The organism is Allomuricauda sp. CAU 1633, from assembly GCF_017313225.1.
GTDB lineage: Bacteria > Bacteroidota > Bacteroidia > Flavobacteriales > Flavobacteriaceae > Flagellimonas.
Genome location: NZ_JAFLNE010000003.1, coordinates 287,411 through 340,591, shown reverse-complemented (window position 1 = coordinate 340,591; position 53,181 = coordinate 287,411). Strand labels below are relative to the sequence as shown.

The window sequence follows — 53,181 nt, the reverse complement described above, 5'->3', positions numbered from 1 at the left end:
CTTCACGGTTGGCGGCGATGCGACCTCCGGGAGCGATTACACGGGCATCGGCACGAGCGTTGCCATCCCCGATGGGTCTGACCAGGCTACGATAACGATCACCCCGATAGACGATGGAGATGTCGAGGCGGACGAGACGGTCACGGTTACCCTTGCAGCCGGCACGGGCTACACTGTGGGCGCACCGGCCAGTGACACGGTCACCATAGAAAGCGAGGATACTGCTGTAGCCACCATAACAGCCAATGATTCCGCAGCAGCTGAGAGTCCGGTTAACACAGGTCAGTTTACTGTAAACCTTGGCGCAACAAATGGTACAGGGTCTCCAATTACTGTTGGATATACGGTTACAGGAGATGCGACTCCTGGCGATGATTACAATGCACTTTCAGGAAGTGTCAACATACCCAATGGACAACAGGCCGCCACAATTTTGGTAACGCCCATTGATGATGGGCTTACAGAATTGGACGAAACGGTCATAGTCACCCTTGATGCAGGTGCTGGTTACATAGTGGGAACTCCAGACAATGCAACTGTGACTATAGCTAGCGATGATGATGTACAACCTTCTGGATATACAGTCATTATAAACCAAGACCCTATTAATGCGGCCAACCAGAGCGCGGTAAGTTTTTCTTTTTCTGGTGCGCCTACTTTTTTAACCTCCTTTGATTACACATTTTCTAGCGATGGCGACGGTGGTGCAACAACTGTAACTGGAACAGGATTTGTACTTACCGCAAATAGGACCGTTACCAATATAGATGTAAGCAGCTTGCCCGATGGTATTATTACTCTTGCAGTAACTGTATCCAATGTTTTGGGTACCGAAGGGCCGGAAACCACTGATACGGCTACCAAGCTTACCACCCTTCCTTCAGGCTATTCTGTGAGCATAGATCAGAATCCAATAAATGAAACCAACGAAAATACAGTAAGTTTCACCTTTGCAGGGGCGGAAGTTGATGCAGACTACGACTATACCTTTACAAGTACTGGTGGTGGCACTCCTGTTCTCGGCAGTGGTACGATAACAACGGCTACAGACCAAATAACAGGAATTGATTTAAGCGGACTTTCCAATGGTACTGTTACACTGAGTGTAACCTTGTCGAATGCCAATGGCGATGGCCCTGATGTTACGGATACCGCTGTTAAGGAAACCTGCTTTGCCGGTACTACAGCCCCTGTGGCCAACAGCACACCTACGACTTTTTGTGATGTAGTGAACCAAGATTTAAATTTATACACCTCAAGTGTGGAACCTGCGGGTACCATGCTGCGCTGGAGTACCAATTCGGATACTTCCGTAACAGGGGATTTCTTAGGTGGTAATACCGCCACGGCTCCAGGAACCTATTATGGATTTTTCTATGATGCAACAAATAATTGCGCAAGTCCAACCTTGGAAATCACATTAACGCTAAATACAACTCCAGAGCCGGGAACGGCTACTAATGTTTCCAGATGTAGTAATTCTGGTGATGGGGTCAGCATATTGCTTTTGGATAATACGTTGATAGGGGCCGATCTGGGAACATGGGCATTGACCTCATCACAAGTCGGTTCGTCAATTGTTATCAATGGTGATAATAGTGTTGATTTTGATGGTCAACCCGAAGGAGCTTACGTTTTTACCTATACTACAACTGGCGCCACAGCACCGTGTACCAACCAAAGTGTGGACCTAACGGTCACGGTGCAAGACTGTTCTCTTCCTTGCGATGCAGGGGATACGGCTCCAGCCTTGGATTCAAGTCAACCTACAGTTTTTTGTGACGAAGTGTCGGCAAATCTAGATTTATATGTGACCAATACAGCACCTGCAGGTAGTGTCTTGACCTGGAGTACCGACCCTGATCCTTTACAAACCGATCAACACCGAAGTGGTATGGTCAATAATCCAGCATCCTATTTTGGGTTCTTTTATGATGCCGTAAATGGTTGTGCCAGTCCGGTACTTACGGTTACCTTGGAGCTTTTTCCGACCCCAACCATTACCAATACGGAAGGCGACGAGCGGTGTGGTGAAGGCACATTGACCCTGTCGGCGACAGCTAGCAATGGAGTTTTAAATTGGTATGCCGCCCCAACGGGTGGAACCGCTTTGGCAACAGGGAATACGTTTATTACACCTTCCATTGCAACCACTACTTCTTATTATGTGCAAGCTTCGGCGAGCGGTTGTGCATCTGAACGGGTGGAAGTAGTAGCTACTATAAATGACACGCCTTCTGCAGGAACACCTACCGATACGGTGGCTTGCAATATGGTGGGCAATGGAGGCCCCAATACTGTAGATTTGGATAATACTTTGACCGGTGCAGATGCTGGAACCTGGGCCATTGTTACCGACCCATCGGGGGGAACATTGACTATTGGTACCGATAATGTTGTTGATTTTGACGGTTTGCCAGTGGGAGATTATGTATTTGAATATACCACAACAGGAGCTGTAGCGCCCTGTACCACTGATACAGCGCAAGTCACCATAACTGTTAGTGCTTGCAATGTGGATACGGACGGTGATGGACTTACCGATGCCGAGGAAAATACGTTGGGTACCAACATCAATAACCCAGATACGGATGGCGATGGGTTAACTGATGGCGAAGAAGTATTGGTGGTGGACGACCCCAGTACCACTGCAGTTCCTGAAAATGCCACAGACCCCTTGGATGCTTGTGATCCTTTCTTGACACCCGATTGTAACCCAATGGATATTGATTTGGCCATTACAAAGGATGTAAATGAAAGTGAGCCGCTTTTGGGAGAACAAATTACGTTTACCATTACTTTGGAAAATGTGGATATGACAAGGGTCTTGGATATTGTTGTGACCGATATATTGGATGATGCTTTTGGATATGTTTCGCATCAGGCATCAATGGGAACATATGATCCAGTTACGGGAGAATGGTCCATTGATGAGTTCACAACTGATGACCAAACCGCCACCTTGGATATCACTGTGAATGCAAATACTGCTGGATCAGTTCAGAACACCGCAACAATTACTTCTTCTTTCCCAACAGATGGAGTTGCATCAAACAATACGGCTACCGTCTCTGTTCAGGTGAATAGAAGTGCATGCGAAGATGTGGGAACCATTTGTAATATATTTTCACCCAATGGAGATGGTAAAAATGACAGATTGATATTGGTGGGACATGAGCAATTTTCAAATAATAGTTTTGAAGTTTTTGATCGCTATGGAAACAGTGTCTTCCAAATGGATGGCTATAATAGTTCATGGGATGGGACAGGAAAGAATGGCGATTTGCCCAAAGGAACCTATTTCTATATTTTGGACCTCAATGGAGATGGTTCGGAAGTAGTAAAAGGTTGGATTCAAATTGTAAGGAACAACTAAAATGCCAGATATAATAGGTTTGTCAAAATATAAAATTGTTCTCGTGGTGCTTCTTGTGGTCGTAGGTATTTCGCATGCCCAAAAAGAACCCCAATACACCCAATATATGTACAACATCGGAAGCTTTAATGCGGCCTATTCGGGTACCGTGGAGAGTCCGGAGATCATAGGTTTGTATAGAGCACAGTGGGTGGATATTGAGGGTGCGCCAACCACCATTAGGGCAGGGGCAAACATTCCTTTCAGCAATGAAAAAATGGGATTGGGAATCAATATTGTGAGTGACCAATTGGGCCCTTCCACACAAACCTATTTTGATGTGGCCTATTCCTACCAAATACAGCTTTCCGAGGAAACAAAGTTATCATTCGGGCTTAATGCGGGAGGATCTTCCCTAAATATTGATTACTCCAAGGGTACGGTTAATAATCCTTCTGACCCATCTGTTATCGGTGGAGAATACACCAACTTCTACCCCACGGTGGGGGCTGGACTTTTTATGTACCATGAAGAGGATTGGTATTTGGGACTTTCGGTGCCCAATTTTTTAACCAATGCCCTTTATAATGATGAAGTGGCCACCATTGTGGAAGACAATATGCAGTTCAATGTGATTGGAGGGTATGTATTTCAGATTTCGGATCAGACCAAGTTTAAACCCGCTTTTTTGGTAAATTACCTACAAGGAGCCCCGGTAAATGTGAACCTATCGGCCAATTTCCAGTTTATTGATGCGCTAACTGTGGGAGCTTCATACCGTTTTGATAATGCGGTGAGTGGTTTGGCCGGTTTTCAGATATCCAATGCCATGTTCATTGGCTATTCTTACGATTACAACACCAATTTATTGGGAGAGTACAGCGGAGGCTCACATGAGGCCATATTAAAATTTTATATTGGTCGTGGTGGTTTTGGTTCTGGAGGCTCTAAAACAAGAAATAAAAACAAGAAAACGAACAGTAAAGGAAAACAGATAGATTCCCCAAGATTTTTCTAAGATGAACAAAGCAAAACAAATTCGGCTAGTGTTTTTGGCAACCCTTTTGGGTGTGGTTTTCTGCTTTGGTCAGAAAAAGTCCAAAGGAGACGATTTCTTTTTTCAATACAAATACCAGCAAGCCATTGCTGCGTATGAAGCTCAAATGATGGAAGGGGTGCTTTCCGAACAACAATTCTTGAATTTGGCCGACTCGTATTTTGAGGCCAACCATTTTGAAAAGGCTTCGGAAGCCTATTTGGAGCTTTACAAAAAGGACACTTTAATGGGTGAGCACCATTTCAATAAAATGTTGCAGAGCATTTCAAAGACCTCAGACACTGAGAGAAAGAATGCCTTTTTATCCACAATGTCGTCCAGTTTTCCAAAGGAACTCATGGAGAATATGGAGTTTAACCAGCAATTGATGCAAAACAATGCCGCAGATTCTGGTTTGGATTATCAGATTTTCAACTTGGCTGGCAATAGTCCCCAGACCGATTTTGCACCCTCGTTTTACAAAGACCAGCTTTTGTTCACCAGTGGTCGATTACAGCAGAAAGGGAATCGCTACGAACCAGGCAACGAAGATTATTTCAATATTTATGGGGCCTTTGTTCAACCCGATGGGCAAATTTCAGATATTCAACCCTTTGGAGAGGTTCCAAGCTCCAAATACCATAAGGCCACACCGTATTATTCTGAAGGTCTCGAAAGTATTTTTTATGTGCTGTCCAATACAGAGGATGGAGAACTGGCTTTCGATGCAAACGGAAAAAATGCCTTGGCTATCGGGAAACAGGTGGTTGGAGGTTCATTTCAGTTGTTGTTGAAGGACCTGAGTACATCGTTTTATTATCCTTTTTATGATGAGCGCAGTGGAAAATTGTATTTCTCGGCCAATTTTGAGGACGGTTATGGTGGCACCGATATTTACTATGTGTACACCAATAACGGTCAGGTGATGTCGGCTCCCATTAATTTGGGGCCCCGAATAAATTCACCGGGGAATGAGATAGCACCCTTTATCTTTGAGGGCAGTTTTTACTTTTCTTCAGATGTCTTCTATGGTTTTGGGGGAATGGATGTGTATAAATCCAATATGGAAGGGGAGGACTTCAGTATTCCCATTAATCTAGGAAGGGGCATCAATTCCACCGAGGATGATTTTGGATTGATTATGCGGAATGAAGGTGAGGGCTTGTTGGGGTATTTTGCTTCCAATAGGGCCGGAGGAAAGGGTAAAGATGATGTATATGGGTTTAAAGTGGATGAGAAACCCGGCTTAAAAACAATCACCTTGAGGGGAAAGGTTGTTAAGTCGTATGATGTTTCCAAAGTTGTGGACAAGGCTGCTGTTCGATTGTGGAATGTAAACGGTGAACTTTTGACCGAGACCTATTCGGATGACGAAGGCAATTATAGGGTGGAAATCCCTTGGGAGGAAGAAGTGGTCTTGGAGTCCACCAAAGAGCGGTACTCCCAGTTTACCAAGCGGTTTTCCAAAAGTGATTTTGAAGGAAAGGAAACCTTGGATTTTGATATAGGCATTTCTTTTTATGATGATTTGGTGGAAGAAAAAGAAGACCAAATGGTCGTAAAAATGAAAAAATTCCTTTTTGGGAACAATCGTACGCAACTGACACCAGAAATTGAAGCTGAGTTGAACAAGGTGGTAGCTTTTGTAAAAGGCTTTCCGTCAGCACAGCTTCGGATAGAGACCTATACCGATAGTAGGGGGGGGAGTTCAACCAACTTTAGGTTGACCCAGAGTCGCTCTGATGCCATAAAACAATATTTGATCAATCAGGGTGTTCCTGCTTCCAATATCCTTTACTCTGTTGGATATGGAGAGGAAAAAATTCTGAACAATTGCACCAACGGCGTTTACTGTTTGGAAATGCTACATCAACAAAATCAAAGATCCTTAGTTGTCGTTCTCAATGACAATATTCTTTTTGACTAATTGGAACTAGCTCCAAATCATCCAACAATAATATAAAGCAAACAGCGAGAGGAAGACCATGCCGCACCAAGTGAGGATCTGTAACCCAATTTTTGGCTTATAGGCTTGGGGAATATCCTTGCCCATAACCGTTTTAAGGTTCATCCAACCCAATAAAGGTGCCAATACAAACGAAACAAAGGTGGCCAGACCAACCAGATTGGCCATATTGGCGCTAAAAAGGGTGATGACCAACCAGTTGATTACCGCCATAAAAAGTACTGTTATGGCAAAAGCGTTTTTACTTTTAAAGGACGTTTTTTTAGGAAATAGCTTTTCTAGCACGTCCAAACTTACCCGTGATACAGCATCATGGGCGGTCATACAGGTACTGAACATGGTGGCAAAGGCCGCCACAGCTATGAAAAAATAGGCCCAATCCCCAATATGTACTGTAAATAGGGTAACCAGTTGGTCGGCAAACACCACCGCACTTCCGCTGAGTTCGGTTCCTGTACCGTAGAGCGTCAGCCACCCAATGATCAAAAAGAAAATAGCTAAGATTGCCGTTAAAAAATACCCTACATTAAATTCCTGTAAAGCCAATTTTAAGGAAGGCTTTTCCTTCATGGTCTTTAAATTTTCTATGCTCCACATGCTTACCCAACCCGAAGCTTCAACTGCGGTGGGCATCCAACCAATAAGTCCGATCAAAAAAAGAATACCGACTTCATTGAAAATCTCTGGTCGTTGGTACGATGCTGCATCGGGTACGGGACCTTTTTGAATCACCAATACCGTGGTCACCAAAAGTGCCACAAATAATATGGTGATGACGGCTTTTAACGAGTTTTCCAAAAAACGATATTTTCCAATAATGAGCAACAAGCTGATAAAAACAAAAAGACACAGTGCTACTCCACCTGCACCCATGCTCGAAATTTGGAAAAGGTTCATAAAAAGCCCTGCGGTGACCACATATAGAGCGGCCAAGATGGTAAATGTGGAGATCAAGGTTACAAAAGCATAGATCCACAAGTATGTTTTCCCCAAATTCAGATACCCTTGTATCAAACTTTTTTCAGTGACAGTGGTATATCGCACCCCAAATTCAAAAAAGGGGTACTTCAACAGATTTGCCAATACAATGGGAATGACCATAATCCATCCGTATTGAGCCCCTGCCTTGGTGGACAGTACCAAATGGGAAGTCCCAATGGCCATACTGGCAAAAAGCAAACCAGGACCAAGGACTTTGAGAAGTGCTTTTAATTGTGTCATATAAAGTCAATAGTGCATGGCTCTAAAGTAGTATATTTATGGCAGTCCGTAAAAAAGCTGTAACACAGTAAACCGATAAAAAATATTATGAAGTTGATACTCAAAATTGGAAAAGGTCTATTGCTAGTGTTGGCTGTTTTGGCACTGGTTTACCTATTGGGTCCACAAGTGGAGAAACCCAGTATGGATACTGCTTTGCCACAAGTTCCATCAGATTTGGTCCAATTAGAGAAATGGATCAACGAAAAAGAGGCAGTTTTTACCAATATTAAGCCGGATAACGGAGCTGAAATTATATGGTTTGATAGCATTCCTTCCAAAACCGAGTACAGCATTGTGTATTTGCACGGATGGTCTGCCAGTAGGATGGAAGGTTTTCCACTTCACGAGACCATTGCAAAACAATATGGCTGCAATTTATACCTTCCAAGATTGGCGGGTCATGGCTTGGAAGAAAAGGAAGCCATGCTGGATTTGACCGCAGATGAGGTTTTGGATTCAGCGAAGGAAGCCATCGCCGTGGCCAAACAATTGGGGAATAAAGTAATTGTAATGGCTACCTCAACGGGCGGTACATTGGCCCTGCACTTGGCAGGTGGAGACCCTGATGTCGCGGCCCTCTTGTTGTACTCACCCAATATTGAGATTTATGACAAAAATGCCAAACTGTTGACCGGCCATTGGGGCCTACAATTGGCTAAGGCAGTTAAAAAAAGCGACTATCATGAATTTGAAGCCAGTGCTGAAAAGCAAAAATACTGGACAACCAAGTACCGGGTAGAGGCCTTGACCCATTTACAGGCGTTGGTTGACAACACTATGGTGCCAGAGACCTTCCAGAAAGTGAAGCAACCTGTTTTTATGGGATATTTTTACCGGAACGATTCCATTCAGGATAAGGTGGTATCAGTGCCGGCTATGTTGGACATGTATGAACAATTGGGTACTTCGGAAGATCAAAAAAGAAAAAAGGCCTTTCCGGATGTGGGAGATCATGTAATGACATCGGACATTACCTCAAAAGATCTTCCTGCAGTTCAATTGGAATCCCAAAAGTTTCTTGAGGAAATATTGAATCTACGCCAAATAGAGGGTAGCTTCCCCACTTTATAAGGATTGGGAAAGAAGATGAAAAACCATAAAGAATGTTAAATTTCCCCACTTCTTTTGCATACTAGACGACTGGTCATATATTTGCACTTCATCTTATGGAGCAGAAAACGTTAAAAGGAGAAATTAAGAGTGACATCCTTATTGAAAAGGGGATGGAAATTCTATGGTCCAAAGGGTACAATGCCACCAGTGTCAATGATATTGTTAAAGCTGCTGATGTTCCCAAAGGCTCCTTTTATTTTTATTTTGAAAGCAAGGAAGACTTTACCGTAAAGGCTATTGAAACCTATTTTGAAACCTGCATGGAACCGTTAAAGGAATTGCTTTCGGATACATCAAAGTCTCCAAAAGAACGCCTTTTGGGTTTTCACCAGCAACGGGTGTCCAAGTTAAAAAATGAGCTTGATTGTAAAATGGGATGTTTGGCCTGTAATATTGGCACTGAAATGGCTGAGCACAGTGAAAAAATAAGAAAAGCAATTGTGGTCAAGGAACAGTTGGTTCAAGAGCTTCTTGTGAAGGTAGTGGAAGAGGGACAGGCACAGGGAGAAGTGAATGATAGTCTTAATGCTGCCGATATGGTTGCCTTCTTCGAGGATGCAGGTAAAGGGGTAATGACCACCATGAAGGAATTGCAGAGTAGTTATCCCATAGATAATTACATGAATATGGTGCAAAAAATAATGTTCAAATAATTTTTTTTTAACCAAAATACTAGTTGACTGGTCAATTAAATTAAAGTTAACTAATCATTAATTAATAGTTGACCAGTCAGTTATTAATTAAAAATACGTCACATACAACAAACCGAAATTGTCTAAATAAAAACAACAAACAATTAAACTAAACCTAGAAATAAATGAACGCAATCAAGAAAGCCAAAAATGCAACCAATGCATTTGCCAAGAACTGGGCCAATTTTGTCATCAAGTTTAGATGGCCGGTCCTACTCCTTACCGTTTTGTTGGCCGTAGGGCTGGCATCCCAGGGAAAAATGGAGTTTGATGGGGATTATCATGTGTTTTTCAGTGAATCCAATCCAGAATTGGAAGCCTTTGATGCACTTCAGGAAAAGTACACCAAAGACGATAATATTATTATTGTGCTCGCTCCCAAAAATGGCGATGTCTTTACTAAAGATAATTTGGTCGCCATAGAAGAGTTGACCGCTGAGGCTTGGAACACACCCTATTCCTCTAGGGTGGATGCCGTGACCAACTTTCAGCACACCAGTGCCAATGGTGATGACCTTTACGTGGATGACCTTTCGTACGATTCAGCAAACAAGACAGAGGCCGAAATCAAGGAGATTAGGGAAATAGCCCTGAAAGAACCTTTGTTGATACATAGAATCATCAACGAAGCAGGAAGTGTTACGGCCATCAATATCACAGTTCGTCTCCCTGGGGAAAACAGTGCAGCTGAGATTCCCGAAGTAACCGTGGCCACCCGCGATATGGTCTCGAAATTCAAGGAACAGCATCCAAATTTTGATGTGTATACCACTGGATTGGTTCCATTGAACACCGCTTTTTTTGAATCATCCCAGAAAGACCTAATGCTTACCATGGTTATGTTGCTGATTGTGGTTATAGTGACCTTGGTACTGACACGCAACGCCTTTGCAACCATCGCCACCTTGATCGTGGTACTGTTTTCCATTGTAAGTGCGGTAGGTTTTATCGGTTTGACCGGGATTAAATTGACCCCACCTTCATCCGTTTTTCCTACTATGATATTGACCTTGGCCGTTGCCGATAGTATCCATATCCTTATTACGTACCTCCAAAAAGTACGTAAAGATGGCATGGAAAAAAGAGCGGCCTTGGTGGAATCCATGCGATTGAATTTCATGCCTGTTTTCATCACAAGTTTGACCACTGTTATTGGATTCTTGACCCTGAATTATGGAGATGTGCCCCCATTTTGGGACTTGGGGAACATTGTTGCCTTCGGAATGTGTATGGCCTTCTTGTTTTCAACAACCACTTTGCCAGCGCTTATGGCGATTTTCCCTATCTGGAAATCCAAGAAAGTGGCAGAAAAGAAAGAAGAAAGAATAGGGGGATATGCCAAATTGGGCATGTTCGTGGTAAGACAACCGGTAAAACTCACCTTGATTTCCGTGGGAATCATAGCCATACTCACCTTCTTGGCCACCAAGAATGTGTTCAATGACGAGTTTGTGGAATATTTTGATACTTCGGTACAGTTTAGAAACGATAGTGATTTCATCAACGAAAACCTAACTGGGTTCTACAATGTGGAATTTTCGGTAGGTAGTGGTGAAAGTGGAGGTATCAATAACCCAGAATATCTTCAAAAACTCAACGAATTTGAAGATTGGTTGGAAAAGCAGCCCGAGGTGGTCCACGTGAATGCCTTTAGCGAGGTGGCACGACGGGTGAACCGTTCCATGCATGGTGATAACGAAAGTTACTATAAAGTGCCGGATGATAGGGAAGAGGCAGCACAATACCTTTTGCTCTATGAGTTGTCGTTGCCATTCGGGCTTGACCTCAACAACCAAATCAATGTGGATAAATCCGAATCAAGGGTGACCGTCACCTTGCAGAACAATTCCAGCGCGGAGATGATTGCCTTTGCGGAAAGAGCGGAAAGTTGGTTGCGAAACAATACCCCTGAACCCATGCATGCCCTTGGGGTAAGTCCAACGCTCATGTTCTCCAAACTGGGCTTCCGTCAGGCAGAAAGTATGTTCAAAGGGAATATCATTGCACTCCTCCTCATTTCCTTGGTGCTTATGATTGCCTTGAGGAATGTAAAACTGGGACTGTTGAGCATCATCCCCAATGTGGCTCCCGTTTTAGTTGGATTTGGCCTATGGTACCTCCTGAAAGGAACCATCAACACTGGGATGGTCATTGTTTTTGGAATGACGTTGGGGATTATTGTGGACGATACCGTTCACTTTATGAGCAAATTTTTACGCGCCCGAAGGGAATTGGGATACGATGCCAGAGCGGCCATCATCTATGCCTTTGAAACTGTAGGTAAGGCATTGGTGACCACTACCGTGGTGCTTTTATGCGGTTTTGTGGTTCTTTCCACTTCCTCATTCGCGCTGAACAGCTATATGGCAAGGATTACCGTAATTATCATCATAGCTGCGCTGATTATTGATTTTATTCTACTTCCAGCTCTGTTGGTCTTGGTCAGCAAGGAGAAGGCAACAATTCCGCAAAAATCCCAGACACAAGTACAATTCGATAAATAAATAATAAACACAATTAATTATAGTATCATGAAGAAAATAAATTCTAATATCTCAATATTGATTTTCGGTTTTACACTATCCACAGCTTCGGCACAAACTGCTGAAGAACGTGGGTTGCAAGTGGCTCAAGAAGCTGAAAAGGCGGACGAAGGTTTTGGAAGTTCAGTGGTTGAACTCAAAATGACCTTGAAGAACAAAAATGGGCAGACCAGTGAGCGTTTTTTAACGACCCAAACTTTGGAATTGACAGAGGATGGAGATAAATCCCTCATTGTTTTTGAAAGCCCAAAAGACGTAAAAGGTACGGCTACCTTAACATTTACGCACAAAGTGGGGGCAGATGATCAATGGTTGTACCTTCCTTCCATTAAAAGGGTAAAGCGAATATCTTCCAACAACAAATCCGGTCCTTTTGTGGGGAGCGAATTTGCCTATGAAGACCTTTCATCACAAGAGGTTGAAAAATATGAGTACAAGTTCCTAAAGCAGGAAGGAGATTTGTTGATTGTGGAGCAGGATCCTGTGGACCCTAAATCAGGATACACCCGAAGAATTGCCACATACAACAAGGGTAAAGGGTATCGATTGGAGAAAATAGAGTTTTACGATAGAAAGGATGCCCTTTTAAAGACGCTGACCTATGATGATTACAAACTCTACAAAAACAAGTTTTGGAGGGCATTGACCTTCACTATGGTCAACCATCAAAGTAATAAGGAAACCGTGTTAAAGTTTAGCGAATACGATTTTGGGACTCAACTGTCCGATGAGGATTTTACAGAGGTGGCCTTAAAACGTGCAGGAAGCTAATCAAATAAGTTATCCAGGGCATGTACTCTCTCTTTTTGACAAGTATTTGTGTCTAACAAATGGTGTGCTATGCTTGCCCATGCCCTGGTTTTTTTCTAACAACCTTTACCCCTATTTTACATGCGAAACTTTTTTTTCATTGTAACGGCAATTCTTTTAAGCCATGGCTTTCTATGGGCGCAAAAAGATGAATCCAATAACACTCTTACACATGATTTTGAACTTGAACTGGAAGCGGAGTACCGCTATTTTTTAGAGGAAGCACAATTCCCGGATCAGTTGGATCACTATCCGGCCTTAGCAATTAGGCCAGAGTATTCTTTGGAATGGAATGATGGGTATGAAAGTATCAACTTTACCGGCTTTTTTAGGTTGGACCGTGATGATGAACGTACCCATTGGGATATTCGGGAGCTGTATTACCAAAAAGCCAAGAACAATTGGGAGTTGAGTATTGGCCTCAAAAAAGTGTATTGGGGTGTAGCAGAAAGCAACCATTTGGTGGATATCATTAACCAGACCGATGCTGTGGAAACCTTTGACGGAGAGGAAAAACTGGGGCAGCCCATGGTACAGTTCAATTATATAACCAATGGTTTGGGTACTTTCAGTGTATTCTATCTACCCTATCACAGAAAGCGAACCTTTCCGGGTGAGAAAGGAAGACTGCGGTTTGGAGTGGTTATCGATAAGGATGATATAGGCTATGAAAGCGGCGCCGAAGAATGGCGACAGGATGTTGCCTTGCGCTGGAAGCACTACTTTGGAATCTTTGATGTAGGGCTTTCCCATTTCTACGGAAATGGCCGCGAGCCACTATTTGTGTTTGATGAGTTTGGAAATATCAATCCGTTTTATCCCGTAATCAATCAAACCGGATTGGATTTGCAAATCACCCATGATGCTTTCCTTTGGAAGTTCGAATCCATTTATAGGAATGCCGATGCCCAGGATTTTATCGCTTTGGTCGCAGGGTTGGAATATACCTTCAGTAACATTGATGGAAATGGTTTGGATATAGGTTTGTTAGGGGAGTATCTGTATGATGAAAGGGATGAACTTTCCTTGAATGCCCTACAAAATGATATCTTTTTTGGGAGCAGGTTGGCTTTCAACGACATTCAGGATACTTCAATTTTGATTGGAGGCATATCTGATTTGGAGTCCAGTAGCAAAATTTTCAGTTTGGAAGCTTCAAGACGTTTTGGATCTAATTGGACGGTTGAGGTTGAAGGCAGGATTTTTAGCTCCATCGCCGAAGAGGAATTGATTCTTGGAAACTTTACTGACGATAGCTTTTTACGATTGACCATTTCCAGGTTCTTTTAATTGCATTGTAGCGGATTTGGAAAGGGATTTTTCTCGGAAGTTATAGCTTACTGCTTCCTTAATTATTTCCTAATGATCGTTGCATGTTAAAAGGTTTTTTACAGCTTTGTGGTTCAGTTGTAAAAGCACGTTTCAATGACGGTTTGGATAATTTTTATTTCCGCTGTTGCTCTTTTATTGGCCTTTGATTTGGGTGTTCTCAATAAGAAAGCACATGCAATCTCACTAAAGGAAGCTACGGTTTGGAGTACCTTTTGGATGGCTTTAGGGCTTGGATTCTCAATTGTGGTGTATTTTATCTACAAAAATGGATGGATTGGAAACCCCAATAACCTTACCGCGTGGAATGCCACGATTAAATATATAACAGGGTATCTGGTAGAACTGTCCTTGAGTATGGACAATATTTTTGTGATAGCCGTGATTTTCTCCTCTTTTGCCATTCCAGAGAAATATCAGCATAGAGTACTTTTTTGGGGGATAGTGGGGGCAATCCTATTTCGTATAGGTGCCATTTATCTAGGAGTGGCCCTGCTCAAAAAATTCTTTTGGATCACCTATATTTTTGGTGGATTTCTAGTGTTCACGGCATTGCGGCTTCTGCGGGCCCATCAAAAAGTATTTGACCCCAAAGATTCGCTGGTATTTCGATGGGTGAACATGATCATTCCCGTTTCGCATACCATTGAGTCGCAAAAATTCTTTATCCGTAAAGACAGCGTTTTAATGGCCACACCATTGTTATTGGCCTTGGTGGTGATTGAATTTACAGACATCCTCTTTGCTTTGGACAGTATCCCAGCTGTATTGGGCATTACTTCGGATACATTTTTGGTGTTCAGTTCCAACATTTTGGCGGTTATGGGCCTTCGGTCCATCTATTTCTTTTTGAGCCACATGGTATCCAGATTCAAATATTTAAAATACAGCCTTTCCGCTATTTTGTTCTTTGTTGGGGTGAAGTTGATACTGTCCCATCATGTGGAGCTACCTGAATGGGTTTCCTTGACTTTTATCGCTGTAGCCTTGGCCCTGGGAGTGCTATTTTCACTAAAGAGTCAAGAAGAGGGCAAAAATTGATTGCCGATTACTAACCTTTAAGTCCCAACCCATAATTTTTGCTGGGCTGGAGGATTCCATTCTTTAAATGAAACAAGTCTGAAAAGGGATCATTTTTAAATTCTAAATGACCATCTAAGTCAGCATATTTAATATTGGGTCGAGACAAGGCAAAGTGCAGTCCCGCCGAAATACCTAGGCTACATTCATCCAAGCAGCCCACCATAGCCTCCAAATTGGCGGCTTTGGCCACGGCGTTAACGTGCATTCCCTCTCGAATGCCACCAACCTTCATCAATTTAATGTTCACCATATCTATCCGTTGGTTTTTGGCCAATCGGAAGGCGTCTTTTACAGATTTTAGGCTTTCGTCTGCCATAATTGGGAGGTCAAGCGTGTTTTTCACCTCACCCAGATGCTTGTCAAGTAACGGTTTTGTAGGCTGCTCCAAGATTTCAATGTTTAAATCTTTCACGGCATTATCAAAAGTCACGGTCTCTTCAACCGAATACCCCTGGTTGCCATCAAACCGAAGTTGTATTTTGGGGAACTGTTCCCGTATTTTTTGCAGTTTTTCAATATCCTCTTCCAAGGAAAGCCCTCCCTTTATTTTTAAAATAAAAAACCCTTGCCATACATATTCTTCGGTCAGTTTTAGGGTTTCTTCCAAAGGAAGAATTCCAATGGTAATACTAGTTGCGATTTCATGGCGATATCCACCCAAAAATTGATACAGGGGTACTTGCATTTTCTTGGCGGAAATATCCAAGAGAGCCATATCTACCATGGCCAATGCTGATGATTTTTGGGACAATTGATGCGAAAGTTCCTCCAAAATCTGTGAAACCATAAAAGGATTCCTTCCCTTTAAAAAGGGTATAATTATATTTTGAATAGCTTGCTCAACATCTTCCGGCGATTCATGGGTGACGGTTAAATCAGGTGCCGCACACCCAAATCCAACGATATGTCCATCGGTCTCAATTTTGAGGATAAAATTGGTAGCCTTTGAGATTTCCTCATAAGCAATGGTATACGGTATCAAAAGCTCTAGATCTAACCGCTCATACCCAATATTGGTGATAATCATGGTTTTATCTTGGTTTTAAGCAAATCGATGAGGTCTTGGGCACCATATGCCAAAACATCAAAAGCGGGTAAACCGGTTTCTTCTTCCAAAGCTTTGCAAGCTGGAAGAATTTCAGACGGTTCCATGTTTTCATGGTTGATAGTTATGGCGATTACTTCTTTCCCAGAAATCACTTGAATGGCATTGATTTGTTCTTGTATGGAATGCATTTTGTATCCTGGAAAGCCATCATATTCCAACCGTTTTGGGGCATGTTGAAGAATAACATAATCAGGACGGCCAGCGGCCAAAATCTCAAATCCACCGGGGTAGGCAGGGTTCATTAAACTCCCTTGTCCTTCAATGACAATAACATCCGGCTTTTCGTTGCGATAGGCACTGACCACGGCGTTTTCAATCTCTCCCGATACGAAATCATTGATACAGCTGTCCATGATCATACTGTATTTGGCGCCCTGCATCCAAGCGGTTTGTCCTGTCCCAATCATTTCCGCTTTATATCCGGCATCTCGAAACCCATGGACCATAAACCACGAAGTGGTTCGTTTGCCCAAAGCGGAATCTGTTCCCAAAACAGCTAATTTTAAACAATCCACCTGTTCAATATCACCAGTAAAGAAATGAAGCTTATCCCGGTCCGGGGTTTTCCGAACATCCCTGATTGTACAGTTATTTTCCTTGGCCAGTTGTACCAATTCTGGGTCGTTGGTCAGGAAATCGTGAAGGCCACTATCCACATTCCAGCCCAGTAGCAACGCTTTTTTAATAGTTTCCTTGGCAATTTTTGGCAAACGTCCACCATCTGGTGCGAGTCCAATGACCAAATAATCTGGGGTTAGATTGTTGGTGGATAAGGTTTGGATAGCGTCCTCAATGGTTGAAAATAGGGGAATACCGTTAGGCTTTCCATCCAGTACCATGCCAGCATCCTTACCTGCATACGTGCTGTCCAGAACACCTACTACCTCATAACGTTCGGTAAAACGAACGAGTCCATGGGCCGTTTTTCCGTTGGGCGTATTGAATGCACCTTCGCAATAGACAAGGGCTTTTCCATTAATTTTTTTCATAGGCATTATTTTTTGGCGGTAAGTACCGCAACGAACCGATTGGGTTCAAAATTCATTTTTTCATCCAGTTCTAAAAGAGCAATCAATCCTGCGGTGGAGGCGGGAAGTATTCGAAGCCCTTCTTTTTTGAGCAATAGCGTGCTCATATCCCGCATTTTTTTATCGCTGATGTTGAAAGCTTCCCCATTAGATTGGTTCAAGGCATACAGTGCTTCATCTCCATCAAAACTGTGCCAATTGATGAGCGGTTCATTGTATTTGGTCTCTTTTACTTTTTCGGGTTGAAGGTCCTGACAATGGTCCAACCCTTTTTTAAACGATTGGATAATCGGATTTTTATGGGTGGATGAGGCCGCAATCATTTTTGGAATCTTGGAGGTTTTTCCTCGTTTGTACAGGCTGGCAAACCCTCGATAGATTCCTGCCAAGAGTGTTCCGTTGGATACGGGAACGGCACAGTATTCAGGGGCGTCGCCTAGGTCGTCCACAATTTCAGTGGCGATTTGGGCATAGGAGGCAATCTGTAAGGGCGTGTTGGCTCCACCCGGATTGGCATCGTACCACTCATTTTCCACAGCCATTTCGCTCACCTTGGTTACAACATCTTCGTAACTGCCATCGAGCCTCATGATATTGGCCGAAAGAGATTCCATTTCCTTGATGCGCTCGGTATGGTAGCTGGATGGAATGGCAATAATACATTCCAGCCCTGCCAAATCAGCAGCCAAAGCCACCGCCACGCCATAATTTCCACAGGTAGCCAAGCTAATGGTATCGAACCCACGGCGGAGCGCGTCATATACCTGGGCAAAAGCAATTCGGTCTTTTTGGGTGCCCGAAGGATTGTCCCCTTCATATTTCACATAAAGCTGCCGAATATCAAATTCACGCTCCAAGGATTTGGCTCGGGTCATGGACGTATCGCCCACTTCAATATTGATGATATCCTCAAAACTTTCGAGTCTATCTACCAAAGACTTGCTTTTGTCCTTGACAAAGGCACTGAGCTCCTTGGTTTCAGAAGAGACTTTAAGTTCGGCTGTTTTTACCCCGTCTATTAAGTTCATATAAAATCATGAAATTCGAGTAGACTAAAGGTATTGTTTTATGGCATTTTTTGGAAAGACAATGCTAAAATTATAGAAAAAAGAAAAGCCCTTAAAAATAAGGGCTTTTACGTACTCGAGGCGGGACTTGAACCCGCACGGGCAAAATGCCCACAGGATTTTAAGTCCGGCGTGTCTACCAATTCCACCACTCGAGCGTGTCTGCCGTAGGCATGACAGGACTTAAACAAAAAAACGCTGGCAAGCAGCGTTTTGAGCGAAAAACGGGATTCGAACCCGCGACCTCCACCTTGGCAAGGTGATGCTCTACCAACTGAGCTATTTTCGCATTTTAAAGAACCAACACTTTTTTCGAGTGCGGATGCAAATTTAAAACATTTCTTTAAAATGTAAAGGGTTTTCGGAAAAATATGGATCATCCCCGAATTTCTGTACCATTTGGTTTAGGGTTCCTTTTTTTTCATGATTTTATCCTTGAGTACACGTTCTTGTACTAGTTTCCGATAATTTCGGCTTACGGGGATTTGGTGACCATGTTCCAAAACCAGTTCATGGTTTTCCAAGGTCTGGATTTTGGATATGGGCACAATATAGCTCTTGTGTACCCGCACAAATTCCAATGGGTCCAAATTTTCCTCAACGGTCTTTAACGGCATTAAAGACATATGTTTATCCACAGTGGTCTGGATAAGGACATAGTTTTCCAAGGCCTTTACAAAAAGGATTTCTGTAGGGACTATTTTTTGATATTTACCATCGCATTTTACAAAAAAGTAGGATTCCTCCCCGGGTTTCTCAGTGGTTTCCACAGTACCATTCTTTAATCTGTGGTATTCGGAAGCCTTGCTTATTGCTTTAAAAAACCGATTAAAGGTGATGGGTTTAAGCAGGTAATCCATCACATCGAACGCAAAGCCTTCCAAGGCATAATTGGGATAGGCCGTAGTAATGATGACCATGGGAAGGTCCGAACGTACCTTTAGAAAATCCAAGCCGGTTAAAAAGGGCATTTGAATATCCAAAAATATTAAGTCAATAGCGTGTTGTGCCAACTGCTGGTCCAACTCCAAGGCATTTTCCGAAGTGCAGACCAGTTCCAGGTGGTCCACTACTTGAATGTACTCTTCAAGTATACCCCTGGCCAACGGCTCATCGTCTACAATTATGCACTTTAGTTTTTCTGCCATTCCAATTTCAATATTACGGAAAACCTATCATTTTGGTTTTCAATAGCTAAGGAGTGCGATTCGGGATAGAGCAATTTGAGCCTTCGACTTACGTTTTTGAGCCCAATGCCACTTGACTCCGAGACATCCTTGGAAGGTTGACCATTTACACTTTTACTGTTGATAATGTTCAGTTGCAGTAATCTGTCATTGGCTTCCAACTCCATTTGAATAAAATTTTGCTGCCCTTTTCCCTTGGAAACGTGTTTAAAGGCATTTTCAAGAAAAGGGATAAGGATAAATGGAGCAATGGTTTTTTTTTGGGTAGTATGGTTTTGAATATCAAACTGCATCTTGGTATGCCCTTGATCCAAACGTAATTTTTCCAAATCGATAAAATTCTCAATAAAATCCAACTCCTTGTCCAGCACAATTTTTTCATCATTGCATTCGTAGAGTTGGTACCGAAGCATGTCTGAAAAATTGGCCAAGGATTCCGAAGCCAAATCTGGGTTTTTATGGATAAGTGCAAAAATAGAATTGATGGTGTTAAACAAAAAATGGGGATTGATTTGCGATTTAAGGTACTTGAGCTCAGTTTCCAGATGCTCTTTTTCCAACCGAAGCCTCTTTTTTTCGGTTTGAAGCCAATTCTTACCCAATTTAATGCTCATGGCCAAGGTCATACTGGCCACGGTTGAAGGGAGTGCCCAAACAAAATAGATTTTGGAAACCTGATTGGGATACACCCCGAAGAGTTCAAACAAGGTTTTTCCTGAGGTCAAGGTGGCAAAAAAATAACCACTGGTAATAAAAGCATTGCAGACCAAGATTGTTCCCAGAACTGCCAAAGCATAACTAAAATAGCGCCCGACATACAACAGTTTCGGAATAAGATAATAGAGGTTAAAGTAGACCCCAATAAGCTGAAAAATTACATAGAAATAGAATTTGGGTGAGGAATCACTGTATCGTAAATAGTCATACACTTCTGAAAGACTCCCAATATTGATGGTGAGCCACACCAAATGATATCCCAACCAAAAGGGGATATGATAGAGCTTATATTTTAATACAAAATCCTTAAAACGGTCGTAATTCATCAAAAAAATCATGCAATAACAGTACAAGTTATTGTTTTTGCCGATGGGTCCGCGGCAAATTGACGTTCGGTCCTAAATAATTGATAAGTGACCTGATTTTCCACAGAAAATGGTTTTTGACCCATTGTCAATCTTTTGGAACCCAATGTCAATATCATTTTAGTTAGGGTTGAAAGCAAACTTCATTTGGAAGAACATTCAAACAATCCAAATGAAAAAAACGAAAGCCCAACTGTTTCTCTTTCTACTCTTTGGAATGGGAATGACCTTTGTTCATGGGCAGATTCAAGGTAAAATAATGGGCATTAATGGTGAACCAGTACCTTTTGCCAATGTATTACTCTACCAAGCGGTGGATACCACTTTGGTTACAGGGACTATTACTGATGATGATGGCAATTTTTCCCTACTTCCCGAAAAAGAAGGTGATTTTTTGGTTCGGATAAGCAATCTAGGCTATGCTGACCGATATGAGGGGCCTATTTTAATGAGCACAGCATCTGATAAACATAATTTAGGAACGTTGGTTCTTAATGAGGCGTTCAACGAGTTGGATGAGGTGGTTTTGGCCGCAAAGAAAAATATTATTCAGCGTACCCTGGAGGGACAGGTAATCAATGTGCAGAGCAGTGTTATGACCAAGGGGAGCAATGCGTTGCAAGTTTTGGAGCGATTGCCCGGAGTGATTCTAGATCGACGGAACAACCAATTTGCCTTGAATGGGCAGAGTGGGGTGACGGTAATGTTCAACGGGCGAAGAATGCCTTTGTCCATGGAAGATGTTATGGCCCTTTTGGAAAGCACATTGGCCGATAACATCGAAAAAGTGGAACTGATTACCTCACCCACGGCCAAATATGATGCTGATGGTGGGGCAGGTATCATCAATATTGTGTTCAAAAATGATGTGGATACTGGCGACCAACTCAATTTTAGCGGAAGTCTGGGATATGGCTACCAAGAAAAAGCAAGTACCTCCTTGAACTATGCACATGGCAGGAAAAATTTTCGGTTTAATCTGGGATATTCCGTATTCCATGACCATGGTAAAAACGGTTTTGAAGGTTCGGGCACCAGTAACAGTCCTATTTTTGATGCCTTCAGTCAAACCGATTTTTCTACCTATTTTGATTACAGCAACAATGCCCACAATATTAATTTAAGTTCGGGGTATCAGTTGAGTTCCAATACGGAGATAGGAGGGGAGCTAACCCTCTCTTTGGCAAAAAATCATTCCACATCCGATGTGAATAACCGGAGAACCATTGAAGGACAGGATTTTTTTAGATCGCATTTGGTTACCTCGGGAACCACCCAAAAAAACAATCTCATCTCATCGCTTTATGTGACCCGGAAGTTTTCTGAACGCTCAAACATCAATGTGGATATCGGGTACCTCACCTATAAAAATGACAGTCCCGCCTTAACCCAAAGTGAGTATTTTGATGCCAATGACGACCCTGTCGTTCCAGAAAATGAGGTTTTTACAGATGGGAACCGGGGTACTAGTGAATCTACCATCCGTTTGGGCGTGGCAAAAGTGGATTATGCGCTAAAGATGAGCGAGAATTTCGAGACTGAATTTGGGGTTAAGGGTAGCTATTCCAACAATACCAATGACAGTAAAATTGAAACCAATTATGATGGGGTTTGGGAAGTGGACCCCCGTTCCCAAAGTCGTATTGAGAGCGAGGAAAAATTGTGGGCAGCCTATGGACAGTTTCGACTTGCATTGGGTGAAAAATCAAAAGTCAATGCGGGTCTACGGTATGAAGATTGGAAACGTACTTTGACCACATCGGAGGATGACTTTGTCATTCAGCAGTTTTTTCCTTCATTTTCGTATCAGTATGCCCTGACTGAAAATCAAAATGTAAACTTTAATTATCATAGGCGTATCAGCAGGCCAGCTTATTCCGATTTGGTCACCAGTCTCTACTACAATGATCCCACGGCGATTTTTACGGGGAATCCGCTGTTGAAGCCTAGCATCATCAACACCGTACAGTTGGAATATGTGAGAAATGGTTTTAGCGTGGGACTGTCCTATCAAAAAGAGACTAATCCGATTATTCGGTACCAATTGACTTCCACGCCGCAGAACGATATCTTGGTGGTGTCGCCCCAAAATGCGGATTACCAAAAAAGTTTGAACTTGTTCTTGAACTTTCCGGTGCAATGGGCTCATTGGGCCAAGCTGAATCTGTCCACAACTTCGGCCATTCGTGATTATCACATTTCGTACAATCCTGAACCCAGAGGAAAAACCTATTTCTATCAAAGCCTGAATTTTACACAAACCTTTCAACTACCCTGGGAAATGGACATAGAATTTTCGGGATGGTACAATTTTGATCATTACAACGGCACCAACTTCACCCAAGGCTTTGGAATGGTCAATTTTGGATTGTCCAAACAGTTCAAAAAGAATTGGGGGACGTTGCAGTTTAGTGTTACAGACTTATTTAAGTCGTTGGATATTGATACGCACATCAGCGGGATGGCCCCCATTGTTTTTAATATTGATACCCGTTCGCGATACCGCGATGAATCGGCTTTCACCCGAATTTTTAGAATCACCTATTCCCGAAGTTTTGGTGGAAACGGAAACAAGTCCTCCCGTAATTTGGAGAAAGAAGAGTTTCGTCGGGTGGATTAGGAGGTCGCTTTTTTCTTTTTGCTCAACAAGCGTTTGATTTCGTTGAGTTTCATCAAAGCCTCCACTGGAGTGAGGGTGTCGATGTCCAAATGCAGGATTTCCTCTTTGATTTCTTCCAGCAATGGGTCATCCAGATTAAAGAAGCTAAGCTGCATTTCGTTTTGGGACGACTGTAATTTGTCCGTCATCTCCTCGCTAGAATGGGATTTCTCCAGTTTTTTTAGGATTTTATTGGCTTTTTGAACGACCTGTTGGGGCATTCCGGCCATTTTGGCCACATGGATTCCGAAACTGTGCTCACTGCCACCCGGAACTAACTTCCGTAGGAAAAGCACATTATCTTCCAACTCCTTTACCGAAACATTGTAGTTTTTAATCCGCGGAAAAGTGGTGGTCATTTCATTGAGCTCATGGTAATGCGTTGCAAAGAGCGTTTTGGCTCGTGCCGGGTGTTCATGAAGGTATTCCGAAATGGCCCAAGCGATGGAAATCCCATCATAGGTGCTGGTGCCACGGCCAATTTCATCCAGTAATACTAAACTACGTTCGGAAAGGTTGTTGAGAATGGAAGCTGTTTCGTTCATTTCAACCATAAAAGTGGATTCCCCCATGGAAATGTTATCGCTGGCCCCAACGCGGGTAAAAATCTTGTCCACCACACCAATTTTGGCTTCTGATGCAGGAACAAAACTTCCCATTTGGGCCAAAAGGACAATAAGAGCCGTTTGCCGTAACAAAGCCGATTTACCACTCATATTGGGTCCTGTGATCATGATGATCTGCTGTTCCTCTCGGTTCAGGAGGACATCATTGGTCACGTAACTTTCCCCTAACGGCAATTGCTTTTCAATTACTGGGTGCCGCCCTTCTTTGATGTCCAATTGGGTGGATTCCTCCATTAAAGGTTCCACGTAGTGGTTTTCTTTTGCAAGCTGGGCAAATCCGCAGAGGCAGTCCAATTGGGCAACGAGGTGGGCATTTTGTTGTACGGGTGCGATATATTCCTGCATCCAGACCAATAACTGCTCAAACAATTGTTGTTCCAAAAGGTGAATGCGTTCCTCAGCACCCAAGATTTTGGCCTCATATTCCTTGAGCTCTTCCGTTATATAGCGTTCTGCATTGACCAAAGTCTGCTTTCGAATCCAAGTGTCGGGAACTTTGTCTTTATGGGTGTTGCGCACTTCAATATAATAGCCGAACACATTATTGGATGCAATTTTGAGCGAGGTGATACCAGTAATTTCAGTTTCGCGCTCCAGCATTTTATCCAGATAATCCTTCCCGGAAAAGGCGAGGTTGCGGAGTTCATCCAATTCCTCAGAGTAGCCCTCCGCAATGGTATTGCCCTTGGCAAGGTTGACCGGAGCTTCCTCGTTCAGTGTTTCTTTGATTTTATTTCGAAGGGTATCACAAGCATCCAATCGCTCTCCAATGGATTGTAGCGAAGCATTGGAACTTTCCTGAGCCAATTGCTTAATGGGAACTATCGCTTCCAGTGAATTTTTAAGCTGAATGACTTCCTTCGGGTTGATTTTACCCGTGGCTAATTTGGAGATGAGTCGCTCCAGATCGCCCATTTGCTTGATCCAATGTTGGGTCTTTTCCAACTGTTCGGTTGTATCCTTCAAATAGGAAACCACCTGATGGCGCTGCTGGATTTTCTCAATATTTTTTAGCGGAAGGGCCAACCAACGTTTCAACAGTCGCCCACCCATGGGTGATAAGGTATTGTCAATAATGTCAAGCAGGGTCACCGCATTTTGGTGCGGGGAATGGTACAGTTCCAGATTGCGGATGGTAAATCGGTCCATCCAAACATATTCCTCTTCCGCAATACGTTGAATTGTGTTGATATGTTGCAGTCGGCTGTGCTGCGTTTCGGACAGATAATGCAGCACCGCTCCAGAGGCAATAATACCATGCACCAAATGTTCAATGCCGAAACCCTTAAGGGTTTTGGTGCCAAAATGGTTGTTCAGGCTTTCATTGGCATAGTCCTCTTGAAAAATCCAATCTTCCAAAAAGAAACTATGGAATTGGTTGCCAAAAAGCTCAACAAACTCTTTTCGATGGCTTTTGGAGACCAAGACCTCATTCGGGCCAAAATTTTGGAGCAGCTTATCGATTTGCTCCGAAGAGCCTTCCGAAGTGAGGAATTCACCCGTGGAAATGTCCAAAAAGGAAATTCCCAGTTTATTTCGTCCAAAATGGACAGCACAGAGAAAGTTATTGCTCTTGGCAGAAAGGATATCATCATTAAGGGCTACCCCCGGTGTAACGAGTTCCGTAACGCCACGCTTTACGATACTTTTTGTCTGTTTGGGGTCTTCCAACTGGTCGCAAATGGCCACCCGCTGTCCCGCTTTCACCAATTTGGGCAAATAGGTGTTGAGGGAGTGGTGTGGGAATCCCGCCAGTTCGGTCTTATCACCACCATTGTTTCGGTGGGTAAGGATAATGCCCAAAATCTTGGCCGCCTTGATGGCATCGTCCCCGAAGGTTTCGTAAAAATCACCAACACGGAACAACAACAAAGCATCAGGATGTTTGGTCTTGATGGCATTGTACTGTTGCATCAACGGGGTTACCTTCTTTGTCTTTTTATTGGCTGCCAAAGTATTTTATTCTTTTACTTTTGTCCCAAAATGGGAGGAAGACGAATATATTGTTTTCCCCATACACGCAGAACGATTGTTGATATTTTAGGCCTAATGGTTAAAAAAATGAACCGGAAACTGGAAAACAGCGAATTGGAACGATTGGATGTGGAAGCATTCAAGCAAATGGATAAATCACCCATTATCGTCATTTTGGACAATATTCGCAGTCTCAACAACATTGGTTCCGTGTTCCGTACCGCAGATGCTTTTCTAATCCAAAAAATCTATCTCTGTGGCATTACGGCCACCCCACCGCATAAAGATATTCGAAAAACGGCTTTGGGTGCCACGGAAAGTGTGGAATGGGAATACAGAAAAGACACCTTGGAACTTGTTGAGGAATTAAAACTGTCCGGTATTCGAACCGTTTCTGTGGAACAGGCTGAAAACGCCATTATGCTCAATGATTTTAAGGTTGATCCCAAAGAAACTGTAGCCTTAATTTTTGGGAATGAAGTAAAAGGCGTTTCCCAAGAAGTGGTTTCAGCCAGTGATGCGGTTGTGGAAATTCCACAGTTTGGGACCAAACATTCGTTGAATATCTCGGTAAGTGCAGGTGTAGTGGTATGGGATATCTGGACAAAATGTAACCCCAAAAACTAAAAAAGCCCTGTAAAAACAGGGCTGGATATATAGTTTGAGTTAGTTAGTTCCTCGATTAGAGGGCTCTAATAAAATAAAACCATTCGTTATATCCAAACATTTTGTAAAAATTCTCTTAAAAATCTGCCAAAATAATGTTGTCTTCCAGCTGCTCCAAAATGGTTTCATAATCGGAAGAATTGTTTACAAAATCTAACTCGCTCATATCCAAAATTATACTGTTTTGCTCGGGATGGTCCTTGATGAAATCCAGATAACCTCGGTTTATTTTCTCCAAATATTCGGGGGGTATTTTCTGCTCATAATCCCGTCCACGTTTCTTAATATTTTGCAACAACCGCTCTGTATTTTGATAGAGATAGAGATAAATTTCAGGCTTTTTTACCTCTTTGTACATAAAATCAAAGACTTTTCGGTACAAATTAAACTCATCGTTCTGTAGAGTGATTTTGGCAAAAATGAGCGATTTAAAAATGTCATAATCACTCACCATAAAGTTTTTGAACAGGTCAAATTGGGAGGTGTCATCCGTAAATTGTTGGTAGCGGTCTGCCAAAAAGGACATTTCCAACGGAAATGCATAGCGGGACTGGTCGGCATAGAATTTAGGTAGAAACGGGTTATCTGCAAAACGCTCCAAAACCAATTTGGCATTAAACTCTTCGGCAATCATTTTGGACAAGGTGGTCTTCCCGGCACCAATGTTGCCCTCAATGGCAATAAACTGTAATTTGGCAAAAAGCCCGGACCGATTTCGGAACAGTTTCAGTTTGGTCTTCCGCATTTTGCTACGGTCCCTACATTCCTGCAGCAAGTTTCGTATGTCCTTTTGAAGTATGGGATGATACAACTGTGGTGCAATATTGGACAAAGGCTTCAGCACAAAGTTCCGATGTTGTATTTGGGGATGGGGAACCTTCAAGTGGGGCAGGTCAATAATTTCTTTCCCATAGAAGATAATGTCAATATCCAAGGTACGGGATTTGTACCCTTCACTTCCAGAGCGATCTCTGCCAAAATGCAGCTCAATTTCCAAAATGGCATCCAGTAAATCTGTTGGGGAGAGTTTAGTCAAGGTAGCCAAACAGATGTTGAGAAAATCATCTCCTTCAAACCCCATCGCTGGATTCTCATATACGTTGGATACAGCCAAAACCTTGCCCACCTTTTTTTCAATACGAAAAATGGCCTTTTGGAGGGTGGCATGCCGATTTCCCAAATTGCTGCCCAGCGAAAGATATACGTGTTGAGATTGGCCCATAATGAAAAGGACAAAGTAACAAAACAATGCAACAATGGTTATCTTTGACGCGGAATAAATTTTTATCGAATGAACTTTTTGAGAAACCTTTTGGCTTCCATTTTAGGAAGTTTAATGGCCTTTGGAATACTGGTGGGCATGTTCTTTATTTTCATCGCCTTGGTGAGCAATGTGGATGATGGTGTAGTGGTAAAGCGCAATTCCATTTTGGAGTTTGGCTTTATGGCCCCAGTTGTGGACTATACGGGCAAGGATGATACCGATCCCTTTTTGGGGTTGTGGAACAACGAGGTTGGTTTGGATGAAATTGTGCATGCCATTAGAGTGGCCAAAGAGGATTCAAACATTGAAGGCATTAGCCTGACCACAAATTTCTTGCAAGCAGGGATAGCACAAACCCGAGAGATACGGGAAGCTTTGTTGGATTTTAAGTCCTCTGGTAAATTTGTCTATGCCTATTCCGATTATTATTCCCAAAAGGACTATTATCTGGCCAGTGTGGCCGATGAGGTCTACCTAAACCCTGTTGGGGCTATGGATTTTAAAGGGCTTTCCACAGAAATACTCTATTTTAAAGATCTTCAGGAAAAGACAGGAGTGAAAATGGAAGTGGTTCGCCATGGCAAATATAAAAGTGCGGTGGAACCGTTTCTTTCCAATACCATGAGTGCCGAAAACCGCTTGCAGATTCAAGAACTGATTTCCTCCATTTGGAATGTTATTGTGGACGATGTTTCTGCATCTAGAAACATAACTCCTGAAGATTTGAACGTGATAGCCGATACCCTCGGTGCACGCACCCCAAAATATGCGACAGCTTCTGGGCTTGTGGATGGAAACTTGCATTTTGATGAGTATGAAGACCTGCTTCGCGAAAAAGTATATATCGGTCAAGATGAAGATCTTAATTACATCAGGTTTGAGGACTATGCCCTAACCGCCAATCGCAAACGAATTTATACTGGAGTAGATAAAATTGCTGTGATCTATGCCCAGGGGGAGATTTTTTATGGCGAGGGTGGCAAGGATTATATCGGACAAGGTCTTATAGTGGATGCTTTGCGAAAAGCAAAGGACAATGAAAGCGTAAAAGCCATTGTGTTTCGGGTGGATTCTCCCGGGGGAAGTGCTCTGGTTTCGGATATCATCTGGCGTGAAATGGAATTGGTCAAAGAAAAGAAACCGGTGGTGGTTTCCTTTGGAAATGTGGCGGCATCCGGAGGCTATTATATTGGGGTAGGAGGAGATAAAATCTTTGCAGAGCCAACCACCATTACGGGATCTATTGGCGTTTTTGGTACCATTCCCAATGTCAATGAACTGGCTGGAAACATCGGTATCAATGCCGAGCAAGTGGGCACCAACAAGAATTCTGTGGATTACTCTTTATTTGAACCCATGAGTGATACTTTTAGGAATACCATTGAGGAAGGCATTGAAGATACCTACCAAACCTTTTTGGAACGCGTGGCCGCTGGAAGAAACATGAGTGTTGACCAAGTAGATGCCCTTGCCCAAGGTAGGGTATGGAGTGGCGTGGATGCCCAGGCCAATGGCTTGGTGGATGAACTGGGTACTTTGGACGATGCAATTACTGCCGCTGCGGAAATGGCTGGTTTGGATGGATATGGTATTCGAAAATACCCTAAATACAAGTCAGACTTTGAACGGTTTATGGAAAATTTGGGCGGCGTGAAATCTAAAATAGGAGAGGAGGCCATCAAAGAACAGATAGGAGCTGAAGCCTATCAGTTGTTCTCCGAGTTCAAACAACTTTCCAAACAAAAAGGGATCCAGGCCAAGATGCCCTTCAGCTTAAACATTAAATAAGGATGACGCAAAACGACAGAAAAAAGGCGTTTTCCCTGTACCTGTATATGGGTGCGTTGTTCATTACCTCACTGGTTGTGTCCAATTTGATCTTTCAAAAGTTCTTTTATTGGGAACCTTTTGGAGAAGTCACCGTTTTTGGAGCGCCGTTGTTTGAACTTTCTGTGGGGATTTTACCCTATCCCATCACCTTTTTGATTACTGACCTTATTTCGGAAATCTTTGGAAAGAAAAAAGCCAATCAGGTGGTCACGGCCGGTATTTTTGCCTCATTTTTCTCCATGGGCATCATTCTGTTGGCCAATTATTCACCAGCAATAGCCTCATCACCCGTGGATGATGTCACCTTTACTAAAGTCTTTGGTTTGTCACCGCTGGGCGTATTGGCCTCTATGCTGGCGTATTTGGCCGCACAGTATATTGATATTTCCATTTATCACTTTTGGAAGCGGGTCACCAAAGGCAGAATGCTATGGCTCCGAAACAACTTTTCCACCTTTTCCTCACAATTTGTGGACACGCTTACCGTGGTGGGATTGTTATGTATATTTGGAGTATTGCCCTGGGATAAATTCTACGGATTGGTCATCAGTGGTTTTATTTTTAAAATAATTATTGCGCTTCTCGACACCCCATTACTCTATCTTTTCGTATATCTGATACGTAGAAGATTTAACTTAAAAATAGGGGAAGAAATAGCTTTGGATTGACGACTTCTCCTTTAATTTGTTGTAAAACATTCATTTATGAAGAAAAAAGTCCTGAAGATTACCGGAATAACCCTACTTGTACTTATTGCCCTAATTGTTGCCCTGCCCTTCTTCCTTCAAAGTAAGATTGAAGAGATTATTAAGAACAAGGTCAACAATAGCATTAACGCCACATTGGATTTTGAGGATGCCGACCTTAGCTTGCTCAAAAGTTTTCCCAATGCCAATGTGGGGCTCACGAACCTATCCTTGGTGAACAAGGCCCCTTTTGAGGGGGATACCTTGTTTTCTTCCTCGGATATTGAATTGGCCCTCTCCATCAAAGAACTTTTCAAATCGGCCGATGAACCCATTGTCATTCAAAAGTTGAACATTGACCGTGCGAAACTGCATATTCTGGTGGATGAAAATGAAAATGCCAATTATGACATAGCCAAAGCGGATGAAGGAACTCCTGCTGAAACCACAGAAGAGTCCAGCAGTAATTTTACCCTGAACATGGATTCCTATGCCATCACCAATTCCGAAATCATCTATGATGATCGTTCCAGCGGTATGCATTTGGTGCTTTCAGAAATGAATCACTCTGGAACGGGAGACCTTTCTTTGGAGCAGTCAGAATTGAAGACGTTGACTGACGCTTTGGTTTCCTTTGAAATGGACAGCACAAAATATTTGAACAACAATAAAATTTCCTTGGATGCCCTTATTGGAATCGACCTGAAAGAGAGCAAATACACGTTCTTGGAAAACAAGGCCCTGATCAACCAATTACCTTTGGTATTTGATGGATTTGTGAAGGTCAACGAGGATAACCAAGAAGTGGATATCACATTTAAGACGCCTTCTTCGGATTTCAAGAACTTTTTGGCCGTGATTCCCGAAGTCTATTCCAAGAACATTGAAACGGTTCAGACCACAGGTAATTTTGAGGTCAATGGGGAATTCAAGGGTATTGTGGATGACGAGCACATTCCAACTTTCCGCATAGCGATAAATTCGGAGAATGCCTCGTTCAAGTATCCCGATTTGCCCAAATCGGTGCAAAATGTGTATATCGATACCGAAATCAACAATACCACTGGAATCACGGAAGATACTTTTGTGGATATCAAACGATTGTCGTTCACCATTGATCAGGATAAATTCAACCTTACCTCCAGAATTCGGGATTTGATGGGTAATACCAAGGTGGATGCCGATATGGATGGTCGAATCAATCTGGCCAATATTTCACAGGCATACCCTGTGCCGGCCGATTACAACCTTAAAGGGATTTTAAATGCCGACATCACCACTTCCTTCGACATGGAATCCTTGGAAAAAAAGCAGTATCAGAAAACCAAAACCACGGGTAAGGCATCGGTTTCCGGATTTGAATATGCTTCGGAAGAGATGAAGAACCCTGTGGCCATCAATACGGCGGCGGTCTCTTTTAATCCCAACACGGTTACCCTGGATTCCTTTAAAGGAAAAACAGGCAATACGGACTTCGATGCTAAAGGAACCCTCACCAATTTGCTCGGATTCATGTTCAATAATGAAAATGTGGAAGGGAAATTTACATTGACCTCCAATACTTTTGCATTGAACGATTTTATGATGGAGGAAACTTCGAAAAGCGAAGATGGCGAGACCGAAACATCCACTGGTGAGGAACGCATCAAGATTCCATCCTTCTTGGATTGCACCATTGAGGCAGCTGCCGGAACGGTGTTATATGATAATCTAACTTTGAAAAACGTAAAGGGAACCTTGACCATCAAGGATGAAACGGCTACCGTGAAAAATTTGAGCTCAGACCTTTTTGGGGGAACTTTGGGACTAACGGGTTCGGTTTCCACCAAAGAGGCAGCCTCAACCTTTGATGTGGATTTGGGCATGAGCAATTTTGGCATTAGTGAATCCTTTGCCGCCTTGGATATGTTCCAGGCCTTGGCGCCCTTGGCCAATGCGCTTCAGGGAAAATTGAATTCCACCGTAAAGATTTCTGGGAATTTAAAGGATGATTTCACTCCGAATTTAACTACGATTTCTGGAAACTTACTGGCTGAGTTATTGTCCACCAAAGTGGATACCCAAAAAGCACCGCTCCTTTCCGCTTTGGACAGCAAGCTAAACTTTTTGGACACCAAGGACATCAATTTAAATGATTTAAAAACGGCATTGAGTTTTGATAATGGTAAGGTAAGTGTGAAACCGTTTACGCTAAAATATAAGGATATCGCCATTAACGTGGATGGCAGCCACACCTTTGACAAACAGATGCAGTACAAAGCTACCTTGGATGTCCCAGCCAAATATTTAGGGACCGAGGTGAATAAGCTCATCGCCCAAATGAACGATGATAGTCTCAAGGACCTTACCATTCCGGTGACTGCAAATATTGGTGGAAATTATACCAATCCTACGGTGACTACGGACTTAACTTCTGGGGTTAAAACATTGACGACCCAATTGGTTGAAATCCAAAAGCAAAAAATGGTCAACCAGGGCAAGGACAAAGCCAAGGATTTGTTATCCGATGTATTTAAAAAGGATGAAAAAGACTCTACCTCAACCAAATCCGATGGGGTGAAAGAAGCCATTGGAGGTTTGTTGGGAGGAGAAAAGACCACAACTACAACGGATTCAACCAAAACCACAACGAACGAGGACCAAGTAAAAAGCGCTGCAAAATCTGTCTTGGGCGGCCTTTTGGGCAAGAAGAAAAAAGATACAATAAACTAAAATATGAGGGGCGGTTTAACCGCCCTTTTTTATTCCTTTATTTCATTGTTGATGTTTTCCAATATGGAATTCAAACTCATTAGTAAGGGATTGTAATGTTCCGTTTCTGTGGATTGGCTTGTAATGATGAACAATAGAATGTTGTTTTCAAAGGCAATGGATTCCAAGGCACCTAAATTACTAACAGGATTTTTGCTGTTGGGGATTCCCAATTTTTCGGACATGCCGGTATAATCCAATATGGTACGGATACTATGGCCTTCATCCCGAAACACATTGACGGTATTATTTCGTTCTTCGCCAAGCATTTTTTCTTGATTTGCAATATCATCAATGAAAGAAATCCAATTGGTCAGTTGAATCCGCAGGGTGTCGTTGGAAATATCCTTAAGACTGCCTGAGTTGATCATTTCATTCAGCAGGGAATTGTTCGGGTTGAAGAAAATATCATACGCAAAAGCAGTAACGAACAATTCAGATAACTTTTCTTCTGAAGGAGGTTCCTGCTTATCCATGAGGTCAACAATGGTAACAGCGGCTTCATAGCTATCTTTGTTATAACCAATTAATTCTTCGAGTTTTATTTTACTGGTCTCAAATTCTTCCTTTAAGCCTTTAAGATAGACTTGCTCTTTCTCCCGTTTGATTCGGTTGTCGTTGGCGTTATCAATGGCTAAAGCGATTAAGATTCCGATGACCACCAGAAAAATTTCACCAATGGCGTAAATAAGGTAGTTGCGGAATTTTTTCTCAGCGATCAACTGTTTTCTAACTTTTCTGAAGAGCTTGAGCATACGTATTGGTTGGTTTTTCGAAACTAATCTAACTATTTTTTAACTCTATTGGTAACCTATTGCCACAGCAGTAACCAAAGCTAGGGCAGCAATCAATAAAATGAGCAATGTAGGTTTAAGTGCAAACTTTAGCCATTTATTATAGGGGATGTTGCAAAGAGCCAAGACTGCCATGAGTGCACCGTTGGTAGGTACGATCATATCGGCGATAACAGCACCATATTGATACGCCAATACACAAACTTGTCGGGATAATCCGATCAAATCGGAAAGCGGTACCAAAATGGGCATGGTCAACACCGCTTGACCTGAATAGCTGGGTACCGGAAAGTGCAAAAAGGAATGGGCAACCATCATGGAGACAGCAGAGACCGAAGGAGAAAGGTATTTTAAAGGCCCAAAAAGTCCATACACAATGGTATCCATGATCATACCCTCTTTTAAGATCAATGAAATACTGTTCGCCAAGCCCAAGATGATGGCGGCAAACATCATTTCCTTAAATCCTTCTATATAATTTTCTCCAGTACCGTTGACTCCTAGTTTACCAATGAGTCCGGCCACGATGCCCAAAGCAAAGAACGAGGCAGACATTTCATTGAAATCCCAATTCAAGAACAGAAGGCCATAAATAACCCCACAGAAAGTTAACCCCAGTAGCGATAATATGATTTTGCTTCTCACGGTCATGGATTCATGGGCTGTAGGCATCTTTATTTTCTCAATTCTGTTCTTATTTGCATATCGAATAATAAAGATTGTCCATACTACAAAAGCTACTGCCAAAACCACAAGTCTAAATTCACTTCCTGATAGCAGGGGAAGCCCTGCTTCTTTTTGGGCAATCAGCACTGCAAAGGGGTTGGAAGGACTAAATGAGCTACCAATAACCGTGGATCCATAACTCATGAGTAAGATGGTGAACGTATTATACCCCAGGCTTTTCCCGAATAAAAGCAAAATGGGAATCATGGCAATGACTTCTTCCTGCATACCAATGGTTACGCCTCCAGCGGTAAAAAGAGCCGAAACTAGGATTAGGGCCAAGGTCTCCTTTCCTTCCAAGATTTTGACCAGTTTAGTTAAGCCTTGGTTAAAGGCACCAGTCTTTTCTATGACATAAAAGGAACCCCCAATTAATAAGATAAGGACAATGGCATCTGCCCGCCCAATAATTCCCCTTGGAATGGAGAGAATCAAATCCAATACAGAGAGATGTTCTGAAGTGACCGATTGGTAGGAATCGTTAAGGACTTTTGTCGTTCCAGTGGCCTCATCAATTAAGCGTTGATAGCTTCCTTGTGGAACAACGTACGTAAGAATCCAGGCAAAAATGATGACAGCAATGAGTATGACGAAAGCATTGGGAAATTTTTTCATCCAGTTTGGTTTTGGTTGGTTATTAAAAGCAAAGACCTTAAGGGTCTTTTTTTACTGTCAAGACTGGTTTAGGTCTTAATGTATGTCTATCCCCACATAATAGCCTTCATTGCCACGAACATTAAAAACGGTATTGTCCTCAAAAATCAAATATTGTCCCTTAATGCCCTTAAGCACTCCTTTGTAACTTGGCGTTTTGCTCAGGTTCAGGCTTTTTACTTTTTCAGGGTATTTCAAAACCGGGAACTCCAAATTGGTCTCCGAATTATCCTCAATAAAATAGTTGGCGGCTTCTTCCGGGATATAGGGTTTTAGCTTGGCCCTCCATTCAATCAGGTCCAGGTCCTCAATATCATTTTTAAGCATTTTCTGCCAACTTGTTTTGTCACTCACATGATCTTTTAGGGCCACTTCGGTAATTCCGGCCAAATAGCGGTTGGGCACTTCCACAATTTCAATGGCCTCGTGGGCTCCCTGATCTATCCATCGGGTGGGGACCTGTGATTTTCGGGTCACTCCCACTTTTACATTACTGGAGTTGGCGAGGTAGACGATATGGGGTTGTAACTGCATTTTTTTCTCAAACTCCAAATCTCGATCTTCCTTGTCCAAGTGGGCCGTACTCAACTCAGGTTTCATGATCCAATCGCCGGCATGTGGGGTTTCGTAGAAGCAGGTTTTGCAGAATCCTTGTCGATAAACGGGTCTGTCCTCGCCACAATTGAGGCATTGGTATTTAATGAAATCAATCTGCAGTTCCTTATCCAACGCTTGATTCACATTCAAGAAACCGGTATCAAAGATCAAATAGTACTGGATGGGTTTCCCATTTTCGGTCTGCATCTTGCGTAAGACTCCTTCGTAAAGCATATTGGAACTATTGTTTTTTATCGATTTGAAAATGAATGCGAGAAAAGCTATTTTAGCTATTGCACCAAACTAAATTCCTTGGTTAAATATACCTAAAATGCCAATACCATTATTCAATTCCATCGCTTCTTGGCTTTTACGGAAGCGATATCATCAAATAGAGCTTTTTCTGAAGTATCCTTTGGACGTTCAGGATGAGGTGTTGCGGCATTTGGTGGATTTTTCAAAGGACACCATGATCGGGAAGCAATATGGTTTTCAGGACAACCCAAAATATGAGGAGTTCCGAAACCGGGTGCCCATAGTGAGCTATGAGGATGTTGCTCCTTTGATCGAGCGTACCCGTAGGGGAGAGCAGAACCTGTTTTGGCCCACGACCATAAAATGGTTTGCCAAAAGCAGCGGTACCACCAATGCTAAGAGTAAGTTTATTCCTGTGAGTATGGAGGCGTTGGAAGACTGCCATTATAAATCGAGTAAAGATTTGTTGTGTCTGTATCTGAATAATAATGAAAACTCACAGTTGTTTACAGGAAAAAGTCTTCGTTTGGGGGGAAGCAAAGAACTTTACGAGGATAATGGCACTTTTTTTGGCGATCTCTCCGCTATTTTGATTGATAATATGCCGCTTTGGGCCGAGTATAGCAGCACTCCAAGCAATAAGGTTTCCTTAATGAGCGAATGGGAGTCCAAGCTGGAGGCCATTATTGAGGAAAGCATTCGCGAGAATGTGACCAGTTTGGCAGGTGTTCCCTCTTGGATGCTAGTGTTGCTGAACCAAGTGTTGGAAAAAACCGGGAAAAACCACCTTTTTGAGGTTTGGGAGAATTTGGAGGTGTATTTTCACGGAGGGGTGAGCTTTACGCCATATAAAAATCAATATAAAAAGCTGTTGCCCAGAAAGCGGTTCAATTATTACGAAACCTATAATGCTTCTGAAGGATTTTTTGGGATTCAGGATCGAAATGATTCTGATGAGCTTTTGTTGATGTTGGACTATGGCATTTTTTACGAATTTATCCCCATGGATTCCCAGGGGGATGAAAAAGATGCTATCCCGCTTTGGGAAGTGCAGACCGGAGTCAACTATGCCATGGTGATCACCACCAATGCCGGATTGTGGCGGTATAAGATTGGGGACACCATTCGGTTTACCTCAAAAGATCCATACCGGATTCGTATTACAGGCAGGACCAAACACCACATCAATGTTTTTGGAGAGGAGTTGATCATTGAAAATGCCGAGGAGGCATTGAAACAGATATGTCAAAAGACCGATGCCGAGATTATGGATTATACGGCGGCCCCTATTTTTATGAACGGAAGCGAAAAGGGGGGGCATGAATGGATCATTGAGTTTAGGAAACCACCAGAGGATGTGGCCTATTTCACCGAGTTTTTGGACAATGCCCTAAAATCACTCAACTCGGATTATGAGGCCAAACGTTATAACAACATCACCCTAAAAATGCCCAAAGTGCATGTGGCACGAAAGAATCTTTTTCACGACTGGTTAAAGTCCAAGAACAAACTGGGAGGTCAGCATAAGATTCCAAGATTGTCCAACAATCGGGACTATATCGATGAGCTGCTTCAAATGAACTAACAGTGGTTGGTGTATTGTTTACACCTTAAAAATCAGCTATTTATAAAGATTAATGCGCAACTTGTACAATAAAACACGAGTTTACGAAAACGTTTTCGTAAGTTTGAACGTTTTATCGAACAAACGTTTCCTTTAAACAAAAAAAAGTGGTGATTCTATCATTATTACTGAAATTTCCCTCATCAAATCTTTTAAATAAACACTAAACCATTACAATCATGGCAGAAAGACTAGTTGTTATCTCAGACATGTGGGGAACCAAAAGAGGCCTTTGGATAGCCTCCTACTTTGGGTACTTACAGCAATATTATGATATTGTTTTTTACGATTGTCAACAATTGGGAGACATAGATGTTCCCGTATCTACCGAAGAGAATGTTCACAAGGCCTTTGTGGAAGGAGGAATAGATACCGCAGTGGCTCATTTGCTCAAAAAAGAATCGGTACCTAGCCACTATTTGGCTTTTAGCACGGGAGGGACCATAGCTTACAAAGCGGCTTTGAAAGGCCTACCCATGAAATCCTTAACGGCCATTTCCGCAACCCGAATTCGGATGGAGGACCAAAAACCAAAAGCCACTTTAAATTTAATCTATGGCGAGCTGGATGAATTTAAACCAACGGCAAAGTGGTCCAAAAAAATAGGAGTTGACTTTGCAGTGGTCCCAAATTTTGGCCACCATTTGTACTCTGATGAGAAAATCATCTCCCAGGTTAGTTTGGAATTATTGGAGCAAGTAACCAAAAAAGCGGTCTAAGCTTAGGATACTACTTTTAATTTCTTGATGGTTTCGTAGGAAAGTTTTTCCTCGGCATAAGCCTTGGTGACCTTGAACTCGTTTTCATCACTACTAGGGAGTTCAAACATGGCGTCAGTGAAAACAGCCTCACAGAGTGAGCGAAGTCCACGGGCCCCCAGTTTATACTCAACAGCCTTTTCAACAATATAGTTCAAGGCCTGCTCCGTAATGGTGAACGTAATGTCATCCATGGCAAAAAGCTTTTCATATTGCTTAATGATGGCATTTTTGGGCTCGGTAAGGATGGCACGTAAGGTCTTCGCATCCAAAGGATCCATGTGCGTAAGCACAGGAAGCCTACCAATAATTTCCGGAATAAGTCCAAATTCCTTAAGGTCTTTTGGGATAATATATTGCAGGATGTTCTGGTTGTCCAATTTATCCTCGGCTTTGGAGGCGGCGTAGCCTACTGCCTGCATATTCAAACGTTTGGTAATGATACGTTCAATGCCATCAAAGGCACCACCCGCCACAAAAAGGATGTTTTCTGTATTGACTTCAATGAACTTTTGGTCAGGATGCTTACGTCCCCCTTTTGGTGGAACATTCACTGTGGTTCCTTCCAATAATTTTAGGAGTCCTTGTTGTACGCCTTCGCCCGAAACATCCCGGGTTATGGATGGGTTGTCACTCTTACGGGCAATTTTATCGATTTCATCAATAAAAACAATCCCTCTTTCCGCTTTTTCCAGATTATAATCGGCAGCTTGTAACAAACGGGTCAGGATACTCTCCACATCTTCTCCAACATATCCTGCTTCGGTGAGCACAGTGGCATCCACAATGGCCAATGGTACGTTGAGCATTCGAGCTATAGTCTTAGCAATCAATGTTTTACCCGTTCCAGTCTGCCCAACCATAACGATGTTACTTTTTTGGATTTCAACATCGTTATCCTTGCTTTTGGGCTGTAAAAGTCTTTTGTAATGGTTATATACAGCTACGGACATTACTTTTTTGGTGCGTTCTTGTCCTATCACGAAGGTGTCCAAGAAATCCCTTATCTCCACAGGTTTCTTAAGAACCAACTCTGATGAAAGATCTTGATTTTTGGATTGTTTGGATTCTTCCGCAACTATACTATGGGCTTGTTCAATACATCTATCACAAATGTGGGCATCAAGACCTGCAATCAATAAATTGGTCTCTGGCTTTTTCCTTCCACAAAATGAACATTCCAAGTTTTCCTTTGCCATATATCTCTAGCTCATGATTCAACCACTAATAACGTAAAAAAAATGAATTTGTTCTAATTCAAGTAGTTGATATGTAATTAATTGTAATTCTTTACGATTTTTCCCTGACCAAAATTTCGTCGATCATACCATATTTTTTGGCTTCTTCAGCCTTCATCCAGTAATCTCGGTCACTGTCCTCATATACTTTGTCGTAAGACTGACCAGAATGTTTCGATATGATCTGATATAATTCCTCTTTAATCTTGAGAACCTCTTTTGCAGCAATTTCAATATCACTGGCCTGGCCTTGCGCTCCAGAAAGGGGTTGGTGAATCATTACCCTGGAATGAGTCAAACCGCTTCGTTTTCCCTTTTCTCCTGCACAGAGCAATACCGCGGCCATAGATGCTGCGATACCTGTACAGATGGTGGCCACATCAGGCTTGATAAACTGCATGGTATCATAAATTCCCAATCCAGCGTAAACACTTCCACCTGGGGAGTTGATATATATCTGGATGTCTTTGGAGGCATCGGAACTTTCCAAGAACAATAATTGGGCCTGTACAATATTGGCTACCTGATCATTGATGCCCGTTCCCAAAAAGATAATGCGATCCATCATCAATCTAGAAAAAACATCCATGGCTATGGCGTTCAATTGTCTTTCCTCAATAATGTTTGGCGTCATGTTCATGGGGTACATGGTACTCATGATTTGATCATAGTACATGCTGTTTATGCCATGGTGCTGGGTAGCATATTTTTTGAATTCTTTTCCGTAATCCATAGGATTTCTTTCAATTTTTCTTAAAAAAAAGGTGCCGAAAAATTAGCTTTTCGGCACCGTAAAGATACTTAATATTTCTTTTAGCCCAAGGTTAGCTATACGCCTCTTTGACAAAGTCGTCATAAGTGACCTCTTTTACCTTAAGATTGGCCTTTTCTTTATAGAGGTCCAATAGTTTTTGGCTCATCAATTGTTCCGATAAGCGTTTTACCTCATCTTGATTGCCCAAAACGCGTGTAGCAATGTTCTCCAACTCTTCCTCTTGTGGGTCCATGTGGCCATATTGGGCCATTTGGGATTTGATAAAACCTTTGGCAAACTCCTTTAATTCATCAAATTGCACCTGAAGGTTATTTTCTTGAATGATTTTACCTTCAATGAGTTGGTAACGAAGTCCTTTTTCCGATTTTTCGTACTCATCTTTGGCTTCGTCTTCAGAAAGCACATTTTCGCCACTGAGTTGAATCCATTTTTTCAAAAATTCAGCAGGAAGCTCAAATTTGGTGTCATCAATAAGTTTCTCAGTGATGTCGTTCAACAATTTCTGATCGGATTGTTGCTCAAACTGTTTTTCAGAATCTTCCTTGATTCTATCTTTCAGCTCTTTTTCAGAAGCTACCTTGCCTTCGCCAAAAAGTTTATCAAATAACTCTTGATCTAGTTTGGCAGGTTCTCTTTCATTGATTTCCTCAATGGTGAAAGTAACGTCGATATTCAATTTGTCCGCTTTGTCACGGGCAATTCCCAACGCACTTGACAAAAGGTAGTCTTCCTTAAAAAGACCTTTGGTGGAAAGGGTAACAGAGTCTCCCACTTTTTTTCCAACTAGGGCATCCACTGCCTTTTTGCCTTTAATATTGCTGATTTCAATAGTGGTCTTGTGGTCAATATCCTCTTCTTCATTGGCAAAGAAACCGGTTACTTCATCTTTTTTGCCCACCTCTTCTTTTGAAACCAACTTACCGTATTGCTTTTGGATACGTTCCACTTGCTCCTCAATCATTTTTTTGTCGGCAACGATTTTGTATTGGGTAACGGCCTTTTTTGTTTTCAAATTAACATCAAAGTTCGGTGCCAGTCCCAATTCAAATTCAAAATCGAGATTATCGTTGTCCCAATCAAAATTTTCTTGTTGTTTGGGTAGCGGATTGCCCAAGACATCCAATTTTTCCTCGGTAAGGTATTTGTTCAGATTGTCCTGCAATAGTTTGTTCACCTCATCCACCAAAACAGCTTTTCCATACTGTTTTTTGATAAGTCCCATGGGAACTTGGCCCTTTCGGAATCCGGGGATATTGGCTTGTTTTCTGTAGTCTTTTAGGATTTTTTCTACTTTATCCTGATAGTCCTCTTTACTGATGGCGACTTTTACAACTGCATTAAGATCGTCAATCTGTTCTTTAGTAATGTTCATCTCCTGCCTAATTTGCTATTCAAAAATGGGTGGCAAAAGTAATGCATTTTTGGTTTGGCAGCAACTTTTTAAAGCGTTGAATGTCAAACTAAAATACATTCTAGACATCTTCCTTAAGAATGGAATGCAAGATGGACTGCAAAAAGGAGAGCAAAAGGCTAAAAATTAAGGCCCACCAAATGTTCACTACGTGAAAGCCATCAATGACATTGGCCGCAATGAGAATAATAATTGCGTTAATGATCAGAAGAAAGAGGCCTAGCGTAACGATGGTTATGGGAAGGGTTAGTATGACAAGAATTGGTTTTACAATGAAGTTGAGAAGGCTCAATACCACCGCAACGATAATAGCTGTGACCATGGAATCCACACCAACACCCGGAAGGATATAGGAAAGAACAACAACGGCTAAAGCGTTCAATAAAAGTTTTAAGATCAGTTTCATAAAATGAGGTTTTAGATTTTTAAAATAAAAAAGGCACCGTTGTTTACGGTGCCTTTAAGGTAATAAATAAAACGTTGTTTAGTTAATGTACAGTCCAGTATAATCCAAGGGATTTACCCCAGGTAAATTGGAACCGTATTTTTCGTTTATAGCCTCTATAAAGGCATTGGCCAGTATGGCGTAGCCTCTGGGTGCTGGGTGAACACCATCAAGTGAAAATCCACCTCCAGTAGCAAAAGTTGCGGTGACCACGCTTCCATCGGCTTGTAAAAAGCCACTTTCTTTTAATTCGCCCAACAATGCATTGGCATCAACAAAAGCCAAGTCGTACGCTGTTGCCAAGGCCGCAATGGTCTGGTTGTATGCGGTAAGCGCATTTTCCACGGCTGTTTGTTCTTCGGGGGTCAATACCCATTTGTCTGCCAGTGGAATTGCAACTCCATTTATGGAAGTAGGATCGGCGGGATTGGCCAAAGTACCAATAAAGGTACGTGAGGTCAATACCATTAAATCTTCTGCTGTGGCTTGTCTCATATTAATTAAAGCGGGATTGAACCCTGTTAAGTCGGTAAGGTCTTCGTCAATGATGACCACAGCATTTCCTTCCCCTGCGGAAAAGCTAATGGTTCTTTGGGCCAATTCATCTGCTGTAATGGCTCCTAGTCCTTGTAATTGGGCCAACCCTGCATTATAGGCTCCATAAGCTCCATTTAACAACTCAGCGGTGGCTCCATCCAAAGGAACAGGGTTGTGCGGCACTGTTGTAAAATAGGGGATATCCGTTACATTGGGCAAATTGGCAATGACTCCATCGGCTCCGTTGGCTGTCATAGCTTGAAGAATGGCATCAAGTGTGCCAGCAAATACGTTGGGATCTGTTAAATCGCTTCTAGAATAGGTGCTTGGGTCAAGGTTTCCGGTTTGATCTACCCCTGTACCACCACCCGTGGCATAAAGCAGTACATCGTTCGCCCCCGTCCAAAGTGTAAAAAATGAAGGATTTTGGGCTACGGCATCCCCAATTACGGTTGCACTTTCTCCTGATGAAAACCGCACAAAATAGGGGTTGGCAGCTCCTACGGCCAATCCAGCTAAACTACCATATCCCGGAGCCAAAAGCTCGTAACTTTTGGAACCTGGAACCCCCATATTGTTGAAAGGCCCAGATAGTTTATTGGTAATCTCGGTACTTCCCTGTCCGGAAACGGGAGTGGGAGCAGGCCCACTGGCCGCAAAAGCCAAAATCAATCGATTACCTATATCAGGGGAGCCATCCATATTGGCATCTGTTTCGCCACCAATGGTTGCGCCTCCTAGATTATCCGCCATATAGGGGATTTCAAAGGAACCTCCTCCCACTAGCGCAAAATTGGCAGCCAACATATTGGGAAAAGAGGCCTCTTGGCCCGCCATAAAAAGGGCATTGTCCGAAAAGCCGGCGGTAAGGGAGTTTCCTACGGCAACATAATTTGAGAAATCCGCTGTTCCAGCAGTATATTCAACGGGGTCTGGTGTGTTATCGATTGGGGTAGTATCTTCTTCACATGCCATCAAGAATAAGCCTAAAAAGGGGAGTAAGGCATACAACTTTTTCATATCCAAAATCTGTTTGAGTTAGCTTATGTTAAACTTATGGTTAAACCGAGGTTAACCAAAACTAGGTCAAATTTGTTATTCAGACAATAAAATAGGCAAAAAAATTATGCATGCATAATAAAAGGAGGCAAATTTTATGAATTTAAAAAGCTGAAGGTCTTTTCAAAAAACTGCTTGGGGTTTTCTGCATGTAGCCAATGCCCAGCATTATCCACGGTTTCAATGGTTGCATTGGGAAAGTGCTTTTTAATATCTGTAAAGTCACTGGGTTGAATGTATTCGGAACGGTCTCCACGGATAAAAAGGGTAGGACCCTCATAAACGGCGTTGGGGAAAATATTCTCGCCAATCTCCTCCATTCGGTCTTTAAGCACTTCAAAATTGAAACGGAATCCCAATTTTTCTTTTTCAACCCAGTAGAGGTTTTTGAGCAGAAACTGCCTTGTGCCAAAATCCCTGATGTGATGGGAAAGTTCCTCATCAGCTTCCTTTCTGCCGGAAATTTGGTCAAAATCTAATTTAGCTAGGGCGTTGATAATGGGCTGATGGTGAGGTGGGTAAAATTTTGGGGCGATGTCGGCCACCATTAATTTAATGACTTTATCCGGATGCGAAGTGGCCAGTTGCATGGCCGTTTTTCCGCCCATGGAATGCCCCAACACAAAAGCAGAATCTATATTGTGATGGTTCATATAGTTGATGATGTCATCACTCAATAGGTCATAATTGAACGCTTCGGAATGAAAACTTTTTCCGTGATTGCGCTGGTCTACCAAATGTACTTGGAACCCGTTTTCCGAATATTGGGTGCCCAAGGTTTTCCAATTGTCCGACATCCCCAAAAACCCATGTAGGATAATGAATGGTTTTCCTTCTCCCAGTATTTTTGAATGCAATACTTCCATAGGTTATTTCAGACGGTGTAGGTACATATTAATTACATTTTCTATCCCCAAATAAATGGACTCGCAGATTAGAGCATGACCAATGGATACCTCTAGCAGATTGGGAATATTCTCCTTAAAGAACTTGATGTTGTCCAAACTGAGGTCATGTCCGGCATTGATGCCCAAGCCCACTTCATGTGCCCTATTGGCAGCATCAATAAAGGGTTGAATGCTTTCTTCTTTTTTGCCTTGCGAAAATTTGTGGGCAAAGCTTTCAGTATAGAGTTCAATACGATCTGTTCCGGTTTCAGCCGCGCCTTCTACCATCTCAACATTGGGGTCCACAAAAATGGAAGTGCGTATGCCATTTTCCTTGAAGGTTTTGATAACATCCACCAAAAAATCTTTGTGTTTAAGAGTATCCCAACCTGCATTGGAGGTAATGGCATCCTCTGCGTCGGGGACCAAGGTCACCTGGGTGGGCTTTATTTCGAGCACCAAATCAATAAAATTGGGAATTGGATTTCCTTCAATATTGAATTCTGTGGTGACCACTTTTTTTAGGTCACGGGCATCTTGGTAGCGAATATGGCGTTCATCCGGCCTAGGGTGGACGGTAATGCCCTGAGCCCCAAACGACTCAATGTCTTGGGTTGAGGTTATAAGGTTGGGCACGTTGCCACCCCTCGAATTTCGTAAAGTAGCCAGTTTATTTATGTTGACACTCAACTTTGTCATGGAGTTCTTTTTTAGATTGGCAAAAATAAGAATTAGGCACGCCTTTTGCGATTTAAAATTAGTATTTTGCACCTAACAGAGATGCTATGCAGATTCAAAACCAAATTGTAACCACCATTCCCGTTTTTGAGGTATCGGAGACCTTAAAGGATGTCATTCAATTTTTTGAAGAGACTACCTATTCCCATGTGGCCATCACTGAAAATGGAACCTATTTGGGATTGTTGTCTGAAAATGACCTTGCTTGTTTTGAACCGGACAAGAAGATTGAGGAGTTTCGGTTTGAGATGGAAAACTTTTTTGTGACCAAGGAAACTTCGTGGTTGGATGTGTTGGAGATGTTCTCTAGAAATGAGGCCAATATTTTGCCGATTCTGGATGAAAACCAAGTGATTTCCGGCTATTATGACCTAGAGGATATTGTGGGTATGTTTATAGATACTCCTTTTTTTAAGGAGCCGGGAGCCATTTTGGTGATATCCATCGGGATAAAGGATTATTCCTTCAGTGAGATAGCCCAAATCGTTGAAAGTAATAATGCACGGCTGTTGGGAGCCTTTATTACCAATTTGGAAAATGACATTGTGGAGATCACCTTGAAAATAGGTTCCCAAAATTTCAATGAGGTGGCCCAGACCTTTAGGCGATATAACTACACCATTGTCTTTGGAAATAGTGACGACCAGTTTTTGGAAGACTTAAAACAGCGGTCAGATTATTTGGAAAAATACCTTAACGTTTAGCATGAAGGTCGCTATTTACGGTCAAACTTTTCAGGACGAGGACAGAACCTGTATGTTGGAACTTTTGGATGAACTCCAAAAGATAACCGCTGAAGTTTACATTGAAGAAAAATTCATTCAATTGGTATCCGGTTTTTCCAAAGACCTTTTTAAAGGTACGTTTTCGCAATCCGAAGGATTGGATTCCACCTTTGATATGTTCGTGAGTTTTGGGGGCGACGGTACCATGTTGCGCGCAGTCACCTACATACAGGATTATGGTATTCCCATTGTGGGGGTAAATACAGGGAGACTTGGATTTTTATCCACCTTTAAAAAGGAAAGCGTCCGTAAGTTGGTGACTGAATTTGTGTCAGGACATTATACCGTGGAAGAACGCACCTTGGTAGAGGTGGAACTCAATTCCGATTTAGACGAGTTCAACGGGCTCAACTTTGCCTTGAACGAAGTGACGGTTAGTCGTAAGGACACCACCTCCATGATTACAGTTGAAACGTATTTAAACAATGAATACCTTACATCCTATTGGTCCGATGGACTCATTGTTTCCACGCCAACAGGCTCCACGGGCTATTCATTGAGTTGTGGTGGCCCAGTGATTGCCCCATCAGCAAAAGCATTGGTGCTCACCCCAATAGCTCCCCATAATCTTAATGCGCGGCCACTGGTCATTTCAGACGATACAGAAATACGGCTACGGGTTTCCGGAAGGGAACAGACCCATTTGGTCTCATTGGATTCCAGAATTGCCGATATCCCCAATGGAAAAGAAATCAAAATAAAAAAGTCCAATTTTACCATTAAAATGATTGAGTATACATCAGAAAGCTTCTTAAAAACACTTCGCAACAAATTGCTCTGGGGGGAAGATCGAAGGAATTGAACGGTTCAAAAACAATAAATGGGACTAAAAACTGTTTAACAAAGGAGAACAATCATAACAGTATACTTATTGACTTTCCTTTACTCTTAATACGTGAAATTTTTTGGATAGTATGCGAATAGTTTTGGCTATTTTTTTGTGCTGTATGCTCAAGGTCAGTGCACAAACCTATGAGATAGGAATCTTTGCTGGCGGGGCCAATATGGTTGGGGATGTAGGACGGACCAATTATATCCTGCCATCTGGTCCGGCATTCGGTGGTGTCTTTAAATGGAATAAGAGCAAAAGGTATGCGTGGCGTGCCAGCGTTTTGTATGGTGATTTTACGGCAGACGATTCCAAATCGCACATGCAATCCCGTCAACAACGAGGCTATGAAATGGACAATTCCATCCTAGAAGCGTCTTTAGGCCTGGAATTTAACTTTGTGGAATATAATCTTCATAAGCTCGGACCCGCCTTTACACCCTATCTTTACACGGGTTTTACCTATTTTAGGTACGATTTTATGTATTTTGATGCCCTTCAAGTGCAGGATATTAACCAAAAAGAAGGTAGTTTTGCAATTCCAATGACGGTTGGGGCAAAGTATCGGTTAAATCAATTCCTGATTCTTGGCGCCGAAATTGGAGCCAGGTATACATTTACGGACAATTTGGACGCAAGTAACCCCGAGGGTTCCAATTTTGAGCAATTTAGATTCGGCAATATATTGAGCGATGACTGGTATGTTTTCACAGGTTTTACATTGACGTATACCTTTGGACGAAAGCCCTGCCAGGATTGTTTTCAATAAAATGCATACGCTAGACGAAGTTAACAAAGAGAAACTGCCAAAACACATTGCCATCATCATGGATGGTAATGGAAGATGGGCCAAACAACGCGGAAAACTCCGTGTCTTTGGACATGAAAATGGAGTGGAGGCAGTAAGGAACACAGTTGAAAATTGTGCCAAACTTCAAATTCAATGTCTCACCCTTTATGCCTTTTCCACAGAAAACTGGAACCGTCCCAAAGTTGAGGTACAGACCTTGATGAAGCTTTTGGTTGCTTCGTTGCGTAAGGAGTTGGAAACCCTAAACAAGAATAACATTAGGCTAAAAGCCATTGGCAAGATTGATTCTTTGCCCCAAAAAGCACAGAAGGAACTTTCTGAGGTCATTTCAAAAACATCAAAAAATACAGGCATGATTCTTACACTGGCGCTTAGCTATGGCTCTAGGGATGAGATAAAAAGCGCCATAAAAGAGATAAGTACCAAAGTTAAAAATAATATAATTTCACCGGAAAATATTGACGAAGCCGTTATAAATACACATCTTTACACGCATTTCTTGCCAGATGTGGACTTGCTTATCCGTACCAGTGGTGAACATAGGATAAGCAATTTTTTACTGTGGCAAATTGCTTATGCTGAATTATATTTTATTGATGTATTTTGGCCTGATTTTAGAGAGCATCATTTGGTAGAGGCAATATTAAGTTACCAAAATAGAGAACGACGATTTGGAAAAACTAGCGAACAACTCAATTAGAGGTATAAAAAACTGCATACAACCGTACCTAAAATTACTTCTTCCCTTATTATTTTTCTCCATCCAGGGCTTTGCCCAGGACATCCCTTTTGAGGATGGGAAGCAATACATTTTGGGAGGACTCACGGTTACCGGCCTGCAAAGTTATAATGAGCAGACGGTTAAAACCTATACGGGTCTGCGTGTGGGTCAACCCATTACCGTGCCCGGTGATGAAATCAGTGCAGTGATCAAGAAATTGTGGGGACTGGAGCTGTTCAGCAATGTGGAGATGTACTACACCAATATTGAGGATGATAAGATTTTCCTTGAATTGAACATAACCGAACGTCCCACCTTGGCCAATGTTACGGTATATGGGGTGAAAAAGCGCAAGGTTGAGGATATTATCAACGACACCGATCTTAAGAAAGGCAAGAAGATTACCGAAAGCTTGATTGCCAATACCAGAAACTACCTTCAAAACAAGTACAAAAAACAAGGCTATCTCAACGCCAGAGTGAACATAGCCACTGCCCCTGACACCTCGGCCACCAATACCGAGAATATGGTGATCAATGTCAATAAGGGTGAGAAGGTAAAGATTAGACAAATTGTCTTTGAAGGAAATGAAAAACTTTCGAACAAGCGACTCAGAAAATCACTAAAAAATACCAAGAAGAAAAAAATCTATCGATTTTGGAAAAAGTCCAAATACATACCGGAAGACTACGAAGAAGACCTTTCCAATTTGGTGGACACCTATGCGGAGAGAGGCTATAGGGATGCCAGGGTGCTATCTGACACTTTTGTTAGGGTCAATGAAAAGAACATCGATCTAAAGATAAAAGTTGAGGAAGGGGACAAATATTACTTTGGGGATATCAATTTTGTCGGGAACTCGGTGTATACAGACCGACAATTGAGCCAAGTTCTGGGAATTAGAAAAGGACAGACCTATAATGGTGTTTTGTTGAAAGAACGAATTGCCGATGACTCCAAACCCGATGCCAATGATTTAACCAACCTGTACCAGAACAACGGGTATCTGTTTTCCAGCATCAACCCTGTTGAGGTGTCTGCAGTGAACGACACTATTGACTTCGAAATCCGAATTATAGAGGGTAAGGAAACCTATTTGAACCACGTAACCGTAACAGGAAACGACAAAACCAATGACCATGTAATTTTTAGGGAATTGCGCACCAGACCTGGTCAAAAATACAGTAAGGATGACTTGGTTAGGAGTATACGGGAATTGGGCCAATTGGGATTCTTTGATGCCGAGCAGATAAAACCAGACATTCAAAACCCTAACCCCAATGAGGGAACAGTAGATGTAAACTACAGTCTTGTTGAAGCAGGTTCGAGCCAAATTGAGCTGCAAGGTGGTTTTGGAGGAGGAGGTTTCATTGGAACCTTGGGGCTTTCTTTCAGCAACTTTTCGCTAAAGAATATTTTTAACGGGGAGGCCTACAAACCGGTCCCCATGGGTGATGGACAAACGTTTTCCCTTCGTTTGCAGGCTAGTAGAACCTTCCGCGTGTATAGTTTAAATTTTGCTGAACCATGGCTGGGGGGTAAAAAACCCGTACGTTTTAATCTTTCGCTATCAAGAACCCAACAGTTTGCCACCGATTTTAACAGTAGGGGAAGGATTGATGTGGACAAGGATAGAGGATTTGCCATTACCGGGATTTCGGCAGGTTTGGCCAAAAGAGTGCAGTGGCCCGATGATTATTTTACCGTATCCCATGCCTTGAGCTATCAGTTGTACGACTTTAATAACTACAACAGCGGTCTTTTTAATTTTGGTAATGGTAGTTCAAATTCTTTGAGCTACACTTTTGGATTGTCCAGGAGTTCTCAGGGTCCGAGCAGGATATTTCCAATGTCGGGTTCCAATTTTGAGCTTACTGCTAAATTTACGCCGCCATATTCCCTTTTCAGCTCAAAAGATTACAAACAACTCAAAGAGGATATAGATGCGGCTACCGAAAGATTATTTGAGATTGGCCCCAACCCTACCGATATAGACGAACAATTGGAATTTGCCCAATTAAGTAACGATTTGGAGCGAATGGAAGAAGAGCGTTTTAAACTATTGGAATTCTACAAAATTAAGTTCAAAGGAGATTGGTATACCACCTTGGTGGACAAACTGGTACTACGTACCAATGCAGAGTTCGGTTTCTTGGGTAGTTATAACCATGATATTGGAGGTGTTCCCTTTGAGCGTTTCTTTGTGGGAGGTGACGGTCTTGGAAACTTTACGCTGGATGGTAGGGATGTGATTCAGCTAAGGGGGTATGAGAATAGTTCCTTAACGCCCTACAGTACCAACCCGGTTACCGGTAACCTGGAAAGGGATGGGGGAACCATTTACAATAAATTCTCTTTGGAATTACGATATCCGTTGACGCTTAAGCCTTCCGCATCCATTTATGCGCTGTCATTTTTGGAAGCAGGAAACGCTTTCAACAATTTTAGTGAGTTTAATCCGTTTGAATTAAAAAGATCTGCCGGAGTGGGGCTACGTATTTTTATGCCGGCATTCGGTCTCTTGGGAATTGATTTTGGTTATGGCTTCGATACCGATGCCCAACCTGGATCCGTGGGACCAAGTGGCTGGCAAACGCACTTCATCATCGGGCAGCAGTTTTAATCAAAGGAAAATAGTGGCTTTGTAATTTTATAAATAGCTCATTTTAAATTAATTAGTTATTTTGGCACGATATTTTCTATGTAAAAGCGGATAAAGATGAATACCAAAGTTCTTTTGTCATTACTTGTTTTGATGACATCCTTTTATGGCTTTTCCCAAAGGGGAGTGCGCATAGGTTATGTGGATATGGAATATATCCTAGAAAATGTGGAAGAATACAGGGATGCCACCGAGCAATTGGAAGCCAAAGCGCAAAAATGGAAGAAAGAAATTGAGCTGAAGCAAAGTGTCATTGAGCAGATGAAGAAAGATTTAATGGCAGAAAAAGTACTGCTCACTGATGAACTCATCACCGAACGGGAGGAGGAGATTCAGATTTTGGAAAAGGAAATGTTGGACTATCAGCAAGACCGCTTTGGCCCCCAAGGGGATTTGGTACTGCAAAAAAAGCTGTTGATTCAGCCCATTCAGGACCAAGTGTTCAATGAAGTCCAAAAAATAGGAGGCAATAAAAGATACGATTTTATTTTTGATAAATCGGCAGATGTTGTAATGTTGTACTCCGAAAAAAGGCACGATATTAGTGACTTGGTTTTAAGAGAGATAGGGCGGACCAGAAAAGTAAGTGCCTCCAACAGAAAGCAAGAAGAGCAAAATAGGTTGGAACAGTTTATTGAAGAAGAAGGAGAAGATGACATCAGTGATGCCCTAAAAGAAAGACAAGAGAGAACAGATTCCATACAACAGGCCAACGCCCAAGCAGTGGAAGATAGAAGAACTGAGCAGTTAAAGCTTAGGGAAGAACGCAAAAAAGCCTACGAGGAACGAAGAAAAAAATTATTGGAAGAGCGCGAGGCCAAACGCAAGGCCAAATTGGAAGAGCGTGAAAAAGCGCAAGAACAACAAAAGGATTCCATACAACAGTAAATAGTGGAGCACTAAATTTAACATCAAAATAGTAACGTAGAATCATGAAAAATGTAAAAAGAATCGCTGTGGCCCTAGTATTGTTTGTGGCGGCTACGGGTTTTGTAAATGCACAGGGCAAGGTTGCACACGTAAATGTACAGCAACTATTGTCTGAAATGCCGGAGATGAAGTCTGCACAGGCCGAGTTGAAAAAATTGCAGGAAACGTACAGAGCAGACATAGAAAGTTCAATGACAGAACTTAAAAATAAGTATACCCAATACTCTAACGAAGCCACTTCCAAGACTAAGGAAGAGAATGAGGAAAGAGCATTGGAACTTCAAGGTTTCGAAAAGAATATTCAAGAAGCTGAGCAAGCTGCCATGCAAGAATTGCAGAAAAAGCAGCAAGAGTTGTTCGCTCCTATTTCAGATAAGGCTAAAAATGCCATTGAAAAAGTTGCAGCCGCCCAAGGATTCGATTATGTAATCGATGCCAGTCCAGGATTGAGCTTGATCGTGGCAAAAGGAAAAGACCTTTTACCTGCCGTTAAACAAGAATTGGGCTTCTAAGAACAATAGTTTACAATCTTACAAACCGCTTTTTCCAAAGAGAAAGCGGTTTTTTTGTTCCATGAAATTTTAAGTCTCTATTTTTGGACATGCAAGCACCCATTGGCATTTTCGATTCTGGTGTAGGGGGAACTTCCATTTGGAAGGAAATCAAAAAAATGTTGCCCCATGAAGATACCATCTATTTGGCCGATAGCGCCAATGCCCCCTATGGCGAAAAATCTAAAGCGGAAATCCTTCAACTCAGCATAAAGAACACAGAGTTCTTGATGGAGCAAAATTGTAAGCTCATTGTTGTGGCCTGTAACACGGCTA

42 protein-coding genes and 2 tRNA genes (1 of these 44 running past the window's edge) are annotated in these 53,181 nt (G+C 42.3%); 24 read left to right on the top strand and 20 right to left on the bottom strand.

Annotated elements, in window-relative coordinates:
• The 3 genes from J0X14_RS11000 to J0X14_RS10990 all read left to right on the top strand — a co-directional run.
• A partial coding sequence (locus J0X14_RS11000) for a gliding motility-associated C-terminal domain-containing protein (protein WP_207097829.1) occupies positions 1-3,376 on the top strand: 3,376 nt, incomplete at its 5' end.
• 1 nt (position 3,377) lies between these two features.
• Positions 3,378-4,373 carry a type IX secretion system membrane protein PorP/SprF gene (locus J0X14_RS10995; RefSeq protein ID WP_207097828.1) on the top strand — a complete coding sequence of 332 codons (996 nt, stop codon included), beginning with the start codon at positions 3,378-3,380 and terminating at the stop codon, positions 4,371-4,373.
• Between the two features lies 1 nt (position 4,374).
• Positions 4,375-6,318 carry an OmpA family protein gene (locus J0X14_RS10990; RefSeq protein ID WP_207097827.1) on the top strand — a complete coding sequence of 648 codons (1,944 nt, stop codon included), beginning with the start codon at positions 4,375-4,377 and terminating at the stop codon, positions 6,316-6,318.
• Positions 6,319-6,324: 6 nt separating this feature from the next.
• Here the strand turns inward: J0X14_RS10990 and J0X14_RS10985 are convergent, their stop codons facing one another.
• On the bottom strand, positions 6,325-7,578 hold the full coding sequence (locus J0X14_RS10985; RefSeq protein ID WP_207097826.1) for an NRAMP family divalent metal transporter: 1,254 nt from the start codon (positions 7,576-7,578) through the stop codon (positions 6,325-6,327).
• Positions 7,579-7,665: 87 nt separating this feature from the next.
• Here J0X14_RS10985 and J0X14_RS10980 point away from each other — a divergent pair, with 87 nt between their 5' ends.
• From J0X14_RS10980 to J0X14_RS10955, 6 genes are all read left to right on the top strand, one after another.
• The gene (locus J0X14_RS10980) at positions 7,666-8,691 is read left to right on the top strand and encodes an alpha/beta hydrolase (RefSeq protein ID WP_207097825.1); all 1,026 of its coding nucleotides are present in this window, start codon (positions 7,666-7,668) and stop codon (positions 8,689-8,691) included.
• A gap of 95 nt (positions 8,692-8,786) precedes the next feature.
• Positions 8,787-9,386 (top strand): TetR/AcrR family transcriptional regulator, encoded by a 600-nt coding sequence (locus J0X14_RS10975; RefSeq protein WP_207097824.1) that lies wholly within the window; start codon positions 8,787-8,789, stop codon positions 9,384-9,386.
• 164 nt (positions 9,387-9,550) lie between these two features.
• Positions 9,551-11,929, top strand: coding sequence for an efflux RND transporter permease subunit (locus J0X14_RS10970; RefSeq protein WP_207097823.1), 2,379 nt, complete (start codon positions 9,551-9,553; stop codon positions 11,927-11,929).
• Positions 11,930-11,956: 27 nt separating this feature from the next.
• A complete protein-coding gene (locus J0X14_RS10965) occupies positions 11,957-12,739 on the top strand; it encodes an outer membrane lipoprotein-sorting protein (RefSeq protein WP_207097822.1) in 783 nt (260 codons plus the stop codon).
• 120 nt (positions 12,740-12,859) lie between these two features.
• Positions 12,860-14,068, top strand: a complete 1,209-nt coding sequence (locus J0X14_RS10960) for a hypothetical protein (protein ID WP_207097821.1) — start codon at positions 12,860-12,862, stop codon at positions 14,066-14,068.
• A 135-nt stretch (positions 14,069-14,203) separates the two neighbouring features.
• Entirely contained in the window at positions 14,204-15,148 is a 945-nt protein-coding gene (locus tag J0X14_RS10955) for a TerC/Alx family metal homeostasis membrane protein (protein ID WP_207097820.1), read from the top strand.
• A 10-nt stretch (positions 15,149-15,158) separates the two neighbouring features.
• On the opposite strand, the gene J0X14_RS10950 is transcribed toward J0X14_RS10955, so the two are convergent.
• The 7 genes from J0X14_RS10950 to J0X14_RS10920 form a co-directional block, all read right to left on the bottom strand.
• A complete protein-coding gene (locus tag J0X14_RS10950; protein WP_207097819.1) occupies positions 15,159-16,217 on the bottom strand; it encodes a mandelate racemase/muconate lactonizing enzyme family protein in 1,059 nt (352 codons plus the stop codon).
• Positions 16,214-17,287, bottom strand: a complete 1,074-nt coding sequence (locus J0X14_RS10945; RefSeq protein WP_207097818.1) for a DUF1611 domain-containing protein — start codon at positions 17,285-17,287, stop codon at positions 16,214-16,216. Before J0X14_RS10945 ends, J0X14_RS10950 begins: the two co-directional genes overlap by 4 nt.
• A gap of 5 nt (positions 17,288-17,292) precedes the next feature.
• Positions 17,293-18,354, bottom strand: coding sequence for a pyridoxal-phosphate dependent enzyme (locus tag J0X14_RS10940; RefSeq protein WP_207097817.1), 1,062 nt, complete (start codon positions 18,352-18,354; stop codon positions 17,293-17,295).
• Between the two features lie 112 nt (positions 18,355-18,466).
• Positions 18,467-18,551: transfer RNA gene (locus tag J0X14_RS10935), tRNA-Leu, on the bottom strand.
• 58 nt (positions 18,552-18,609) lie between these two features.
• Positions 18,610-18,682, bottom strand: a tRNA-Gly gene (locus J0X14_RS10930).
• A gap of 115 nt (positions 18,683-18,797) precedes the next feature.
• Entirely contained in the window at positions 18,798-19,541 is a 744-nt protein-coding gene (locus tag J0X14_RS10925) for a LytR/AlgR family response regulator transcription factor (RefSeq protein ID WP_207097816.1), read from the bottom strand.
• Complete coding sequence (locus J0X14_RS10920; protein WP_207097815.1) at positions 19,526-20,623, bottom strand: sensor histidine kinase; 1,098 nt, start codon at positions 20,621-20,623, stop codon at positions 19,526-19,528. Before J0X14_RS10920 ends, J0X14_RS10925 begins: the two co-directional genes overlap by 16 nt.
• Before the next feature lie 211 nt (positions 20,624-20,834).
• Between J0X14_RS10920 and J0X14_RS10915 the strand changes: the two genes are divergently transcribed.
• Positions 20,835-23,282, top strand: a complete 2,448-nt coding sequence (locus tag J0X14_RS10915) for an outer membrane beta-barrel family protein (protein WP_207097814.1) — start codon at positions 20,835-20,837, stop codon at positions 23,280-23,282.
• Here the strand turns inward: J0X14_RS10915 and mutS are convergent.
• On the bottom strand, positions 23,279-25,861 hold the full coding sequence (gene mutS / locus J0X14_RS10910; protein ID WP_207097813.1) for a DNA mismatch repair protein MutS: 2,583 nt from the start codon (positions 25,859-25,861) through the stop codon (positions 23,279-23,281). The genes J0X14_RS10915 and mutS overlap by 4 nt on opposite strands.
• 147 nt (positions 25,862-26,008) lie before the next feature.
• Here mutS and J0X14_RS10905 point away from each other — a divergent pair, with 147 nt between their 5' ends.
• Complete coding sequence (locus J0X14_RS10905) at positions 26,009-26,548, top strand: RNA methyltransferase (protein ID WP_207097812.1); 540 nt, start codon at positions 26,009-26,011, stop codon at positions 26,546-26,548.
• Between the two features lie 115 nt (positions 26,549-26,663).
• On the opposite strand, the gene folK is transcribed toward J0X14_RS10905, so the two are convergent.
• Positions 26,664-27,809: a 2-amino-4-hydroxy-6-hydroxymethyldihydropteridine diphosphokinase gene (folK, locus tag J0X14_RS10900; protein ID WP_207097811.1), complete on the bottom strand. Its 1,146-nt coding sequence runs from the start codon at positions 27,807-27,809 to the stop codon at positions 26,664-26,666.
• Between the two features lie 69 nt (positions 27,810-27,878).
• On the opposite strand from folK, the gene sppA reads away from it, so the two are divergent.
• The 3 genes from sppA to J0X14_RS10885 are packed head-to-tail and all read left to right on the top strand — an operon-like array spanning position 27,879 to position 33,079.
• The gene (gene sppA / locus J0X14_RS10895) at positions 27,879-29,639 is read left to right on the top strand and encodes a signal peptide peptidase SppA (RefSeq protein WP_207097810.1); all 1,761 of its coding nucleotides are present in this window, start codon (positions 27,879-27,881) and stop codon (positions 29,637-29,639) included.
• 2 nt (positions 29,640-29,641) lie between these two features.
• Positions 29,642-30,349: a queuosine precursor transporter gene (locus J0X14_RS10890; protein ID WP_207097809.1), complete on the top strand. Its 708-nt coding sequence runs from the start codon at positions 29,642-29,644 to the stop codon at positions 30,347-30,349.
• 36 nt (positions 30,350-30,385) lie between these two features.
• A complete protein-coding gene (locus tag J0X14_RS10885; RefSeq protein ID WP_207097808.1) occupies positions 30,386-33,079 on the top strand; it encodes an AsmA-like C-terminal region-containing protein in 2,694 nt (897 codons plus the stop codon).
• Positions 33,080-33,108: 29 nt separating this feature from the next.
• Here J0X14_RS10885 and J0X14_RS10880 read toward each other — a convergent pair whose 3' ends face one another.
• The 3 genes from J0X14_RS10880 to J0X14_RS10870 form a co-directional block, all read right to left on the bottom strand.
• The gene (locus J0X14_RS10880; protein WP_207097807.1) at positions 33,109-33,873 is read right to left on the bottom strand and encodes a DUF6090 family protein; all 765 of its coding nucleotides are present in this window, start codon (positions 33,871-33,873) and stop codon (positions 33,109-33,111) included.
• A 45-nt stretch (positions 33,874-33,918) separates the two neighbouring features.
• Entirely contained in the window at positions 33,919-35,253 is a 1,335-nt protein-coding gene (locus J0X14_RS10875; protein ID WP_207097806.1) for a YfcC family protein, read from the bottom strand.
• A 75-nt stretch (positions 35,254-35,328) separates the two neighbouring features.
• Entirely contained in the window at positions 35,329-36,123 is a 795-nt protein-coding gene (locus J0X14_RS10870; RefSeq protein ID WP_207097805.1) for a DUF2797 domain-containing protein, read from the bottom strand.
• A 97-nt stretch (positions 36,124-36,220) separates the two neighbouring features.
• Here J0X14_RS10870 and J0X14_RS10865 point away from each other — a divergent pair, with 97 nt between their 5' ends.
• Positions 36,221-37,729: a GH3 auxin-responsive promoter family protein gene (locus J0X14_RS10865; RefSeq protein WP_207097804.1), complete on the top strand. Its 1,509-nt coding sequence runs from the start codon at positions 36,221-36,223 to the stop codon at positions 37,727-37,729.
• Positions 37,730-37,947: 218 nt separating this feature from the next.
• Positions 37,948-38,487 (top strand): hypothetical protein, encoded by a 540-nt coding sequence (locus J0X14_RS10860; protein ID WP_207097803.1) that lies wholly within the window; start codon positions 37,948-37,950, stop codon positions 38,485-38,487.
• Between the two features lie 2 nt (positions 38,488-38,489).
• Here the strand turns inward: J0X14_RS10860 and clpX are convergent, their stop codons facing one another.
• The 7 genes from clpX to J0X14_RS10825 all read right to left on the bottom strand — a co-directional run bounded on the left by clpX (position 38,490) and on the right by J0X14_RS10825 (position 45,577).
• A complete protein-coding gene (clpX, locus tag J0X14_RS10855) occupies positions 38,490-39,725 on the bottom strand; it encodes an ATP-dependent Clp protease ATP-binding subunit ClpX (RefSeq protein WP_207097802.1) in 1,236 nt (411 codons plus the stop codon).
• 91 nt (positions 39,726-39,816) lie between these two features.
• Positions 39,817-40,497, bottom strand: a complete 681-nt coding sequence (gene clpP, locus J0X14_RS10850; protein ID WP_207097801.1) for an ATP-dependent Clp endopeptidase proteolytic subunit ClpP — start codon at positions 40,495-40,497, stop codon at positions 39,817-39,819.
• Positions 40,498-40,588: 91 nt separating this feature from the next.
• Positions 40,589-41,911 (bottom strand): trigger factor, encoded by a 1,323-nt coding sequence (gene tig / locus J0X14_RS10845; protein ID WP_207097800.1) that lies wholly within the window; start codon positions 41,909-41,911, stop codon positions 40,589-40,591.
• 100 nt (positions 41,912-42,011) lie between these two features.
• The gene (locus J0X14_RS10840) at positions 42,012-42,356 is read right to left on the bottom strand and encodes a phage holin family protein (RefSeq protein WP_207097799.1); all 345 of its coding nucleotides are present in this window, start codon (positions 42,354-42,356) and stop codon (positions 42,012-42,014) included.
• A 78-nt stretch (positions 42,357-42,434) separates the two neighbouring features.
• A complete protein-coding gene (locus J0X14_RS10835) occupies positions 42,435-43,952 on the bottom strand; it encodes a G-D-S-L family lipolytic protein (protein ID WP_207097798.1) in 1,518 nt (505 codons plus the stop codon).
• 134 nt (positions 43,953-44,086) lie between these two features.
• A complete protein-coding gene (locus tag J0X14_RS10830) occupies positions 44,087-44,857 on the bottom strand; it encodes an alpha/beta fold hydrolase (RefSeq protein WP_207097797.1) in 771 nt (256 codons plus the stop codon).
• Positions 44,858-44,860: 3 nt separating this feature from the next.
• Positions 44,861-45,577: a pyridoxine 5'-phosphate synthase gene (locus J0X14_RS10825; protein WP_207097796.1), complete on the bottom strand. Its 717-nt coding sequence runs from the start codon at positions 45,575-45,577 to the stop codon at positions 44,861-44,863.
• Between the two features lie 86 nt (positions 45,578-45,663).
• On the opposite strand from J0X14_RS10825, the gene J0X14_RS10820 reads away from it, so the two are divergent.
• The 8 genes from J0X14_RS10820 to murI form a co-directional block, all read left to right on the top strand.
• Positions 45,664-46,320, top strand: coding sequence for a CBS domain-containing protein (locus tag J0X14_RS10820; RefSeq protein WP_207097795.1), 657 nt, complete (start codon positions 45,664-45,666; stop codon positions 46,318-46,320).
• A gap of 1 nt (position 46,321) precedes the next feature.
• Entirely contained in the window at positions 46,322-47,203 is an 882-nt protein-coding gene (locus tag J0X14_RS10815; protein ID WP_207097794.1) for an NAD kinase, read from the top strand.
• A gap of 112 nt (positions 47,204-47,315) precedes the next feature.
• Entirely contained in the window at positions 47,316-47,999 is a 684-nt protein-coding gene (locus J0X14_RS10810; protein ID WP_207097793.1) for a DUF6089 family protein, read from the top strand.
• A gap of 1 nt (position 48,000) precedes the next feature.
• Positions 48,001-48,741: an isoprenyl transferase gene (locus J0X14_RS10805; RefSeq protein ID WP_207097792.1), complete on the top strand. Its 741-nt coding sequence runs from the start codon at positions 48,001-48,003 to the stop codon at positions 48,739-48,741.
• Positions 48,713-51,385, top strand: coding sequence for an outer membrane protein assembly factor BamA (gene bamA, locus J0X14_RS10800; protein WP_207097791.1), 2,673 nt, complete (start codon positions 48,713-48,715; stop codon positions 51,383-51,385). Before J0X14_RS10805 ends, bamA begins: the two co-directional genes overlap by 29 nt.
• A gap of 96 nt (positions 51,386-51,481) precedes the next feature.
• The gene (locus tag J0X14_RS10795) at positions 51,482-52,312 is read left to right on the top strand and encodes an OmpH family outer membrane protein (protein WP_207097790.1); all 831 of its coding nucleotides are present in this window, start codon (positions 51,482-51,484) and stop codon (positions 52,310-52,312) included.
• Positions 52,313-52,356: 44 nt separating this feature from the next.
• Positions 52,357-52,866 carry an OmpH family outer membrane protein gene (locus tag J0X14_RS10790; RefSeq protein ID WP_207097789.1) on the top strand — a complete coding sequence of 170 codons (510 nt, stop codon included), beginning with the start codon at positions 52,357-52,359 and terminating at the stop codon, positions 52,864-52,866.
• 89 nt (positions 52,867-52,955) lie between these two features.
• A protein-coding gene (murI, locus tag J0X14_RS10785) for a glutamate racemase (RefSeq protein WP_207097788.1) crosses the window boundary here: on the top strand, positions 52,956-53,181 show its beginning. 554 nt of this gene lie beyond the right edge of the window; only the first 226 of its 780 coding nucleotides appear in the window; it begins with the start codon at positions 52,956-52,958; its stop codon lies beyond the right edge, outside the window.

Coding starts and splice junctions, on each gene's coding strand:
- sppA (WP_207097810.1), top strand. CDS start 27,879: ATGAACTTTTTGAGAAACCTTTTGGCTTCCATTTTAGGAAGTTTAATG.
- J0X14_RS10890 (WP_207097809.1), top strand. CDS start 29,642: ATGACGCAAAACGACAGAAAAAAGGCGTTTTCCCTGTACCTGTATATG.
- J0X14_RS10970 (WP_207097823.1), top strand. CDS start 9,551: ATGAACGCAATCAAGAAAGCCAAAAATGCAACCAATGCATTTGCCAAG.
- J0X14_RS10945 (WP_207097818.1), bottom strand. CDS start 17,287: ATGAAAAAAATTAATGGAAAAGCCCTTGTCTATTGCGAAGGTGCATTC.
- J0X14_RS10885 (WP_207097808.1), top strand. CDS start 30,386: ATGAAGAAAAAAGTCCTGAAGATTACCGGAATAACCCTACTTGTACTT.
- J0X14_RS10810 (WP_207097793.1), top strand. CDS start 47,316: ATGCGAATAGTTTTGGCTATTTTTTTGTGCTGTATGCTCAAGGTCAGT.
- mutS (WP_207097813.1), bottom strand. CDS start 25,861: ATGCAACAGTACAATGCCATCAAGACCAAACATCCTGATGCTTTGTTG.
- J0X14_RS10790 (WP_207097789.1), top strand. CDS start 52,357: ATGAAAAATGTAAAAAGAATCGCTGTGGCCCTAGTATTGTTTGTGGCG.
- J0X14_RS10915 (WP_207097814.1), top strand. CDS start 20,835: ATGAAAAAAACGAAAGCCCAACTGTTTCTCTTTCTACTCTTTGGAATG.
- J0X14_RS10975 (WP_207097824.1), top strand. CDS start 8,787: ATGGAGCAGAAAACGTTAAAAGGAGAAATTAAGAGTGACATCCTTATT.
- clpX (WP_207097802.1), bottom strand. CDS start 39,725: ATGGCAAAGGAAAACTTGGAATGTTCATTTTGTGGAAGGAAAAAGCCA.
- J0X14_RS10805 (WP_207097792.1), top strand. CDS start 48,001: ATGCATACGCTAGACGAAGTTAACAAAGAGAAACTGCCAAAACACATT.
- J0X14_RS10820 (WP_207097795.1), top strand. CDS start 45,664: ATGCAGATTCAAAACCAAATTGTAACCACCATTCCCGTTTTTGAGGTA.
- J0X14_RS10905 (WP_207097812.1), top strand. CDS start 26,009: ATGAACCGGAAACTGGAAAACAGCGAATTGGAACGATTGGATGTGGAA.
- J0X14_RS10865 (WP_207097804.1), top strand. CDS start 36,221: ATGCCAATACCATTATTCAATTCCATCGCTTCTTGGCTTTTACGGAAG.
- J0X14_RS10960 (WP_207097821.1), top strand. CDS start 12,860: ATGCGAAACTTTTTTTTCATTGTAACGGCAATTCTTTTAAGCCATGGC.
- J0X14_RS10920 (WP_207097815.1), bottom strand. CDS start 20,623: ATGAATTACGACCGTTTTAAGGATTTTGTATTAAAATATAAGCTCTAT.
- J0X14_RS10955 (WP_207097820.1), top strand. CDS start 14,204: ATGACGGTTTGGATAATTTTTATTTCCGCTGTTGCTCTTTTATTGGCC.
- J0X14_RS10980 (WP_207097825.1), top strand. CDS start 7,666: ATGAAGTTGATACTCAAAATTGGAAAAGGTCTATTGCTAGTGTTGGCT.
- J0X14_RS10870 (WP_207097805.1), bottom strand. CDS start 36,123: ATGCTTTACGAAGGAGTCTTACGCAAGATGCAGACCGAAAATGGGAAA.
- folK (WP_207097811.1), bottom strand. CDS start 27,809: ATGGGCCAATCTCAACACGTATATCTTTCGCTGGGCAGCAATTTGGGA.
- J0X14_RS10860 (WP_207097803.1), top strand. CDS start 37,948: ATGGCAGAAAGACTAGTTGTTATCTCAGACATGTGGGGAACCAAAAGA.
- J0X14_RS10795 (WP_207097790.1), top strand. CDS start 51,482: ATGAATACCAAAGTTCTTTTGTCATTACTTGTTTTGATGACATCCTTT.
- clpP (WP_207097801.1), bottom strand. CDS start 40,497: ATGGATTACGGAAAAGAATTCAAAAAATATGCTACCCAGCACCATGGC.
- J0X14_RS10830 (WP_207097797.1), bottom strand. CDS start 44,857: ATGGAAGTATTGCATTCAAAAATACTGGGAGAAGGAAAACCATTCATT.
- J0X14_RS10835 (WP_207097798.1), bottom strand. CDS start 43,952: ATGAAAAAGTTGTATGCCTTACTCCCCTTTTTAGGCTTATTCTTGATG.
- J0X14_RS10815 (WP_207097794.1), top strand. CDS start 46,322: ATGAAGGTCGCTATTTACGGTCAAACTTTTCAGGACGAGGACAGAACC.
- J0X14_RS10825 (WP_207097796.1), bottom strand. CDS start 45,577: ATGACAAAGTTGAGTGTCAACATAAATAAACTGGCTACTTTACGAAAT.
- tig (WP_207097800.1), bottom strand. CDS start 41,911: ATGAACATTACTAAAGAACAGATTGACGATCTTAATGCAGTTGTAAAA.
- J0X14_RS10995 (WP_207097828.1), top strand. CDS start 3,378: ATGCCAGATATAATAGGTTTGTCAAAATATAAAATTGTTCTCGTGGTG.
- J0X14_RS10950 (WP_207097819.1), bottom strand. CDS start 16,217: ATGATTATCACCAATATTGGGTATGAGCGGTTAGATCTAGAGCTTTTG.
- J0X14_RS10985 (WP_207097826.1), bottom strand. CDS start 7,578: ATGACACAATTAAAAGCACTTCTCAAAGTCCTTGGTCCTGGTTTGCTT.
- J0X14_RS10925 (WP_207097816.1), bottom strand. CDS start 19,541: ATGGCAGAAAAACTAAAGTGCATAATTGTAGACGATGAGCCGTTGGCC.
- J0X14_RS10965 (WP_207097822.1), top strand. CDS start 11,957: ATGAAGAAAATAAATTCTAATATCTCAATATTGATTTTCGGTTTTACA.
- J0X14_RS10875 (WP_207097806.1), bottom strand. CDS start 35,253: ATGAAAAAATTTCCCAATGCTTTCGTCATACTCATTGCTGTCATCATT.
- J0X14_RS10940 (WP_207097817.1), bottom strand. CDS start 18,354: ATGAACTTAATAGACGGGGTAAAAACAGCCGAACTTAAAGTCTCTTCT.
- J0X14_RS10840 (WP_207097799.1), bottom strand. CDS start 42,356: ATGAAACTGATCTTAAAACTTTTATTGAACGCTTTAGCCGTTGTTGTT.
- J0X14_RS10990 (WP_207097827.1), top strand. CDS start 4,375: ATGAACAAAGCAAAACAAATTCGGCTAGTGTTTTTGGCAACCCTTTTG.
- J0X14_RS10880 (WP_207097807.1), bottom strand. CDS start 33,873: ATGCTCAAGCTCTTCAGAAAAGTTAGAAAACAGTTGATCGCTGAGAAA.